General features: G+C 63.3%; 58 protein-coding genes and 1 pseudogene (2 of these 59 cut by a window edge). 37 read left to right on the top strand and 22 right to left on the bottom strand.

Annotated features, from left to right (window positions below):
* Window positions 1–331 carry the 5' portion of a DUF2513 domain-containing protein gene (locus PVA39_RS10530; protein WP_167363100.1) on the bottom strand. Its footprint begins 68 nt before the window's first position, so 331 of the gene's 399 nt are visible here — the first part of the coding sequence; its start codon is at window positions 329–331; the stop codon falls past the left edge of the window.
* A 206-nt stretch (window positions 332–537) separates the two neighbouring features.
* Between PVA39_RS10530 and PVA39_RS10525 the strand changes: the two genes are divergently transcribed.
* Window positions 538–915, top strand: coding sequence for a termination factor Rho (locus PVA39_RS10525; RefSeq protein WP_274124017.1), 378 nt, complete (start codon window positions 538–540; stop codon window positions 913–915).
* A gap of 12 nt (window positions 916–927) precedes the next feature.
* Complete coding sequence (locus tag PVA39_RS10520) at window positions 928–1,188, top strand: YgaP family membrane protein (protein WP_274124016.1); 261 nt, start codon at window positions 928–930, stop codon at window positions 1,186–1,188.
* A gap of 4 nt (window positions 1,189–1,192) precedes the next feature.
* Here PVA39_RS10520 and PVA39_RS10515 read toward each other — a convergent pair whose 3' ends face one another.
* Window positions 1,193–1,585: a hypothetical protein gene (locus tag PVA39_RS10515; protein ID WP_274124015.1), complete on the bottom strand. Its 393-nt coding sequence runs from the start codon at window positions 1,583–1,585 to the stop codon at window positions 1,193–1,195.
* 190 nt (window positions 1,586–1,775) lie between these two features.
* Here PVA39_RS10515 and PVA39_RS10510 point away from each other — a divergent pair, with 190 nt between their 5' ends.
* Complete coding sequence (locus PVA39_RS10510; RefSeq protein ID WP_274124014.1) at window positions 1,776–2,225, top strand: MarR family winged helix-turn-helix transcriptional regulator; 450 nt, start codon at window positions 1,776–1,778, stop codon at window positions 2,223–2,225.
* 189 nt (window positions 2,226–2,414) lie between these two features.
* Window positions 2,415–2,843, top strand: a complete 429-nt coding sequence (locus PVA39_RS10505; RefSeq protein WP_013791921.1) for an organic hydroperoxide resistance protein — start codon at window positions 2,415–2,417, stop codon at window positions 2,841–2,843.
* Between the two features lie 59 nt (window positions 2,844–2,902).
* Here PVA39_RS10505 and PVA39_RS10500 read toward each other — a convergent pair whose 3' ends face one another.
* Together PVA39_RS10500 and PVA39_RS10495 are read right to left on the bottom strand one after the other, a co-directional pair.
* Window positions 2,903–3,178 (bottom strand): putative quinol monooxygenase, encoded by a 276-nt coding sequence (locus tag PVA39_RS10500; RefSeq protein WP_093501643.1) that lies wholly within the window; start codon window positions 3,176–3,178, stop codon window positions 2,903–2,905.
* A 60-nt stretch (window positions 3,179–3,238) separates the two neighbouring features.
* Complete coding sequence (locus PVA39_RS10495; protein ID WP_274124013.1) at window positions 3,239–3,976, bottom strand: SDR family oxidoreductase; 738 nt, start codon at window positions 3,974–3,976, stop codon at window positions 3,239–3,241.
* A 276-nt stretch (window positions 3,977–4,252) separates the two neighbouring features.
* Here PVA39_RS10495 and PVA39_RS10490 point away from each other — a divergent pair, with 276 nt between their 5' ends.
* On the top strand, window positions 4,253–5,080 hold the full coding sequence (locus PVA39_RS10490) for an AraC family transcriptional regulator (protein ID WP_337993285.1): 828 nt from the start codon (window positions 4,253–4,255) through the stop codon (window positions 5,078–5,080).
* Between the two features lie 159 nt (window positions 5,081–5,239).
* Here PVA39_RS10490 and PVA39_RS10485 read toward each other — a convergent pair whose 3' ends face one another.
* The 6 genes from PVA39_RS10485 to dnaX all read right to left on the bottom strand — a co-directional run bounded on the left by PVA39_RS10485 (window position 5,240) and on the right by dnaX (window position 12,617).
* Window positions 5,240–7,702 carry a TonB-dependent siderophore receptor gene (locus PVA39_RS10485; protein ID WP_274124011.1) on the bottom strand — a complete coding sequence of 821 codons (2,463 nt, stop codon included), beginning with the start codon at window positions 7,700–7,702 and terminating at the stop codon, window positions 5,240–5,242.
* A 115-nt stretch (window positions 7,703–7,817) separates the two neighbouring features.
* Window positions 7,818–8,765 carry a FecR domain-containing protein gene (locus tag PVA39_RS10480; RefSeq protein ID WP_274124010.1) on the bottom strand — a complete coding sequence of 316 codons (948 nt, stop codon included), beginning with the start codon at window positions 8,763–8,765 and terminating at the stop codon, window positions 7,818–7,820.
* A gap of 3 nt (window positions 8,766–8,768) precedes the next feature.
* Complete coding sequence (locus PVA39_RS10475) at window positions 8,769–9,275, bottom strand: sigma-70 family RNA polymerase sigma factor (RefSeq protein ID WP_274124009.1); 507 nt, start codon at window positions 9,273–9,275, stop codon at window positions 8,769–8,771.
* Between the two features lie 102 nt (window positions 9,276–9,377).
* Window positions 9,378–9,977 (bottom strand): recombination mediator RecR, encoded by a 600-nt coding sequence (gene recR, locus PVA39_RS10470; protein WP_027906360.1) that lies wholly within the window; start codon window positions 9,975–9,977, stop codon window positions 9,378–9,380.
* Between the two features lie 166 nt (window positions 9,978–10,143).
* Window positions 10,144–10,470, bottom strand: coding sequence for a YbaB/EbfC family nucleoid-associated protein (locus PVA39_RS10465; protein WP_013791929.1), 327 nt, complete (start codon window positions 10,468–10,470; stop codon window positions 10,144–10,146).
* Window positions 10,471–10,487: 17 nt separating this feature from the next.
* Entirely contained in the window at window positions 10,488–12,617 is a 2,130-nt protein-coding gene (gene dnaX / locus PVA39_RS10460) for a DNA polymerase III subunit gamma/tau (protein ID WP_274124008.1), read from the bottom strand.
* A gap of 585 nt (window positions 12,618–13,202) precedes the next feature.
* Here dnaX and PVA39_RS10455 point away from each other — a divergent pair.
* Both PVA39_RS10455 and PVA39_RS10450 read left to right on the top strand, forming a co-directional pair.
* Window positions 13,203–13,424 carry a hypothetical protein gene (locus PVA39_RS10455; protein ID WP_093501655.1) on the top strand — a complete coding sequence of 74 codons (222 nt, stop codon included), beginning with the start codon at window positions 13,203–13,205 and terminating at the stop codon, window positions 13,422–13,424.
* A 115-nt stretch (window positions 13,425–13,539) separates the two neighbouring features.
* Window positions 13,540–13,827, top strand: coding sequence for a DUF3509 domain-containing protein (locus PVA39_RS10450; protein ID WP_274124007.1), 288 nt, complete (start codon window positions 13,540–13,542; stop codon window positions 13,825–13,827).
* 59 nt (window positions 13,828–13,886) lie between these two features.
* On the opposite strand, the gene PVA39_RS10445 is transcribed toward PVA39_RS10450, so the two are convergent.
* Complete coding sequence (locus PVA39_RS10445; protein ID WP_274124280.1) at window positions 13,887–14,459, bottom strand: DUF1287 domain-containing protein; 573 nt, start codon at window positions 14,457–14,459, stop codon at window positions 13,887–13,889.
* A gap of 181 nt (window positions 14,460–14,640) precedes the next feature.
* Here PVA39_RS10445 and PVA39_RS10440 point away from each other — a divergent pair, with 181 nt between their 5' ends.
* Window positions 14,641–14,817 carry a PA1571 family protein gene (locus PVA39_RS10440; protein ID WP_274124006.1) on the top strand — a complete coding sequence of 59 codons (177 nt, stop codon included), beginning with the start codon at window positions 14,641–14,643 and terminating at the stop codon, window positions 14,815–14,817.
* A gap of 18 nt (window positions 14,818–14,835) precedes the next feature.
* Here PVA39_RS10440 and pdxB read toward each other — a convergent pair whose 3' ends face one another.
* Window positions 14,836–15,987 (bottom strand): 4-phosphoerythronate dehydrogenase PdxB, encoded by a 1,152-nt coding sequence (gene pdxB / locus PVA39_RS10435; RefSeq protein WP_274124005.1) that lies wholly within the window; start codon window positions 15,985–15,987, stop codon window positions 14,836–14,838.
* 111 nt (window positions 15,988–16,098) lie between these two features.
* On the opposite strand from pdxB, the gene PVA39_RS10430 reads away from it, so the two are divergent.
* A complete protein-coding gene (locus PVA39_RS10430) occupies window positions 16,099–17,478 on the top strand; it encodes an MATE family efflux transporter (protein WP_274124004.1) in 1,380 nt (459 codons plus the stop codon).
* A gap of 248 nt (window positions 17,479–17,726) precedes the next feature.
* Here PVA39_RS10430 and tusA read toward each other — a convergent pair whose 3' ends face one another.
* Both tusA and rlmM read right to left on the bottom strand, forming a co-directional pair.
* Entirely contained in the window at window positions 17,727–17,969 is a 243-nt protein-coding gene (tusA, locus tag PVA39_RS10425) for a sulfurtransferase TusA (RefSeq protein WP_013791937.1), read from the bottom strand.
* A gap of 77 nt (window positions 17,970–18,046) precedes the next feature.
* On the bottom strand, window positions 18,047–19,102 hold the full coding sequence (gene rlmM, locus PVA39_RS10420; RefSeq protein WP_274124003.1) for a 23S rRNA (cytidine(2498)-2'-O)-methyltransferase RlmM: 1,056 nt from the start codon (window positions 19,100–19,102) through the stop codon (window positions 18,047–18,049).
* 243 nt (window positions 19,103–19,345) lie between these two features.
* Between rlmM and acnA the strand changes: the two genes are divergently transcribed.
* Window positions 19,346–22,084 carry an aconitate hydratase AcnA gene (acnA, locus tag PVA39_RS10415; RefSeq protein WP_274124002.1) on the top strand — a complete coding sequence of 913 codons (2,739 nt, stop codon included), beginning with the start codon at window positions 19,346–19,348 and terminating at the stop codon, window positions 22,082–22,084.
* A gap of 331 nt (window positions 22,085–22,415) precedes the next feature.
* A complete protein-coding gene (locus PVA39_RS10410) occupies window positions 22,416–23,981 on the top strand; it encodes a methyl-accepting chemotaxis protein (RefSeq protein ID WP_274124001.1) in 1,566 nt (521 codons plus the stop codon).
* Window positions 23,982–24,036: 55 nt separating this feature from the next.
* Here the strand turns inward: PVA39_RS10410 and PVA39_RS10405 are convergent.
* Window positions 24,037–24,192 (bottom strand): annotated as a pseudogene (locus tag PVA39_RS10405) (IS110 family transposase); the annotation flags it as partial.
* 139 nt (window positions 24,193–24,331) lie between these two features.
* On the opposite strand from PVA39_RS10405, the gene PVA39_RS10400 reads away from it, so the two are divergent.
* The 8 genes from PVA39_RS10400 (at window position 24,332) to PVA39_RS10365 (ending at window position 29,176) form a co-directional block, all read left to right on the top strand.
* Window positions 24,332–25,150 carry a hypothetical protein gene (locus PVA39_RS10400; protein WP_274124000.1) on the top strand — a complete coding sequence of 273 codons (819 nt, stop codon included), beginning with the start codon at window positions 24,332–24,334 and terminating at the stop codon, window positions 25,148–25,150.
* Between the two features lie 110 nt (window positions 25,151–25,260).
* Window positions 25,261–26,616, top strand: coding sequence for a hypothetical protein (locus PVA39_RS10395; RefSeq protein ID WP_274123999.1), 1,356 nt, complete (start codon window positions 25,261–25,263; stop codon window positions 26,614–26,616).
* A gap of 225 nt (window positions 26,617–26,841) precedes the next feature.
* Window positions 26,842–27,336 carry a DinB family protein gene (locus tag PVA39_RS10390; RefSeq protein WP_274123998.1) on the top strand — a complete coding sequence of 165 codons (495 nt, stop codon included), beginning with the start codon at window positions 26,842–26,844 and terminating at the stop codon, window positions 27,334–27,336.
* Between the two features lie 38 nt (window positions 27,337–27,374).
* Window positions 27,375–27,713: a DUF6966 domain-containing protein gene (locus PVA39_RS10385; RefSeq protein WP_274123997.1), complete on the top strand. Its 339-nt coding sequence runs from the start codon at window positions 27,375–27,377 to the stop codon at window positions 27,711–27,713.
* Between the two features lie 35 nt (window positions 27,714–27,748).
* A complete protein-coding gene (locus PVA39_RS10380) occupies window positions 27,749–28,078 on the top strand; it encodes a hypothetical protein (protein ID WP_274123996.1) in 330 nt (109 codons plus the stop codon).
* 86 nt (window positions 28,079–28,164) lie between these two features.
* Entirely contained in the window at window positions 28,165–28,587 is a 423-nt protein-coding gene (locus PVA39_RS10375; RefSeq protein WP_274123995.1) for a GNAT family N-acetyltransferase, read from the top strand.
* 29 nt (window positions 28,588–28,616) lie between these two features.
* Window positions 28,617–28,778 (top strand): DUF2986 domain-containing protein, encoded by a 162-nt coding sequence (locus PVA39_RS10370; RefSeq protein ID WP_013791948.1) that lies wholly within the window; start codon window positions 28,617–28,619, stop codon window positions 28,776–28,778.
* A gap of 92 nt (window positions 28,779–28,870) precedes the next feature.
* Window positions 28,871–29,176 carry a hypothetical protein gene (locus PVA39_RS10365; RefSeq protein ID WP_274123994.1) on the top strand — a complete coding sequence of 102 codons (306 nt, stop codon included), beginning with the start codon at window positions 28,871–28,873 and terminating at the stop codon, window positions 29,174–29,176.
* A gap of 437 nt (window positions 29,177–29,613) precedes the next feature.
* Here the strand turns inward: PVA39_RS10365 and PVA39_RS10360 are convergent, their stop codons facing one another.
* Window positions 29,614–30,288, bottom strand: a complete 675-nt coding sequence (locus PVA39_RS10360) for an alpha/beta family hydrolase (protein ID WP_274123993.1) — start codon at window positions 30,286–30,288, stop codon at window positions 29,614–29,616.
* Window positions 30,289–30,387: 99 nt separating this feature from the next.
* On the opposite strand from PVA39_RS10360, the gene ccoN (PVA39_RS10355) reads away from it, so the two are divergent.
* The 15 genes from ccoN (PVA39_RS10355) (at window position 30,388) to hemN (ending at window position 44,620) form a co-directional block, all read left to right on the top strand.
* The gene (gene ccoN / locus PVA39_RS10355) at window positions 30,388–31,827 is read left to right on the top strand and encodes a cytochrome-c oxidase, cbb3-type subunit I (RefSeq protein WP_274123992.1); all 1,440 of its coding nucleotides are present in this window, start codon (window positions 30,388–30,390) and stop codon (window positions 31,825–31,827) included.
* The gene (gene ccoO / locus PVA39_RS10350; RefSeq protein WP_013791954.1) at window positions 31,827–32,435 is read left to right on the top strand and encodes a cytochrome-c oxidase, cbb3-type subunit II; all 609 of its coding nucleotides are present in this window, start codon (window positions 31,827–31,829) and stop codon (window positions 32,433–32,435) included. The genes ccoN (PVA39_RS10355) and ccoO (PVA39_RS10350) overlap by 1 nt, the downstream gene beginning before the upstream one ends.
* Before the next feature lie 4 nt (window positions 32,436–32,439).
* Window positions 32,440–32,625, top strand: coding sequence for a CcoQ/FixQ family Cbb3-type cytochrome c oxidase assembly chaperone (locus tag PVA39_RS10345; protein WP_013791955.1), 186 nt, complete (start codon window positions 32,440–32,442; stop codon window positions 32,623–32,625).
* Complete coding sequence (gene ccoP, locus PVA39_RS10340; protein ID WP_274123991.1) at window positions 32,622–33,551, top strand: cytochrome-c oxidase, cbb3-type subunit III; 930 nt, start codon at window positions 32,622–32,624, stop codon at window positions 33,549–33,551. The genes PVA39_RS10345 and ccoP (PVA39_RS10340) overlap by 4 nt, the downstream gene beginning before the upstream one ends.
* Before the next feature lie 151 nt (window positions 33,552–33,702).
* Complete coding sequence (locus tag PVA39_RS10335; RefSeq protein ID WP_274123990.1) at window positions 33,703–34,152, top strand: REP-associated tyrosine transposase; 450 nt, start codon at window positions 33,703–33,705, stop codon at window positions 34,150–34,152.
* Window positions 34,153–34,411: 259 nt separating this feature from the next.
* Complete coding sequence (ccoN, locus tag PVA39_RS10330; protein WP_274123989.1) at window positions 34,412–35,866, top strand: cytochrome-c oxidase, cbb3-type subunit I; 1,455 nt, start codon at window positions 34,412–34,414, stop codon at window positions 35,864–35,866.
* Window positions 35,863–36,471 carry a cytochrome-c oxidase, cbb3-type subunit II gene (gene ccoO, locus PVA39_RS10325; RefSeq protein ID WP_274123988.1) on the top strand — a complete coding sequence of 203 codons (609 nt, stop codon included), beginning with the start codon at window positions 35,863–35,865 and terminating at the stop codon, window positions 36,469–36,471. The genes ccoN (PVA39_RS10330) and ccoO (PVA39_RS10325) overlap by 4 nt, the downstream gene beginning before the upstream one ends.
* 4 nt (window positions 36,472–36,475) lie before the next feature.
* On the top strand, window positions 36,476–36,679 hold the full coding sequence (locus tag PVA39_RS10320; protein ID WP_027910388.1) for a cbb3-type cytochrome oxidase subunit 3: 204 nt from the start codon (window positions 36,476–36,478) through the stop codon (window positions 36,677–36,679).
* The gene (ccoP, locus tag PVA39_RS10315; RefSeq protein ID WP_274123987.1) at window positions 36,676–37,623 is read left to right on the top strand and encodes a cytochrome-c oxidase, cbb3-type subunit III; all 948 of its coding nucleotides are present in this window, start codon (window positions 36,676–36,678) and stop codon (window positions 37,621–37,623) included. Before PVA39_RS10320 ends, ccoP (PVA39_RS10315) begins: the two co-directional genes overlap by 4 nt.
* A 180-nt stretch (window positions 37,624–37,803) precedes the next feature.
* Complete coding sequence (gene ccoG / locus PVA39_RS10310) at window positions 37,804–39,210, top strand: cytochrome c oxidase accessory protein CcoG (protein WP_274123986.1); 1,407 nt, start codon at window positions 37,804–37,806, stop codon at window positions 39,208–39,210.
* A 10-nt stretch (window positions 39,211–39,220) separates the two neighbouring features.
* Complete coding sequence (locus tag PVA39_RS10305) at window positions 39,221–39,727, top strand: FixH family protein (protein ID WP_274123985.1); 507 nt, start codon at window positions 39,221–39,223, stop codon at window positions 39,725–39,727.
* A complete protein-coding gene (locus PVA39_RS10300; RefSeq protein WP_274124279.1) occupies window positions 39,727–42,165 on the top strand; it encodes a heavy metal translocating P-type ATPase in 2,439 nt (812 codons plus the stop codon). The genes PVA39_RS10305 and PVA39_RS10300 overlap by 1 nt, the downstream gene beginning before the upstream one ends.
* On the top strand, window positions 42,162–42,365 hold the full coding sequence (ccoS, locus tag PVA39_RS10295; RefSeq protein WP_093501705.1) for a cbb3-type cytochrome oxidase assembly protein CcoS: 204 nt from the start codon (window positions 42,162–42,164) through the stop codon (window positions 42,363–42,365). The genes PVA39_RS10300 and ccoS overlap by 4 nt, the downstream gene beginning before the upstream one ends.
* A complete protein-coding gene (locus PVA39_RS10290; RefSeq protein WP_274123984.1) occupies window positions 42,358–43,038 on the top strand; it encodes a sulfite exporter TauE/SafE family protein in 681 nt (226 codons plus the stop codon). Before ccoS ends, PVA39_RS10290 begins: the two co-directional genes overlap by 8 nt.
* Window positions 43,039–43,237: 199 nt before the next feature.
* Window positions 43,238–44,620 (top strand): oxygen-independent coproporphyrinogen III oxidase, encoded by a 1,383-nt coding sequence (gene hemN, locus PVA39_RS10285; RefSeq protein ID WP_274123983.1) that lies wholly within the window; start codon window positions 43,238–43,240, stop codon window positions 44,618–44,620.
* Between the two features lie 35 nt (window positions 44,621–44,655).
* On the opposite strand, the gene PVA39_RS10280 is transcribed toward hemN, so the two are convergent.
* Entirely contained in the window at window positions 44,656–45,135 is a 480-nt protein-coding gene (locus tag PVA39_RS10280) for a hypothetical protein (protein ID WP_274123982.1), read from the bottom strand.
* Window positions 45,136–45,278: 143 nt separating this feature from the next.
* Here PVA39_RS10280 and fnr point away from each other — a divergent pair, with 143 nt between their 5' ends.
* Window positions 45,279–46,013 carry a fumarate/nitrate reduction transcriptional regulator Fnr gene (fnr, locus tag PVA39_RS10275; RefSeq protein ID WP_274123981.1) on the top strand — a complete coding sequence of 245 codons (735 nt, stop codon included), beginning with the start codon at window positions 45,279–45,281 and terminating at the stop codon, window positions 46,011–46,013.
* A gap of 26 nt (window positions 46,014–46,039) precedes the next feature.
* The gene (locus tag PVA39_RS10270) at window positions 46,040–46,588 is read left to right on the top strand and encodes an adenine phosphoribosyltransferase (RefSeq protein WP_013791969.1); all 549 of its coding nucleotides are present in this window, start codon (window positions 46,040–46,042) and stop codon (window positions 46,586–46,588) included.
* A 65-nt stretch (window positions 46,589–46,653) separates the two neighbouring features.
* Here PVA39_RS10270 and sppA read toward each other — a convergent pair whose 3' ends face one another.
* The 3 genes from sppA to rluC are packed head-to-tail and all read right to left on the bottom strand — an operon-like array spanning window position 46,654 to window position 49,262.
* Entirely contained in the window at window positions 46,654–47,631 is a 978-nt protein-coding gene (gene sppA / locus PVA39_RS10265) for a signal peptide peptidase SppA (protein WP_274123980.1), read from the bottom strand.
* The gene (locus tag PVA39_RS10260; protein WP_274123979.1) at window positions 47,621–48,316 is read right to left on the bottom strand and encodes an HAD-IA family hydrolase; all 696 of its coding nucleotides are present in this window, start codon (window positions 48,314–48,316) and stop codon (window positions 47,621–47,623) included. The genes sppA and PVA39_RS10260 overlap by 11 nt, the downstream gene beginning before the upstream one ends.
* On the bottom strand, window positions 48,309–49,262 hold the full coding sequence (rluC, locus tag PVA39_RS10255; protein WP_274123978.1) for a 23S rRNA pseudouridine(955/2504/2580) synthase RluC: 954 nt from the start codon (window positions 49,260–49,262) through the stop codon (window positions 48,309–48,311). Before rluC ends, PVA39_RS10260 begins: the two co-directional genes overlap by 8 nt.
* A gap of 748 nt (window positions 49,263–50,010) precedes the next feature.
* Between rluC and rne the strand changes: the two genes are divergently transcribed.
* Window positions 50,011–53,196, top strand: coding sequence for a ribonuclease E (gene rne / locus PVA39_RS10250; protein WP_274123977.1), 3,186 nt, complete (start codon window positions 50,011–50,013; stop codon window positions 53,194–53,196).
* Between the two features lie 255 nt (window positions 53,197–53,451).
* Here rne and murB read toward each other — a convergent pair whose 3' ends face one another.
* Window positions 53,452–54,471, bottom strand: coding sequence for a UDP-N-acetylmuramate dehydrogenase (gene murB / locus PVA39_RS10245; protein ID WP_274123976.1), 1,020 nt, complete (start codon window positions 54,469–54,471; stop codon window positions 53,452–53,454).
* Window positions 54,468–54,882, bottom strand: the 3' portion of a protein-coding gene (locus tag PVA39_RS10240) for a low molecular weight protein-tyrosine-phosphatase (protein ID WP_274123975.1). Its footprint extends 50 nt past the window's final position; the window shows 415 of its 465 coding nt (coding positions 51–465); the start codon falls outside the window, past its right edge; the stop codon is at window positions 54,468–54,470. The genes murB and PVA39_RS10240 overlap by 4 nt, the downstream gene beginning before the upstream one ends.

The raw sequence follows: 54,882 nt of genomic DNA, 5'->3' as shown, positions 1-54,882 counted from the left end.
CGGTCGGCGCGTTCTTCAGACCTTCATAGGTGATGCCGCCGGCGCGGGCCTGCAGAAAGGCCTTCTTGGCTTCCCAGAGCGAATCTTCGCGGATGCCGTCGAGCAGATCATGGCCGGTCAGGGTCAGGCCGTTGGCGATGGAGACCGGCGCGCCGTTCCACGGATGGTGCTGGGAGCACTCGATCAGGTTGGCCTGGCACATCAGATGAATATGGTAGCTGACCGATTCGGCAGTGTGCTCGCCGACTTGCTGCGGGTAAAAGTGGTGTCCGGTTTCCAGTGCTTCGATCTGCAGCAGCAGTTCACGGATCAGTTCCCAATCACGTTTCATCAAGGATCTCCTCAAATAAGGTTCAGCGGCTGGCGGGCGCATGCCAGAGCGCACCCGGCCCCAAAAGCACTTAGCAATGAGTCCGGTACCCAGAGAAGAGTTCCATTGCTCTGCCCAAATGCCGACGACCACTCATCCAGCGCCCTGAACCCGACGCTATGCCGGCCTGCCACACAGGTATCGACCCCGCTTTGGAGGAGACCGAGATGCCACGTGGAAGCAAAGACAAGTACACCGCGGCCCAGAAGCGCAAGGCAGCGGCCATCGAATCCAGTTACGAGGAGCGCGGCATTCCCGAAGATGAAGCCCGCGCGCGGGCCTGGGCGACCGTCAACAAGCAGTCCGGCGGCGGCGAGCGCGCAGGCGGCTCGGGGCGCCAGACCAGCGCAGGGAAGAAGGCCAACGCCCGCCAGGGTTCCGCCCGTCAAGCAGCCGCTAGCCGACGCGGCGAGGTGCATCCCAACCGCCCCCTGGACGAACAGAACAAGCAGGAACTGCTGCATGTGGCCCGCGCCCGACAGATCAGCGGTCGCTCGACCATGCGCAAAGCCGAATTGCTCAGCGCCCTGAAGAAGGCCTCTTGATAGGAGCCCCCCATGCCTGCACATGACAACAAACGCAGCGCGACCAACCTGGCGCCCATGGAGCGGGTGATTTCCATCGCTGGCGGCGCACTGCTGATTCGCAAGGGCCTGGCCATCGGCGGCCTGTTCGGGCTGACCGATATCGCCGCCGGCGCCTTGGGAATCTTCCGCGGCGTGACCGGTATCTGCCCGGCCAAACGGCGCATGGCGGCGCGTGGCAAGGCCACTACGCTCAAGCGCCTGCCGCCGCCGCAGCGCCTGTTGGGCCAGTAATCGACTAGCGGTAGGAGCAGATCATCGCCAGAAACTGGTTTTCGGTGCTGGTGCCGTGGGGTGCAGCTTCATCCCACAGCAGCAGTTCGCCGTTGTAATAGGCGAAGTACAGCGCACCGTCCTGATCGTCGCGGCTGGCGAAGCCGCACACCGCCAGGTCGTCCCCGGCTGGATTGGCCGCCGTTCCGAACAGCGAGTCGAATTCGACGCCGTCGGCATCGATAGCCGTGAACAGGCTGGCCTTGGCCGCTTCAATATCGGCATCACTCGGCGTCACCTGCACCCGGGTCGGGTTGATCTTGCCGCTCACTGGCGCCTGCAACGCCGGCGGTTTGCCCGGCGTACTGCAGCCGGCCAATAGCAACAGCACGGCGAAACTCGCCATCACGCTCTTCATGTATTGACTCCCTGATCAGACTGATCGATGCCGCACGAGCGGTGCGGCATTGTATGCCAGATAAGCTCCGACAAGATGACCAGAGCCCGTTGCAGACCGCTCACTGGCGCCATGCGCTGCGGCTTTGGCTGGCATCGACCGGACCGGCGCGCTAAATTGCGCCCTTGCCTGCCCTCATTCCGGAGCTTCCATGACCACCGACGACACCTGCGCCGATCTGCTGCTCGACAACCAGGTGTGCTTCGCCCTGCATTCGACCTCGCTGATGATGACCAAGGTCTACAAGCCGCTGCTCAAGAAGCTCGGCCTGACCTATCCGCAGTACCTGGCGATGTTGGTGTTGTGGGAAGGCGACGGCATCACCGTGAGCGATATCAGCGCACGCCTGCTCACCGACCCGGGCTCACTGACCCCTCTACTCAAGCGCCTGGAAGCCGAGGGTCTGATCGACCGCAAGCGCAGCAGCGCCGACGAGCGCGTGGTGCATCTGCACCTCACCGACAAGGGCCGCGCCCTGCACGCCGAGGCCCGGCAGATTCCCGGCTGCATCCTCGATGCCAGCGCCCAGACCGCAGAGCGCTTGGCCAGCCTCACCGCGGAACTGACCGCCCTGCGCAAGCAATTGCAGGACAGCCTCTGAGCACAGGGGTGCAATAGACAGGTAGTAGCGCGGGTCTACACTGAGCATCGTCGAGACGATTCAGGTTCGCCACTCTAGCGATTTCTCGAAAATACCTTGCGCGCAAAGTAAATCACGACTAGAGTTCGCCTCGAGCAGTTAAATTGCGCACCAACAAACACCGCACAAATTAAATACGAGGATTTCACCATGTCTATCGAAACCGTTGCCTACCGCGCCTACGCTGAAGCCACAGGTGGCCGTGAAGGCCGTGCCATTTCCTCCGACGGCGTGCTCGACGTCGCGCTGACCACACCGAAGGAGCTGGGCGGCGCTGGCGGCCAGGGCACCAACCCCGAGCAGCTGTTCGCTGCCGGCTACTCGGCCTGCTTCTTGGGCGCGATCAAGTTCGTCGCGGCTCGTGACAAGCACAAGGTTTCGCCGGACAGCTGGATCGAAGGCATCGTCGGCATCGGCGCGGTGCCCACCGGCTTCGCCATCGAAGTGGAATTGAAGATCACCCTGCCGGGCCTGGATCGTGAAGAGGCCAAGGCGCTGATCGACAAGGCGCACATCGTCTGCCCGTACTCCAACGCTACCCGCGGCAACATCGACGTGACCCTGACGCTGGTCGAATAAGCGCCCGCCGCACCGACGCGAACGCCCCGGCATGGACCGGGGCGTTCGCGTTTCTGGCCTCAGGCGGCGCGGCTTTTCAGGTGCTGGATCGCCCCGCTCTTCCATGCGCTGTTGATTACTTCCTGCAGCAGCGGCTGGGCGAAGTAGCGCTCGAGGTCGGTACTGCTGCGCCAGCGGCTGTGCAATTGCCAGCGCTGGCGATCACGTTGTAGTTCAAACGCCAGGCAACCGTCCAGACGGCGTGTCGGCTCCAGCAGATCACGCAGGTAGCCACCCAGTTCCTCACAACGACCAGGAGCGGCTTCGAGCACGGTGATGTGGGTTTGCAGGGTCATGTTTTTCTCCCTAGATCCAGTTGGCGATGCCACGGCGGATCCGCCGTGGCATCTGCCCTGTCAGTGGATGCTTGCCGTCGGGCGCACCACCAGTTCGCTGACGTCGACGTCCGCCGGTTGCTCGATGGCATAGGCCACGGCCCTGGCGATGGCCGACGGGCTGATGGCCACCTTGCGAAATTCGCGCATGGCGTCGCGGGCGCCTTCATCGGAGATGCTGTCGGCCAGTTCCGATTCCACCACGCCGGGCGACACCAGGGTGACGCGGATGTCGCCACCGACCTCCTGACGCAGGCCGTCGCTGATTGCCCGCACCGCGTACTTGGTGGCGCAGTACACCGCCGCGGTCGGCGAGACCCGGTAGGCGCCGATCGACGCCACGTTGATGATCTGCCCGCTACGCTGGGCCTGCATGACCGGCAAGGCTGCAGCGATGCCGTGCAGCACGCCGCGGATGTTGACGTCGATCATGCGGTTCCACTCGTCCAGCTTGAGCGCCTCGATCATCGACAGCGGCATCACCCCGGCATTGTTGAGCAGTACGTCGACGCGGCCGTACTCGGCCATGGCGGCATCGACGAAGGCCTGGACGTCGGCTGCATCGGTTACGTCCAGACGACGGGCGATGGCCTGACAGCCGGCAGCGCAAATCTCCTCCACCAATTGCTCGAGGCGCTCGACCCGGCGGGCGCCGAGCACGACCCGCGCGCCCCTCTCGGCCAGCAAGCGCGCACAACCTTCACCAATGCCACTGCTGGCGCCAGTGATGAGTACGACTTTTTCTTGGATATTGTTCATGGTGCGATCCTCTGGTCAGTGCGGCAAACCGTGCCGCGATGGATCCAGAGTAGGAGCCGAGGCCCCTTTCACGTTAGCCGGATACTGGAACATTCTTGCCTGATCGTGCGGACCTGCATGAAGAATCTGCCAGAGGCGGCCCATTGTGGGGCATGCAGAGCAGGTGATTGCCTAATACTGCGCGACGCTTGCCCAATACTCCGGAGATCGATGGCCGCGCAGGACGTCTGGGCAATTCCCGGATAGGCTTCGCACAAATTCGCGAGTGAGTTCATGATGCAAACAGACCAGCCTGATGACCTGGCCCTTCGCCAACGCGAACTGGCCCACCTGATTCAGCAGAACACCCCGACCGAGGGCATGCACGATACCCTCATCGACGGCCTGGGGCTGGCCTACACCACGGCGCCCAGTCTGCCCATGCCGACGCTGTACCGGCCGTGCCTGTGCATCATCGCCCAGGGCCGCAAGGAAATTCGCCTGGGTGCCGAGCAGTATTACTACGACCCACTCAATTACCTGGTGGCCTCGGTCACCCTGCCGGTCACCGGCCAGGTGATCGAAGCGACCCCCGAGCAGCCCTACCTGAGCGTGCGCCTGGACATCGACCCGGCGGTGATCAGCGAGCTGCTCTCCGCCGCCGGGCCGATCGGCCTGCCGGCGCCCGGCCCGAGCCGCGCGCTGTTCGTCGATCGGCTGGACGCGTCGATGCTCGATGCGGTGATTCGCCTCCTGCGTCTGCTCGACACGCCCCGCGACGCTGGCATGCTGGCGCCGCTGGCGCTGCGCGAGATTTTCTATCGACTGCTGCGCAGCCCCCAGGGCCAGCGCCTGCGCGAAATCGTCATGGCCGACAGCCAGAGCCATCGTATCGCTCGCGCCATCGAGTGGATCAACCGCCATTACGACAAGCCGCTGCGCATCGAAGAACTGGCCCGCGAGGTCAACCTCAGCGCCTCCACCCTGCACCACCGCTTCAAGGCCGTCACCGCCCTGAGCCCGTTGCAGTACCAGAAGCAGCTGCGCCTGCAGGAGGCACGCCGGCTGATGTTCAGCGAAGGCCTGGAAGCGGCCTCGGGAAGCAGCCGTTCGCGTAACCCGTAGGAGGGGCCGGGCGGCGATCCGCTTCAGCCCCGAGCTTTTTATCAAGGCAAACAAAGAGCTCGGGGCTGAAGCCACTCCTACAAGTACTCCGTTCACCGGCTGCTACCGCCGCTTTGCAGCCCCCGTCGATGAATCCGAACGCAGCGACGAAGCCGTCTCTCAGAAACGCTGAGTGACGGTCGCCGTCACTGTACGTTCCTCGCCCAGATAGCACGCTACAGCCGAGTAGCAGGACGCCACGTAGTACTCGTCGGTGAGGTTGTTGGCAGTGAGCTGCAGCGACGTTCCCTTCAAGCCAACCTGGCTCAGGTCATAACCCACCGACGCATCGAACAGCGTGTAGGACGGCACGTTGAAATCGTTCAGCTCGCTGCCCTCGCTGTGGCCGACATAGCGCGCACCGGCACCGACGGTCAGCCCGGCCAATGCGCCATCGCTGAAGCGGTAGTCGGCCCACAGGCTGGCCATGCGCTCGGGCGTCTGCGGCGGCGTATTGCCCTTGGCGTCCACCACGGCGGCACCATCGTTGACGAAGTAGGATTTGCTGTAGGAAACGTCCGCGTAGGTGTAGCTGGCGATCAGTTGCAGGTTGTCGACCGGCTTGAAGCGCGCCTCCAGCTCGACGCCACGTGACCGGATGCCGCCCACGCCCTTGTAGAAGCTGTCGGTGACCAGGCTGTTTTCCTTGGCGTACAGGTTCTCCATTTCCAGGTTGAAGAACGACAGGGTGTACAGATCGTCCGTCCCCGGCGGCTGAAACTTGAGGCCGGCTTCCCACTGCTCGCCGGTGGTCGGGTCGAGGATCTGCGCACCGCTGGAGTAATTGGAGGTCGGGTTGAACGAGGTCGAATAACTGACATAGGGCGAGAGGCCGTTATCGAATGCGTAGAGCACGCCGACGTGGCCGCTGAGCTTCTCCCCCTGGTTATCGTCCTTGCCGCTGATCTCGTCATCGATGGATACGTCATACCAATCCTGGCGCAAGCCGAAGGACAGGTTCCAGTTGTCGATCTCGACCAGGTCCTGCAGGTACAGGCCGGTCTGTTTCTGCCGCCGCAGGGCATCGTTGATCGAACGCAGGGCAGTCAGGTCACCGTAATCCTGTACCGGGTCGAACACGTCGATGGGTGCGCCTGCGGTATCGCTCTGGGCGGCGATCTTGTTCTTCGAGTACTGATAATCCAGGCCCAGCACCAGGGTGTGCTGGGCTGCGCCGGTGGCGAAATCGGCCTGCAGCATGTTGTCGACGATCCAGGCGTGCAGCTGCTCCTGGCCGCCACTGTAGCCGCGGCGCAGCTGGTTGCCACTGACGTAACCGGAACCCCAGACCTGACTGTTCGACACCCGGGCATCCAGATAGCGGAAGTTCTGCCGCGCGCTCCAGGTGTCGTTGAAGCGATGCTCGAGTTCATAACCGAGCATCTGCTGGGTGCGGGTGAACTCGTCGAGCGCCGGGTCGCCCTCGAAGAAGCTGCTCGAGATACGCCGCCCACCACGTTTGTGCACGGTACCGGAGGCCGGCAGACTGCCGTGATAGCCGCCGTTGGGGTCGTCCTGCAGGTAGGCGTAGAGCGTCATGAAGGTGTCGTCACTGAGGTTCAGCGCCAGGCTGGGCATCAGCGCATAGCGCGTCTCGGTGACGTGATCGGCCTGGGCATCGGCGTCCTTGGCCAGGCCGACCACCCGGTAGGCGACGCTCTCGTTCAAGGGCCCGGTGACGTCGAAGCCCAGGGACTTGCGGGCGTTGTTGCCATAGGACAGGTCCACCCGGCCGGACTGGGTGAACTCCGGTCGCTTGGTGCTGATGGCCGCCAGGCCGCCCGGGTTGCTGCGCCCGTAGAGCACCGAAGACGGCCCCTTGAGAATGTCGATGCGCTCGATGAAGTACGGGTCGATCTGCAGGCTGCTGTAGGAACCCGGATCCCCCATGGACTTGAGGCCATCGATGGTGATGTTGTCCACCGAGCCGTCGTTGATGCCGCGAATCGCCAGGTAATCGTAACGGTGGGTGTTGCCATAGGGATTGGTCAGCACGCCCGGGCTGTAGCGCATGGCATCGGCGGCAGTGAGCGCGCCCTGGCGCTCGATCTGCTCGCGGGTGACCACCGATACACTCTGCGCGGTTTGTGCCAGCGCCTTGCTGGTCTTGGTCGACACGCTGCTGTGGGTGGCGTTGTAGCCGTCCATGCTGCCCAGCGCATTACCCAGCGCGAAGGCGCGCACATCGGTGCTCTCCAGCTCCAGCGAAGCGCTGCCGGTTGGCGCCGCGGCTTCCAGGGAGTAGCCGCCGCTACCATCGGCGACGACCTGCAGGCCGCTGCCCTGCAGCAGCCGCGCGAAGCCCTCGTCGACACCTGCCTCGCCCTGCAGGCCCAGGCTCTGCTTGCCGGCAGTCAGCCGCGCATCGACCGACAGCAGCACGCCCGCCTCCGCCGCGAAACGGCTCAGCGCCGCCGACAGCGGCCCAGCCGGAATCTGGTAGCTGCGCGTCACCTGCTGATGGCTGCCGGCATCGATGGCCTGGGCCTGCACGAACAGCGGCGAACAGGCCGCCAGGGCCAAGGTAGCCAGGCGGATCGAACGGCGCAGAGCAAGGGGCGAAAAGCAGAGCGGTGACGACATGCAGCAGTCCTCGAGACATCGCCCGCGCAGGGTGCGCAAGGGCCGGATGTACTGAGGCCAGGCGAGATCGAAAAAGGGGAACCGCATTCGCAAAAATAATTTCACCGGCAGGCCATCAGCCGTTCAGCGGCTCTACCGTCACCCACCAGGGCAACCGCCGATTGACGCGGATCGGCAGGCTGCCGGCCAGGGCGTCGAGAATGCGCCCGGTGTCGCCCAGCGGATAGGCGCCGACCAGGCGCAGATCGGCCACCCGCGGGTCGCAGCCCAGGTAACCGGGCACGTAGTCGGCCAGTTCGGCAATGAAATCGTCCAGGCGCCGGTCATTGGCCAGCAACACGCCGCGGCTCCAGGCCTGGCGCGCCGGGTCCGCGGGCTCGCTGGCAGAAATGTCGCTGGCGCTGAAGCGCACCTGCTGGCCGGCCTGCAACACCTGGGCGGCGCGTGCGGGCGACGGGTCGATACGCACGGCCCCGGCGAACACGCTGAGCTGGGTGAAACCCTCGCCTTCGCGCACGCTGAACCGGGTGCCGAGAGCCTGCAGCCGCCCGTGCCGGGTATCGAGCAGCAGCGGGCGCGGGTCCTTAGCGGTGTCGAGCAGCACCTCGCCCTGCAGCAGTCGCAACAAGCGGGTCGAGGCGCTGTAATCGATGTCCACGGCGGTGCGACTACCCAGCCAGAGGTGGCTGCCATCGGCCAAGCGCAGATCCCGGATTTCCCCGGTGCCGGTACGCTCGCTGGCCAGCCAGGTGCGCCAGGGCCGGCCCTGCCCGGCAGCCGCCAACCACCCTGCGCCGCCCAGCACGGCGAACAGCCCGAGTACTTGCCGCCGGCTGCGTGCGGGGCTGCGCAAGGCTTGAGCCGCGGCGCGCCGGCGGGTGTCGGCAGGCAGCCTGGCGAACTGGCTGCTGATCGCTTCGACCCGCTGCCAAGCCGCCGCATGTTCGGGCCGAGCCGCCAGCCATTGCTGCCAGGCACGCTGCTGCTGGGCGCTGACTGGCGGATCGGCCAGCACCGCGAACCACTCGGCAGCCTGCTGCAAGGCAGCGTGATCAGGCGCCACGGCTCAACCCTCGGCCAACAGCAGGCACTGCAGCATGGCCTGGGCCATGTACTTCTTGACCATGCGCTCGGACACCTGCAGGCGCGTGGCGATGGCGGCGTAGGTCAGCCCGTCGAGCTGGGAAAGCAGGAACGCCTCGCGCACCTTGGCAGGCAGGCGCAGCAACATGGCATCGATGGCCAACAGGGTTTCGATGATCAGCTCGGTGGTTTCCGGCGACGGTGCGTGCGGTTCCGGCTGCATCGCCAGAGCTTCGAGGTAGGCGCGCTCGATCGCCTGGCGACGCCAGTGGTTGACCAGCAGCGAATGGGCGATGGTCGACAGATAAGCCCGCGGCTCACGCAGCGAGGGCACCTCGCGGTGCTTGGCGAGCAGGCGCACGAAGGTGTCCTGGGCCAGATCCGCGGCGTTTTCCGCGCAGCCCATGCGCTTGCGCAGCCAGCCGTTCAGCCAGCCGCTGTGCTCGAGATACAGCTGCTGCAAGGACTGCTGGGGGGAAGCGAACGACATCGAGCACACCATCACCGTGCGAAGATAACGCAAGAATGGTAATGCTTCTCAGAAACAAATTACAGATATTCTTAACTCAGCCAGAGGGCGCCCTGCTATCAATCAGAGGTTGATTGGCCGGCGCCCTGCCAGAGCGTGAGCCAGCGTGCCGCCATCGACCAGCTCCAGCTCGCCACCCAGCGGCATGCCGTGGGCGATGCGCGAGGCGACCATGCCTTTGCCGGCCAGCAGTTGAGCGATGTAATGCGCAGTCGCTTCGCCCTCCACCGTCGGGTTGGTGGCCAGGATCACTTCACTGAACTGACCTGCCTCGATGCGCGCCAGCAGCTCGGGAATGCCGATGGCCTCCGGGCCCAAGCCGTCGAGAGGTGACAGGTGGCCCTTGAGCACGAAGTAACGCCCGCGAAAGCCGGTGTGCTCGACGGCATACACGTCCATCGGGCCTTCCACTACGCACAGCAGGCTGTCGTCGCGGCGCGGGTCTTCACAGATCTGGCACAGCTCGCTCTCGCTGAGGCTGCGGCACGACTTGCAATAACCCACGCCCTCCATCGCCTGGCTCAACGCCTGGGCCAGCCGCTGAGCACCATTGCGGTCGCGCTCGAGCAGTTGCAGCGCCATGCGCTGGGCGGTCTTCTGGCCGACGCCGGGCAGGATGCGCAGCGATTCGATCAGTTGGCGGATCAGGGGGCTGAAGCTCATGGTGCAGTGCTCGAGGAGGGTAAGGCGTGAAGATTTAACAGGCCGTAGGATGGGTGAAACCCATCGACGATTGATGGGTTTCACCCATCCTACGCGGCCCGACGCATCCTACAGGGCGGGCCATACCCATATCACGGGCATGGCCCGCTCCCACATGGAAGCGGCCTTAGAACGGCATTTTGAAGCCGGGCGGCAACTGCATGCCCGCCGTCATGCCGGACATCTTGTCCTGGCTGTTGGCTTCGATCTTGCGCACGGCGTCATTGACGGCGGCGGCGATCAGGTCTTCGAGGATTTCCTTGTCTTCCTGCATCAGGCTGTCGTCGAGGCTGACGCGCTTGACGTCGTGGCGACCGGTCATCACCACGCTGACCAGGCCGGCGCCGGACTGGCCGGTGACCTCGGCGTTGGCCAACTCTTCCTGCATCTTCTGCATCTTTTCCTGCATCTGCTGCGCCTGCTTCATCAGGCCGGCCATGCCACCTTTCATCATGATGTTGTCCTCGGTAGTCAGGGATTAACGACGTTATCGACGGGTTCGATACTGCCCGCACGCACGGAGGCGGCGAACTGGGAAATCATTTGCTGCACCAGCGGATCGTTCTGGATCGACGCCTCGGCTTCACGCTGACGATTGGCGCGCTTGCGGGCGGCGGCCTGGGCCGGGGTTTCCTGCTCGGGCTTGATCAGTTCGATGCTCAGCTGCATCTCGCGGCCATGATAGGCGTTGAGGGCATCGTTCAGGCGGCGCTGCTGGGTCGCGTTGAACAGTGCACTGTGGCCGGGGTCCAGGTGCAAGAGCCACTTGTCGCCTTCGGCGGCGATCAGCGTGCAGTTGGCGGCGATGCTGCCGGTCATGCCGCTCAGGCCGAGCTTGGGGAAGATCTCCAGCCATTCGGCGGCCAGGCCCGTGGCGGGCATCGCGGCGGGTTCCGGCTCTGGCTCGGCCTGGGGCTGATCATCGCCGAGCGCATCGGCGAAATCGTAATCCAGGTTGTCGACGTCCATCGCCACGTAGTCGTAGTCGCCGGGTGGTGGCTCATCATCGCTGTCCGGCGGGTTGAGGTCGCTGGTGTCGATCACCGGCACTTCGGCCAGCTCCGGAACGGGCAGCTCAGCGGCAGGTTCGGGCTGCGGCTCGGCTACGGCGGCAGGCTGTCGCGTCGCGGGCGCTGCGACTATTGGCTCCGGGGACTGCGCAGGAGCTTGTACAGGTGCTGGCGCTTCGCTGACCGGCGCAACGGGTGACATAGGCTCGACTGCGGCCGGCATCTCTTCCCACGGCGGCGTGACAGCCGGTGTAGCAGCAACAGGTGCAGCGACCGCGTGCGCGGCGACAGCTGGCGCCGGTTGCGCAGCGGGCGGCTCAACAGCGGGCGGCGCCGGCTGGCTGGGCACTGCTGGCTCGCTCGGCGCGGCAGGTGCCTGCGGTGCAGCGCTGGCAACGGCTGGCGACGCAGCAGGCGCTGCGTCGGCCACCGGGGTTACCTGGGGATCAACCTTGGCCTGGCTGATCCCCAGTGGCTTTAGCGCCACCTTCGGGGCATCGCCCTCGCCCGCCGGTCTGAATGCCAGCATACGCAACAGCACCATCTCGAAACCGCTGCGCGGATCCGGCGCCAAGGGCAGGTCGCGACGGCCGATCAGGCCCATCTGGTAATAGAACTGTACGTCTTCGGCGGGCAGGGCCTGGGCCAGGCCCAGCACGCGCTCGCGGTCACCCTGGCCGTTGTCCACCGCATCGGGCAGCGCCTGGGCAATGGCCACACGGTGCAGCACGTTGAGCATCTCGGCCAGCACGCCGCTCCAGTCCGGGCCCTGCTCGGCGAGCTGGCGCACCGCTTCGATCAGGCCGCGGGCATCGCCTTCGATCAGCGCATGCAGCACGCCGTACACCTGACCGTGGTCGAGGGTGCCGAGCATGGAGCGCACATCGGCCGCCAGTACCTTGCCCTCGCCAAAGGCGATGGCCTGGTCGGTGAGGCTCATGGCATCGCGCATCGAACCGTCGGCGGCGCGGCCGAGCAGCCAAAGGGCATCGTCCTCGAAAGGAATGTTCTCGGCGCCGAGTACGTGGCTCAGGTGCTCGACCACGCGCTCGGGCGGCATGTTCTTCAAGGAGAACTGCAGGCAGCGCGACAGCACGGTGACCGGCAGCTTCTGCGGGTCGGTGGTGGCAAGCAGGAACTTGACGTGGGGTGGCGGCTCCTCGAGCGTCTTGAGCAACGCGTTGAAGGAGCTGGTGGACAGCATGTGCACTTCGTCGATCAGGTAGACCTTGAAGCGCCCACGGCTGGGCGAGTACTGCACGTTGTCGAGCAGCTCGCGGGTGTCTTCCACCTTGGTGCGGCTGGCGGCGTCCACTTCGATGAGGTCGACGAAACGCCCCTCGTCGATCTCCCGGCACACCGAACAGGTGCCGCAGGGCGTGGAGCTGATACCGGTTTCACAGTTCAGGCACTTGGCGATGATCCGCGCGATGGTGGTCTTGCCGACCCCGCGGGTGCCGGTGAACAGATAGGCATGGTGCAGACGCTGGCTGTCGAGTGCGTTGATCAGCGCTTTCAGCACATGGGTCTGCCCGACCATCTCGCGAAACGACCGCGGGCGCCATTTGCGTGCAAGAACCTGATAACTCATTGAAAACCGTCGCCAGAGGAAAGCAAAAGAGCGCTAATGCTAGCTCAAGTCGGCCTATCAGTGCGACGCCGATCAGCGCACAGAAAAAGATCAAATCAGGGCTGGCTATTTTTTATACAGCCGCGTATAGTCCGCCCCGTTCGTACCACGCTGCAAGTCATCCGGCCCCTGGGCCTTTCTGATGGTTTCCTGGCAATCGGCATCCAATCGATGCACGCATCTCTGCCATGACCCCCTCCGCTGACTGATCTGGCCGTCTCGCTCATGCGCTGACCTCGCCAGTCTTCCGAAGTACAGACCCGCTACAGCAAGCCGCTAGAGAACCCTCTGCATTGCCATTGTCGCGTTGAAACCAGGCTCGTCGAAATGCTCGTTTACAGCTCGTGAACGGCGCTTTCTCGCCTGTCTTCGCCTCGCAGTGACAGCCTCGCCCAGGTTCCCAAATGGCCCGCTGGTTCACCCTAGATAGGTTGAACTTAAAAGCGCGCAGCTCGCTCCGATAACCAATCCCGTTGGCATGAGCCAATGACCGGAGCCCTATTTTTATGGCGCGATCATGCGCCTGCAGTACAGGAACACCCGAATATGAATACAACTCAACAAATCCAGAACGCTATCCATACCCTTTCCAACGCATTCGCCCCGCTGGCCTGCCATATTCTGGCGCCACGCAAGGGCAGCTTCAGCTTCACCGTGGTCGACCACACCGGTGTGGCTCAGCATACCCAGCGCCTCTACCCCGGCCAGTACGGCGCCGACACGCTGCCAGGCGTGATCGAGCGTACGCGCCAGGCACTGCGTCGCTGATCACCGAGATAAAAGCGAAAATTTTCGAACATAAGTGAGCGAAAACGCACCCATCGTCGAACTAAATGATTTCCAGCCACTCATAGGGGTTCCTACGTAAAACTGGAGTTCGTCAATGGAAAATGGTCATCGACAGCTTGTCGAGAAGCTATTCGCCCCACTACGTGCCACCTTCAGTCGGCCTCGCCCGGACGGTAGCGTCGTTCTCTCCCTGATCGATGAAGCGGAAACCACCGCCTACAGCCGGGTCTTGAAGAAACTGCAGATCAATGACTCGAACGCTTTCAATCAAAGCCTCGAAGATATCCGCCTGGAGTTGGCCGTCAGAGCCGGCAACATCCCGGCCGAGATGCGCAAAGTGCTCAAGGAGCAGGACAGCATCATCAGCTATCACCACGCCTGATCGCCGTCCCAGCCGAAGCCCCGCTGCCCACAAGGCGCGGGGCTTCGTCGTTTCTGTGGTTAGCTTGGCGTGAAGCGGTAATGCCCTGTGATGGGAAAGCGAAACAGGATGGCCTCCTCCCGCGTTCCGGCGCCGATATTGTGCAGGATCAGTGGCTCGCCCGCCGAGGACAGCCGGTCGGACACGATGCCGATGTGGGGCTGGCCGCGGCCCAGATCCCAGGTGACGATATCGCCGGCTCGGTAATCACCGGCTTCGCGACCTGTCTGCAGCGCCATGCCCTGACGTTTGAACCAGATCATCAGATTAGGTACGCGGCGATGGTCGATGTTGCGATCCGGGCGCTTCAGCCCCCACTGCTTGGGGTACGCCGAAAAATTCGCCGCCATGTCCTCGTGTACCGCCTTCTGCAAATCCAAGCCCTGCAGGCGCAGGGCGCGGATCACCACATCGGTGCACACGCCGGTCTGTATCGGCACGTCGCCGCCGGGGTAGGCGATGCGCCGGTAGGCGGGATCGTAGGACAACGTCACACCCACCTGCTCGCGCGCACCGCTCACCAGCGCTGCCGGCTCGATGGCCGCTACCTGCAGGCTCAGCAGGCAGCCCAGCAGCAACAATCCGATTCTCAGCACTTCCTGCCTCCTTATAATCGCGAAACCGTTCGACACGCTCTCTTCTTTATCCGGTAATTTTTTGCGACAGTATGGCTGGGCACGGTTGAAGCCTTATTGGGATGCCCCCATCACTAGATAACGTCATCAAGCATGGATGCCTTGGACAATGCGCATAACACCTGATGAGGAGACCACCATGAGCAGCACCGACAAGCAGCAGTCACCGCAGTCCGACACGTCTTGTGAGCTCGCCCACGGCGCGCTGATCGACCCCAACGGTCGTGAGATTCCGATTACCGAAAGCATGATCCAGCAGGCCTGCAACGAGCTCGACAAAGGCACGGCCAGCGAACGCGAAGAAGCGCCCCGCTGAACGCCTACCGGCGCATCGTCACTTCACGCTGATCACGCGCGCACCCAGTGCGCTGATCAGCGCGCTCAGCGGCTCGTCCGAGCCCTCCAGCTGTACGTCCAACCCTTCTATCTCACGCCTCACCGGATAGCGCTTGCGCAGCAGGTCGAAGCCGGCCTTGCGCGCCTGCTCGTCCACCACCAGGCTGCGGCGCAGATCGGCGTCGTCACGACGTGGGTCGTAGATCGCCCGGCATACGGTGGCCAGCGCCCAGGCCGGATCACTGCCGGCGGCGATGCTCAGGCGCTGCAGCCAGCGTGGCGGCGTCAATGACTCCAGGGAAATCATCGCCTCGATGCCCTGGGCGCGGCAGAACGCCTGGTAGATCTGCGCGGTGCCGCGCAGCTTGCCCTCCAGGCTGTAGCCGGCGATGTGCGGCGTGGCGATATGACACAGCGCGGCCAGTTCGAGATCGACCAGCGGCTCGCCCTCCCAGACGTCCAGCACCACATGCAGATCGGCGCCGCGTTGCAGCAACGCACAGAGCGCCGCGGTATCGAGCACCTCACCACGGCTCGCGTTGAGCAACCAAGTGCCCGGGCGCAGTTGTTCCAGCAGCTCGGCGTCCAGCAGATGGCGGGTGGCGAATTCACCATCGCGCGTCAGCGGGGTGTGCAGGCTGATCACGTCGCACTGCTCGATGATCTGTTGAAGGCTCACATAGTCGCCGCCCTCCGCGCGCTGCCGTGGCGGATCACAGACCAGCACACGCCAGCCAAGGCCGCGCAGCACCTTGATCAGCCGCTCACCCACCTGCCCGGCGCCGACCACACCGTAGGTGCGCTGCGCCAGGTCGGCACCCAGGCGCTCGCCAAGCACCAAGAGGCTACAGAGCACGTAGTCGACCACCCCGCGGGCGTTGCAACCCGGTGCGCTGCTCCAGGCGATGCCGGCTTCGCTGAAATAATCGAGATCCAGATGATCGGTGCCGATGGTGCAGGTACCGACGAAGCGCACCGGGCTGCCCTGCAGCATCGCCCTGTCGACGGTCGTGACCGAGCGCACCAGCAGCACATCGGCATCGGCGACGGCGGCGCGGTCGATGGCGCGGCCAGGTAGCCGCTGAATCTCGCCGAAACCGGCAAAGAACTCGTCGAGCAGGGGAATGTTTTCGTCGGCAACGATGCGCATGGTAGTTCTCCACAAACCGGCAGGCATTCTACCGCAAGCGCGACGCTTCGCCTTTCCTGACCGATCCGTCAGCGCGTAAACTAGTCGGCTTTCTTTGCCCTGCGAAATCCCATGCCTGCCCAACCTCGCCTGCAGCGCGTGCGCACCGAACTGCGTACGCTGATGGCCCTCGCTACCCCGATCATCATCGCGCAACTGGCCTATACCGCAGTAGGCTTCGTCGACACTGTCATGTCAGGGCGCTACAGCGCCCGCGACCTGGCCGCCGTGGCCCTGGGCAACTCGGTCTGGGTGCCGGTGTTCCTGCTGATGACCGGGATTCTGCTGGCCACCACACCCAAGGTCGCTCAGCGCTTCGGCGCGGGGCAGCTTGCCGAGATCGGCCCGCTGGTGCGCCAGGCCCTGTGGCTGGCTCTGGCGGTAGGTGCCCTGGCCGGCACGCTGCTGTGGAACGCCGAGTTCGTGCTGCACCTGATGAAGGTCGATGCGGATTTGATCGCGCCGACCATGGGTTACTTGCACGGAGTGGCGTTCGGTATGCCCTGCGTGGCGCTGTTTCATGTGCTGCGCTGCTACAGCGATGGCCTGGGCCGCACGCGCCCGGCCATGGTGGTGGGCCTGCTCGGTCTGCTAGTGAACATTCCGCTTAACTACGTGCTGATCTACGGCAAGCTCGGCCTGCCGCCTCTGGGCAGCACCGGCTGCGGCTGGGCCACGGCACTGGCGATGCTGTTCATGCTGCTGTGCCTGCTGTGGTGGATTCGCCGTGCGCCAGCCTACCGGGCGACCACGCCGCTGCAGCGTTTCGACCGACCGAACTGGTCGCTGATCAAGCGCCTGCTGGGCATCGGCCTGCCCATTGGCATCGCGGTGTTCGCCGAGTCGAGCATCTTCGCGGTCATCGCCCTGCTGATCGGCGGCCTGGGTGAAACGGTGGTCGCCGGCCACCAGATCGCCCTGAACTTCGCCTCGCTGGTATTCATGATCCCCTACTCCATCGGCATGGCGGCCACCGTGCGGGTCGGCCAGGAGCTGGGCCGTGACGCACCGCGTGAGGCACGCTTCGCCGCGGGCGTAAGCATCGCCACGGCGCTGGCCTACGCCTGCGTCTCAGCCTCATGCATGCTGATGTTGCTCGAACCGATTGCGCGTATCTACTCCTCGGCACCGGAGGTCATCGAAGTGGCCGTGGCGCTGATCGTCTACGCGGCGCTGTTTCAGTTCTCCGACGCTATCCAGGTCACCGCGGCCGGCGCCCTGCGCGGCTATCAGGACACCCGGGCGACGATGATCCTGACCCTGTTCGCCTATTGGGGCATCGGCTTGCCAGTCGGCTACGTACTGGGCCTGACCGACCTGGTCGGCGTACCCAGCGGCCCGGCCGGGCTGTGGCAGGGGCTGATCGTGGGGCTGACCAGCGCGGCACTGATGCTGATGCTGCGCTTGAAAAGAAGCGCCGGGCGACGGATTCGGCTGCAACCGGCAGCTTAGCGGGTTGATCGTCCTGGGTATCGCTTCGCTCACAATAGTAAGCAATAGACAGCGATCCCTTGTGGGAGCGGGCCATGCCCGCGAATGGCAGGTGTGGACTACGCACCAGCTCTGGTTTGCCTAAAAGCAGGTCGTCCTAAACCTCAGGTCACCCGATCAAGCCGGACTCCGTCGCGATCCATCCAATCGAATCGCGGGCATGGCCCGCTCCCACAAGACCGCGTATGACCACTACTGCATAGGCCCGCTCAATCCGCCTTCTTGCGAATCCAGTACAGATAAGTCTCGGCATCCTGCGTTTGCTCCACCAGCTCGTGGCCGAGAAACACGCAGAACTTGGGGATGTCGCGCTGAGTCGAGGGGTCGGTGGCGATGACCTTGAGCAGGCCGCCGGCCGGCAGGTCGCGCACCTTGTTGTGCAGCATCATCACCGGCTCGGGGCAGAACAGGCCGGTAGCGTCGAGGGTGTCGTCAGGGGTCGAATCGAGCATCACGGGCTCCGCTTGATCATTCTTGCTGCATTCGGGAAGTGGCTGCCGTCGCGGGCAGCTCACCGTTCAAATTCGCTCTATTTGCTCAGCCGGCGCAGGTGGCAGGTCACTTCCTCGCGGTCGTGATACAGCTGCTTGCAGGCGATGCTCGCCTTGACCTTGCGCGCGGCCAGGCCTTCAGCGATGCGCTCGAGCAGGCGCTGCACCTCGGCGTAGCGCTGCTTCATCGGCAACTTGAGGTTGACCACCGCCTCGCGGCAATGGCCCTCGCCAATCCAGGTTTCCAGCAACGCGGCGCTGCGTGCGGGCTTCTCGACGATGTCGCAGACCATCCAGTCCACCGGCTGTTTGGGCTTCCAGGTGAAGCCGTCGACCATCAGGTGCTTGACCAGGCCGGTGTCCATCAGGCTCTCGGCCATCGGGCCGTTGTCGATGGCGGTCACCAGCATGCCGCGGCGTACCAGTTGGTAGGTCCAACCGCCCGGCGCAGCGCCCAGGTCGACGCCGGTCATCTCGTCCGAGAGGCGCTCGTCCCACTGCTCGCGCGGGATGAAGGTGTGCCAGGCTTCTTCGAGTTTCAGGGTCGAGCGGCTGGGCGCCTCGCGGGGGAACTTGAGGCGCGGAATGCCCATCGGCCAGATAGCCGAATTGTTCGGTTCGGCCATGCCGACGAATACTTCGCGGCCACTCTTGAAGGTCAGCAGCAGGCGCGGCGCGCGGGCGTTCTCCGCGAGCTTGCCGGCGCCGGTCAGGGCCTTGCGCAGCGGGCCTTCGAACTTCTTGCAAAAGCCGGACAGCTCCTTGCCGTCGTTGGTGTCGAACACCTCCAGCCACAGGCTACCGAAGGTCGGCAGCGGCGCCAGGTGCTCGAGCAGCACGCTGATGCGGTCCTTTTCGGGGAGTTCGATGAAGGCGCCGCGCGCCCACTGGCGGATGAAGATCAACTGGCTGAAACGCAGCCCGGCCATCAGCCGCTCGGCGCCCGCCTCGTCACTGCAGATGAATTCGGCGCAGGCAGTATCCGGCTTGGCCTTGGCGTAACCGGGCACATCGAGACGCGCCGCATGCTCGGATATCTCCGAACACACCTCGCTCTCGAAACCGGGGCGGCAGTGCAGCAACAAAGTCTTCATTAGGCTATCTCCGTAGGCCGCGCATGATAGCGAAAACCGGAACCCAGGGCCTTAGTTCCCTGTCCAGAGAACAGCATCCCGGCATCGCCGGCTGCGCCTGCGGGCTATGCTCGACAGGCGCACGATCAGGCGACGGCTCACCGCAAGCCGCACGAGCCTGGCCAAGGGACTCATCGCGCAGGGCCACAGAGCCCCTGCCAAACCAGAACGGCTTGTACCGTGCAAGCCACAAGGAGATGCACGATGTCCTCCATCGATAGCCTGAACTGCCGCCGCACCCTCGATGTGAACGGTAAATCCTACGATTACTTCAGCCTGCCGGACGCCGCCAAACAGCTGGGCGACATCGACAAGCTGCCGGTTTCGCTCAAGGTGCTGCTGGAAAACCTGCTGCGCTGGCAGGACGACAAGACCGTCACCCAGGATGACCTGCAAGCCATCAGCGACTGGCTGGAAAAACGCAGCTCCGAGCGCGAGATCCAGTACCGCCCTGCCCGCGTATTGATGCAGGACTTCACCGGTGTGCCGGCGGTGGTCGACCTGGCCGCCATGCGCGACGCCATGGCCAAGGCAGGCGGCGACCCGCAGAAGATCAACCCGCTGTCGCCGGTCGACCTGGTAATCGACCACTCGGTGATGGTCGACAAGTTCGCCAGCCCCGAGGCCTTTGGTGAGAACGTCGAGATCGAGATGCAGCGCAACGGCGAGCGCTACGCGTTCCTGCGCTGGGGCCAGAGCGCCTTCGACAACTTCAGCGTGGTGCCGCCGGGCACCGGCATCTGCCACCAGGTGAACCTGGAATACCTGGGCCGCACCGTGTGGACCAAGGAAGAAGACGGCGTGACCTACGCCTACCCCGACACCCTGGTCGGCACCGACTCGCACACCACCATGATCAACGGCCTCGGCGTGCTGGGCTGGGGCGTGGGCGGTATCGAGGCGGAAGCGGCGATGCTCGGCCAGCCGGTGTCGATGCTGATTCCCGAAGTGATCGGCTTCAAGCTCACCGGCAAGCTCAAGGAAGGCATCACCGCCACCGACCTGGTGCTGACCGTCACCCAGATGCTGCGCAAGAAAGGCGTGGTCGGCAAATTCGTCGAGTTCTACGGCGACGGCCTGGCTGAACTGCCCCTGGCCGACCGCGCCACCATCGCCAACATGGCGCCGGAATACGGTGCGACCTGCGGCTTCTTCCCGGTCGATGAAATCACCCTGGATTACCTGCGTCTGTCCGGTCGCCCGGATGAGACCGTCAAGCTGGTTGAGGCCTATTCCAAGGCCCAGGGCATGTGGCGCCAGGCCGGCAGCGAGCCGGTGTTCACCGATACTCTGGAGCTGGACATGGGCCAGGTCGAAGCCAGCCTGGCCGGCCCCAAACGCCCGCAGGACCGCGTCGCCCTGCCCCAGGTCGGCCAGGCCTTCGAAGACTTCCTCGGCCTGCAGCTCAAGCCGCCGCGTAAAGAGGAAGGTCGACTGGAAAGCGAAGGCGGCGGTGGCGTGGCCGTCGGCAACGCCGCGCAGAACGAGATCCACTACGAGATGGACGGCCACCGCCACCCGCTGAGCGACGGCGCCGTGGTGATCGCGGCGATCACCTCCTGCACCAACACGTCGAACCCGAGCGTGATGATGGCCGCCGGCCTACTGGCCAAGAAGGCCGTGGAGAAAGGCCTCAAGCGCAAGCCATGGGTCAAGAGCTCGCTGGCCCCCGGCTCCAAGGTGGTGACCGAATACTTCGCCGCTGCTGGGCTGACCGAGTATCTCGACAAACTCGGCTTCGACCTGGTCGGCTACGGCTGCACCACCTGCATCGGCAACTCCGGCCCACTGCCGGACCCGATCGAGAAGGCCATTCAGGAACATGACCTGACCGTCGCCTCGGTGCTGTCCGGCAACCGCAACTTCGAAGGCCGCGTGCATCCGCTGGTGAAAACCAACTGGCTGGCCTCTCCGCCCCTGGTGGTCGCCTATGCCCTGGCCGGCAGTGTGCGCGTGAATATCGCCGAGGAGCCGCTGGGTGAAGACCGCGACGGCAAGCCGGTGTACCTGCGCGACATCTGGCCGAGCCAGAAGGAAATCGCCGAGGCCGTACAGAAGGTCGACACTGCCATGTTCCGCAAGGAATACGCCGAGGTGTTCGAAGGCGACGAGCAGTGGCAGGCCATCCAGGTGCCAGAAGCCGACACCTACACCTGGCAGAACGACTCCACCTACATCCAGCACCCGCCGTTCTTCGAGGCCATCGACCAGGCGCCACCGGCGATCACCGACATTGCCAATGCACGCATCCTGGCGCTGCTGGGCGACTCCGTGACCACCGACCACATCTCCCCGGCCGGCAACATCAAGGCCGACAGCCCGGCCGGTCGCTACCTGCGCGAGCAAGGCGTCGAGCCGCGTGACTTCAACTCCTACGGCTCGCGCCGCGGCAACCATGAAGTGATGATGCGGGGCACCTTCGCCAACATCCGCATTCGCAACGAGATGCTCGACGGTGAGGAAGGCGGCATCACCCTGCACGTGCCGAGCGGCGAGAAGCTGGCGATCTACGATGCCTCCATGCGTTACCAGCAGGAAGGCACTCCGCTGGTGGTGATCGCCGGCAAGGAATACGGCACCGGCTCCAGCCGCGACTGGGCGGCCAAGGGCACCAACCTGCTGGGCGTCAAGGCGGTGATCGCCGAGAGCTTCGAGCGCATCCACCGTTCCAACCTGGTGGGTATGGGCGTGCTGCCGCTGCAGTTCACCGGCGGCGCGGATCGCAAGAGCCTCGGCCTGACCGGCAAGGAAACCCTGGCGATCAAGGGCCTGGACGGCGTCGAGGTGCGCCCGCGCATGCCGCTGACGCTGGAAATCACCCGTGAGGACGGCAAGCTGGAAAGCGTCGAGCTGCTCTGCCGCATCGACACCCTCAACGAGGTCGAGTACTTCAAGGCCGGCGGCATCCTGCACTACGTACTGCGTCAGCTGATCGCCGGTTGACGATCACCCGCGCAGCGTTGCTGCGCGGGACTTTCCATAACCCGGGTCGAGCGCAGCGACACCCGGGTTTCTTTTGCGCGCTCGAACGTGCCCGCCCCCCCTCGACCAATGGACCGTCGTTTTACCGGCGTCAAAACGCTCCACGCCTTGAAAGTTGGTTACACTGCAGGCCTGCCACGCGTAAGCGATAACCATAAAAGCGTTGCCTGTAGGATCGGCCTTGTTAGGCCACATGTGGGTTAGACCCATAGTTGTAGTCTGTAGGCATTTGGATTCCTAACTCGCCTGCCCTACTTTCCCCAGGCCTCGCACTGACATCAGGGTCGATGCCATGCGTAACAACCAGCCCATCACCGGTAACGAGCGGACTTTCCCGGCGCAGCAACGCCTGATCTCGACTACCGATCTCAAGGGCCAGATCACCTACTGCAACGAAGCCTTCATCGAGATCAGCGGTTTCTCCCGCGACGAGCTGATCCGTGCGCCGCACAACCTGGTACGCCACCCCGACGTGCCGCCCGCCGTGTTCGCCCATATGTGGGAAACCCTGAAAGCCGGCCGGCCGTGGATGGGCATCGTCAAGAACCGCTGCAAGAATGGCGACCATTACTGGGTCAACGCCTACGTGGTGCCGGTGCTGGATGACGGCAAGGTCACCGGCTACGAGTCGGTGCGCAGCAAGCCCACTGCCGAGCAGGTGCAACGTGCCCAGGCGCTCTACGCCCGCATCAACGCCGGCAAGGCAGCGATCCCCAGCCGCGACCGCTGGCTGCCGGTGGTGCAGAACTGGCTGCCGTTCATTCTGGTCAGCCAGGTCGGCTTTCTGGTCGGCGCCTGGCTGGACAGCACCTGGGGCTTCGTCGCTGCCGCTGCGCTATCGATTCCTCTCGGCCTGCTCGGCCTGGCATGGCAAAGCCGTGGCATCAAACGCCTGCTACAACTGGCCGAACAAAGCACCTCCGACCCGCTGATCGCCCAAATGTACACCGACAACCGCGGCGTCGAAGGCCGCCTGGAACTGTCCATCCTCAGCCAGGAAGCACGCCTGAAAACCTGCCTCACTCGCCTGCAGGACAGCGCCGAGAACCTCGCCAAGCAGGCGGCCCAGGCCGACGTGCTGGCCCACAACAGCTCCACCGGCCTGCAGCGCCAACGCGAAGAAACCGACCAGGTCGCCACTGCCGTCAACGAGATGGCCGCCACCACCCTGGAAGTGGCCAACAACGTGGCGCGCACCGCCATCGCCACCCAGGAAGCCAACCGCCTGACTCAGGAAGGCCGCGCCATCGCCAGCGAAACTCGCGAAGCTATCCAGCGCCTGTCCCTGTCGGTGGGCGAAACCGGCGAAACCGTCACCCGACTCGCCCAGGACAGCAACGAAATTGGTGGCGTGGTCGACGTGATCAAGGGCATCGCCGACCAGACCAACCTGCTGGCCCTCAACGCCGCCATCGAAGCCGCCCGCGCCGGCGAAATGGGCCGCGGCTTCGCCGTGGTCGCCGACGAAGTCCGTTCCCTGGCGCAACGCACCGCCGAGTCCACCGGCCAGATCCACGCCCTGATCGCCAAACTGCAACGCACCGCCGACGAAGCCGTGCTGACCATGGACATCGGCCGCAAACAGGCCGACGAAGGCGTCGAACGCGTGCAACAGGCCGACCAGGCCCTAGCCGGCATCAGTGACGCGGTTGCCAATATCAACGAAATGGCCGACCAGATCGCCGCCGCCGCCGAAGAACAAAGCGCCGTCGCCGACGAAATCAGCCGCAATATCACCACCATCGCTCAACTGTCCGACCAGACGGCCGGTGAGGCACAGAGTACGGCGTTGTTGAGTGAGGAGCTGACCAGTACGGCGCAGGGGCAGTATTCGTTGGTGGCGCGGTTTAATCGGTAGGCAATTGAGGCGCAGCGTAATGTTGCGCCTTTTTACTAGCCTTACTCCTGGTGTTCGACCTCATCACGCACTCGACCGGTTCGCTCTGCTCCTGTATATATCGCTGGAACGCCTCTCGGTTCAGCCGCCTGCGCTGCACCACCTGGCCGGAACGGACACTCTCGGCAACTTGGTAAACGGACTTGGCCAGATCAACTGCTATGCGCTTCATAACGGCTCTCCCAATTTCAGTCACCACGCTACTTGGCATAGAACTGTGGTGTGGGGAGAATCCTTTACAGCATTAAAATCGCTCGCTTCGCTCATTGGACTGGACTAAATTCCACACTTAGCCAAACAGCAGGTTACTCATGGATGTTAGTAACGTCATTGAAATAGATTTCAGCCATAGGCTTGAAATCAAGATTAGCAACCAAAAACCAGTTATTCTAACAGACCTCACGATGTCCCTGCTCGGCATCAACCAGCAGTATCAGAGATTTATCGAATCTGAAACCAATCAAGATTATGATGCGAGCACAGAGCTTTATATAAAAGAAGTCCGTACAGGCTCTATAATTGTCGAGCTTGTGGCGCTAACAATGCCAATTGTTCCGTTGGTCTGGAGTGGCGGCTCGCTTTCAGAGTGGACTACCCAAGCCAAAGCAATAATAGACTGGCTTCTTGGAAAAATTGATACTCCGCCCAAGGAGGTCTTCAAGCAAGACTTAAAGCAATGGAAAAACATTCTAGAGCCCGTAGCAAAAGACAATGGCTCCCAGCTAAATTTCACCGTATCAGATGGCGGCACAGTAATTAATCAGTTCTTTATAAACTCTCAAGAAGCCAATGCAGCTCAGAACACCATTCAACGACATCTTGAGCGCCTTCAAGAACCTGACGATCACATTCAAAAAAATAAAGTAATGTATTGGTATCAAACTAAATTTGATACCGAGTCACACACTGGTGACAAAGCGACAATCGAAGACATATCCAAGAAGCCGCTGAAAGTAATATTCGAAAATAACGCAGTGAAAGAAGCCATGCTCGCGGGTGACGACCGTTTTTCGAAACCATGGCACAAGCTTGCATATGTAGTCGACGTTGAGGTTCAAAAAATCAATGGCGCACCCAAAATGTACACCATCCTTCGCTACCATGAAGAACATACATTTGACCCGGCCTAACGCAACCTCTAATCATTGGTTCAAACCGTTTGCTGCGCTCACTGGGGCGGGCTAAAGCCGCCTCTTAACCAAACGTTATACCTCTCTATTAGCCAATGGAGTCTCTCTGAATGCAGATTCTTTCCGCGTACCTTCTAGAATCAACGGGTTTGTCCAAAGAGGAAGTTTTTAACTCAGCAGCCAGCATTGAAAAAGCATTGGATGAATGGCTGATTGAAAAAGGCGCCCCCAATCCTGCAGCTTCTTCAGGAAACTTTATCTCAAAAACAAGAGGATCGCCGGCCGGTCAATTTCAACGAAGAGACGCCACGTCCGAAGCTGGTACATTTAGAGAGCTTACTCTTTTAGAGCCAACAACATCAGGACAGCAGTTTATCACCACCATCGCCTTCCTTAATCTTACGGATAAAGTTGTCGTCTATGCAACCTTGGCTGTTCAGAATATAGCCACCATCGTTGCACCGGTATTCACTGATCCTCGCTGCCCATTCATTGTTAAAAAGCTTCTTGGGTTGCGCCCTGATTGGCATATTGGAAACTTCCCTATACCCAATTCTACTCCACAGATACTTTATGGAGCAGAAGGCGGCCACCAACTCAAGTCAATGATCCAAGATTCGTCCAGAACATTACCTATTGCTGTCGTTTCTGAAGTTGAGCAAGAGCCGATCTGGGAAGATCTTGAGAATCTACTGGCAACTGATCTAGCAGGATTAGCGGGCGTAGTTCGCATTGACGAAGAGGCATCTTGGGTATTAACCGACGAGCTTGGAAAGTCAAATTCTTGCTATCTTGGAGCCATACGCTTGTACTGGCCACGCGAAAAAGATCTTGATGAATCTCTTTCCCCAAAGAGCTCAGTATGGACTGCTAGTCAAGTGCTATCTCAGGACACAGATGGCAAGGGTATGCAGCGATTCCGCGCTCTCTTAAGGCGTAGTGTAATGGGAGTCGCTTCTCTTACTGTAGAGCCACCTTCTATTATTCGTGAAATTCAGAACCAAGCTGCAAGAACTAGGCTCTTAGAACTGGAGCAGCGCGCCAACGCCAACTCGGAAGAAATCGAATTAGCACGCTTATTCATTCAAGAGAATGAAGAGCTAAAAGCCTCATTAGATGAGGCTAATCGCGAAATTGCACGACAGGCTAGCAAGGCAGAGGCCGCCGAGTATGCATTGAACCGCCTCAAAGAAAACAGCGGGGCGGACGGATCAGAAACTGAAGATTTATCCGAGAGAACCACGCCAACTGAAGGCGAAACTCGCTACTACAAAAAGACAAGAAATACCCCATCCCATGATGTGCTCGTGAGGATCAAGGACTGCGGGCATAACTCATGGCAGGGGGCTAATAACGCTGACAAAGCTAAAAAGGGAGTTGAAAGACTTGAAGGTGCTTCGGCATGGAATAATTTCTACCACTGTTCTAAATGTACTGGCGGCGGAGTTTGGAAAGTAATCTGGTAAAGGGGATATAATAACCATATAAAGCCGGCCTCTTAACCAAATTTTATGCAAGATCTGAAACAGTAAGTAGGGTGGGTGACGCCTTTTTCATCCACCCTTACCATTTCAAAGCGATTGACGAATAAAGCTTCCGCTACGCGCTCCGCCACCCGACAAATCTTAATTAATGTATGCCTGACGATGCTTATGGTCTCTCCCCTTCAAACAGCGCCCAAGGCCAACTAAATGCTCATCCACAACACCCTCCAATACAAAGGCTGGGCAGACCGTCGAACGCTAGACGCGGTCGCTCAACTCGATCCACTGACGCAGCACGAGGCGCTGGCTTTCGCTCGGCAGCAGCTCAACCATCTGGTTCGCGTGGAAGAGTTGTTCCGCGCGAGGCTACTTGGGGAGCCGGCGCCCCATGACAGCACCAACACCGATACCCTGCCCCAGCTCGATGAGCTGGATCGCCGGCTGACGGAGGCCAATCAGTGGTTGGCTGCGTACCTAAATGGCCTCACGCCTGGACAACTTCAGGAGCCTATTCGCTTTGTTTTCGTGGATGGCCAGCAGGGCATGCTGAGCCGTGAAGAAGCGATCTTCCACTTGGTCAACCACGGCACCTATCATCGCGGCGCCATCGGCCATGCCCTTGACCGGGCTGACGGCAACCGGCCCGCCGATACCTACACGGTGTTTATTCATGGCGCGGAGCCTGAGCGTCGAAACGCCTGAGGCATATTCCCGTTCGATACAAACTCACACGGCGCACCATGACCAATCCGCAAACCCAACTGAATGAACTAATCGCTCATCTCGCGGCGCTCAGCGATATTCTCGCCCTCGACCCAGATAGCCACTGGGGCACGCATTTCCGCAATTGCCTGTCGACAGCCAGAGCGCTGGCGGGCAGCCATTACGATGGGGAAGAACTGACGGGCCTGGCGTGCTCGGTGATGTCCGTTTACGGCGGCATGGGCAGCTTCAACGACTACGCACCATGGCTGAATGGCCGCTTCATTGCCGGAATGGAGTCGCTGGATGAAGCGTCTAATCGCGTCTATATGGCGGCCCGGGCGATAAGGCTGCGCAATGCCACAGATGTAGACTGACTTCCGCGTACAGCCCAGCAAAGGCCACCTGAATCATGCCGACTACGACCCTATCCGAACTCTTCCAACCTGAGCCCATCCAGTGGGGTCTGCGGGGTGATCCCTATCTGTGGCAGGAAATGAGCGAGGCACTGGCTGCGCTGCCGCTTCCGCCAAGCGAGGCGCAACTGGCCGAAACTCTCGAGGCGACCTTCGAGCGCCTGGTTGGCTTGCCCACAAGCGCAGAAGAGTCGGTGTTCGTTGAGCGGCACGCCCATGGCGGCATGTCGTCGGGGCATATCAGCCTGAAGTTCTGGCGCGAGACGGCGTTGCCATTGTTGTTGGCGCGCTACCATGCAGCTCTTATCGACAGCGACGCCGGCTGATTCGCCTCAACAACTCTTTTCACCGGTAATCACCTGGCAGCCGCTCTCCGCACACGAAGCATCATGCCCAGCAAAGGCCCCATCGAATGACCGATACCGCCTATTCCCTCGTGCATGCCATCCCGTCGGTGGAAACCTATCGCCATCTGCGCACTGCAGCCGGGCTGAGCGGCAAGACCGTCGAGGCGGCGAGCCGTGGCCTGCCCAATAGTCTGTTCGCCGTGCAGGTGCTCTACGCCGGCGAGCCGGTGGGCATGGGCCGGGTGATCGGTGATGGCGGCGCTTTCTATCAGGTGGTGGACATCGCCGTGCTGCCGGAGCATCAAGGCCGTGGCCTGGGCAAGATGATCATGGCGGCGATCAGCGATTACATCGCCCGCGAGGTGCCGGAATCGGGCTACGTCAGCCTGATCGCAGACGGCGAAGCGTACCGCCTGTACCAGCAGTTCGGCTTTGCACTTACAGCACCGGCAAGCCAAGGCATGGCCCTGAAGAAAACCGCGGGCTGAAGCGCTCGACACTTACCACAGGTACCCAGATGAATCGTCGCAAGAAGATCAAGCAGTTGCTGGAGGCACACGCCAAGAAGGCCAATGCCAAGCTCGCGCCCAAGAGCAACAAGCCCAAATACATCAGCAAGGCTGACCGGGCGAAGCTGGAGGCCGAGGCGACTGAAAGCCCGAGCAGCGCCGTCGAGTAACGCAAACTGCTTCATTTGTTTTCCATCAGGCATATGGCGTCGTAACTGAAGCCACACTGGCAATGGCTACCCACTAACAAGGACGCCCTGCCATGAGCCAGAACGCTTACAACCGCCTGCGCAGCCAGGTGGATTTTCTGGAATCACTGCTCGCCGTGCTGGTGATCGCCCTGTTCGCGCTGGCGATCGTTGGCGCTCCGGATTTCGCGGTAATAACCCTGGCCCTGATCATCGGCGGCGGCCTGCTCAATCTGTATCGCCAGCATCAGTTGCTGGAGCGTTACAGCTGCCCCAATTGTGGCGAGTCGCCCCATCACAGGGTCGACGAGCGGGCCGGCTATTACCATGACCCGGCGACTGCGAACTGCCTGCATTGTGGGGAGCGGCTGACGGATTAAGCGTCAATCAGCACCACGCAGCTTGCGCGTAGGAGCGTCGACCTCGGCGCGATTGGATCGTTGGTAGCCCAGCGATATTAGGGTTGCCTGCGCCGCCATTCGCCCCGGGTCGGGGCTCCTACAATTCGGCGGCAGCACGCCACGGATAAGGGGGCGTTACTTGATCATTCCCACTCTCCGCGTGGGAACGCACTGGCAGGACGTTCTGCGTCCATGCACCGCTTCCTGAGCCCTGCAATCATGGCGCGGAGCGCCACAGGCTGGGCGCCCACGCAGAGCATGGGCACTATCCGCAACTACGCGCCCAGATCCACCCTTGGGCTTGTGATTATCTGTGGGAACGGGCCATGCCCGTGATTTTTCGCGGGCATGGACTGGGCGTCCCCGCCCGCTCCCACAGTGGATCGGCTTCATGCACATAGAAATCGTGATCAGGTTTAAAGAAACGCCGCCACAGCATCCGCCGCCGACTCCAGATGCTGTTCGTGGCTATAACCGGACACCTTCAGCGGTTTGAGGTCGTGGTCGCCCGCCGTCAGCCAGCACAGTTCGATGGCCGCCGAGAGCTGGTAACTGGCCACGGTGTGGCGGTCGCCCATGGCGTCGCGTTCGCCCTGCACGATCAGGGTCGGCATTTTCAGGTCGGCCAGGTGTGCGGTGCGCGGTTTGTCGGCCTTGCCGATGGCGTGGAAGGGGTAGCCCAGGCAGACCAGGCCGTCAGCATCCAGTTCGTCGGCCAGCAGACTGGCCATGCGCCCGCCCATGGATTTACCGCCGATGGCCAACGGCCCCGTGACCTGGTGTCGCACGGCGGCATACACGCCGCGCCAGCAGTCGAGCAGTTTGGCCTGGGGGTTGGGCGGGAGTTTCTTGCCGTCCTGGCGGCGCGCGGCCATGTAGTCGAACTCGAAGCGCACCACCGTCAGCCCGCGGGCGGCGAGCTTCTCGGCCATCAGGTTCATGAAGTCGCTGTCCATCGGCGCACCGGCGCCGTGGGCGAGGATCAGCGTGGCCTGGCTGGCGCCCGTTGGCCGATCCCAGAGCAGCGCTGGTGCTGGGCTTTCCTGTGCCTGTTGACCGGCGTCAATACCGCTCTGCTGCCCTTCTCGCATGCTTGCCTCGCTCATAAAAAAGCCTTTTTTCGTGTACGGATTTGTCCGTGCGCGGGGGCTGCAGATGATCTGCCCATAACCGTGGATGGAAACCCAGACATGAACACAACAACCAGTTCCGCCTATAACTACAAGGTGGTTCGCCAATTCGCCATCATGACGGTGGTGTGGGGCATAGTCGGGATGGGGCTCGGCGTGCTTATCGCAGCGCAGCTCGCCTGGCCGTGGCTCAACTTCGACCTGCCGTGGACCAGCTTCGGTCGCCTGCGGCCCCTGCACACCAACGCGGTGATCTTCGCCTTCGGCGGCTGCGCCCTGTTCGCCACCAGCTACTATGCCGTACAGCGCACCTCCCAGGCCACGCTGTTCGCACCGAAGCTGGCGGCCTTCACGTTCTGGGGCTGGCAACTGGTGATTCTGCTGGCGGCCATCACCCTGCCGCTGGGTTACACCAGCTCCAAGGAATACGCCGAGCTGGAATGGCCGATCGACATTCTGATCACCATCGTCTGGGTCAGCTACGCGATCGTGTTCTTCGGCACCATCATCAAGCGCAACGTCAGCCACATCTATGTCGGCAACTGGTTCTTCGGCGGGTTCATCCTCACCGTGGCGTTGCTGCACGTGGTCAACAACCTGGAAGTGCCGGTGAGCATGACCAAGTCCTACTCGCTGTACGCCGGCGCCACCGACGCGATGATCCAGTGGTGGTACGGCCACAACGCGGTGGGCTTCTTCCTGACTGCGGGCTTCCTGGGGATGATGTACTACTTCGTGCCCAAGCAGGCCGGGCGCCCGGTGTATTCCTATCGCCTGTCGATCGTGCACTTCTGGGCGCTGATCACCCTGTACATCTGGGCCGGCCCGCACCACCTGCACTACACCGCGCTGCCGGACTGGGCGCAGTCGCTCGGCATGGTGATGTCCCTGGTGCTGCTGGCACCGAGCTGGGGCGGCATGATCAACGGCATGATGACCCTCTCGGGCGCCTGGCATAAGTTGCGCACCGACCCGATCCTGCGCTTTCTGGTGGTTTCCCTGGCGTTCTACGGCATGTCGACCTTCGAAGGCCCGATGATGGCCATCAAGACCGTCAACGCCCTCTCCCACTACACCGACTGGACCATCGGCCACGTGCACGCCGGCGCCCTGGGCTGGGTTGCCATGGTCTCGATCGGCTCGCTGTATCACCTGATTCCCAAGGTGTTCGGCCGCGAGCAGATGCACAGCATCGGCCTGATCAACGCGCACTTCTGGCTCGCCACCATCGGCACCGTGCTGTACATCGCCTCGATGTGGGTCAACGGCATCGCCCAGGGCCTGATGTGGCGCGCGGTGAACAGCGACGGCACGCTCACCTACTCCTTTGTCGAGGCGCTGGAAGCCAGCCACCCCGGCTTCGTGGTGCGGGTGATCGGCGGCGCGATCTTCTTCACCGGCATGCTGCTGATGGCCTGGAACACCTGGCAGACCGTGCGCGCCAGCAAGCCGGAAGAACTGGAAGCTGCCGCCCTGTATTCGGTTGAGGGAGCCCACTGATGAAACACGAAATCGTCGAAAAGAACGTCGGCCTGATGGCCCTGCTGATGGTGTTCGCCGTCAGCATCGGCGGGCTGACACAGATCGTCCCGCTGTTCTTCCAGGACGTGGTCAACGAGCCGGTCGCCGGCATGAAGCCCTACACCGCGCTGCAGCTCGAAGGCCGCGACGTGTACATCAAGGAAGGCTGCGTGGGTTGCCACTCGCAGATGATCCGCCCGTTCCGCGCCGAGACCGAGCGCTACGGCCACTACTCGGTAGCCGGCGAAAGCGTCTGGGATCACCCCTTCCTGTGGGGCTCCAAGCGTACCGGGCCGGATCTGGCCCGGGTCGGCGGCCGTTACTCGGACGAGTGGCACCGCGCGCATCTCTACAACCCGCGCAACGTGGTGCCGGAGTCGAAGATGCCGTCCTACCCCTGGCTGGTCGAGAACGTGCTCGACGGCAAGGACACGCCCAAAAAGCTCAAGGCCATGCAGTTTCTCGGCGTGCCCTACACCGATGACGACATCGCCGGCGCCAGCGCTGCGGTGAAGGGCAAGACCGAGATGGACGCCCTGGTTGCCTACCTGCAAGTGCTCGGCACTGCCTTGAAGAACAAGAGGTGATCCCATGCTTACCGACCTGATCGACATCGGCATGGTGCGCGGCATCGGCACCGCCCTGGTACTGATCGCCTTCACCTGCGTGACGCTGTGGGCTTACAGCGGCAAACGCGCCAAGGCCTTCGAGGATGCGGCGAACCTGCCCTTCGCCGATGAACCCAACAAAGCAGCAGTAAGGAAAGACACCCCATGAGCACTTTCTGGAGCTGGTACATCACGCTGCTGACCCTCGGCAGCCTGGTCGCGTTGTTCTGGCTGCTGTTCGCCACACGCAAGGGGGAACGCAAGAACACCACCGACCAGACCATGGGCCATTCCTTCGACGGCATCGAGGAGTACGACAACCCGCTGCCGCGCTGGTGGTTCATGCTGTTTCTCGGCACGCTGATCTTCGCCGCGGGCTACCTGGCGCTGTATCCGGGGCTCGGCAACTTCAAAGGGCTGCTACCCGGCTATGAAGACGGCTGGACCCAGGTCGCCCAGTGGGAGCGCGAAGTGGCCAAGGCCGACGCCCAGTACGGGCCGATCTTCGCCAAGTACTCGGCCATGCCCCTGGAACAGGTGGCCCAGGACGAGCAGGCGCTGAAGATGGGCGGCCGGCTGTTCGCCACCTACTGCTCGATCTGCCATGGCTCGGACGCCAAGGGCGCGGTGGGTTTTCCCAACCTGACCGACGAGAACTGGCGCTGGGGCGGCGACGCCGAAACCATCAAGACCACCATCCTCAATGGGCGCATCGGCGTGATGCCGGCCTGGGGCCAGGTGCTCGGTGATGACGGCGTGCGCAACGTCGCCGGCTACGTGCGCCACGAATTGGCGGGCCTGCCGCTGGCCGAGGGCAGCAATATCGACCTGGAACAGGGCAAGCAGCTGTTCTCCACCACCTGCGTGGCCTGCCACGGCCCGGCAGGCACCGGCACGGCGACCATGGGCGCACCGGACCTGACTCACCCGGGTGGCTGGATCTACGGCTCGAGCCTGGCGCAACTGCAGCAGACCATCCGCTACGGCCGCAACGGCCAGATGCCGGCGCAGGAGCACTACCTGGGCAACGACAAGGTGCACCTGCTGGCGGCTTATGTGCTGAGTTTGAGTCGCAAACCACAACCAGGCAAATAATACACACGTGTAGGAGAGGCCGGGCGGCGATCCGCTTTAGCCGCAAGTTCTTTGTTGCCTGGTCGGGCGCTAAAGCTCGCGGCTGAAGCCGCTCCTACGCAGGTCGCCATCTTTCAGCTACCGTTGCTTTACCTACTCAGGAGGCAACGGAATGCCCCACTCAGTCAGTTTGCGCAAAGGCCGGATCTCTCTAACCAACCATATCTACCTGCTCACGGCCACTGTCGAGAATCGCCAAGCGATCTTTGCCGACCTGGCGCCCGCTCGCCTCCTAATTCGCGAGCTGTATAACGCTCAAGCATCAGGGCTGGCAGAGTCGCTTGCCTGGGTGGTCATGCCTGATCACCTGCACTGGCTGGTATCCCTGCAACAAGGTTCGCTCAGCGCACTGATGCAACGCGTCAAGGGGCGCAGCGCCTTGCAGGTGAACAGCCGGCTCGGTCGCCAAGGCAGACTTTGTCAAGAGGGTTTCCATGACCGAGCACTTCGCAGAGAGGAGGACATACTGTCAGTTGCACGATACATCGTTGCCAACCCATTACGTGCAGGCCTGGTAACGCGTGTCGGCGATTACCCTTTTTGGGATGCGGTGTGGCTTTGAAGTAATTTGCGAGAACGACCGTGGGAGGGGCTTTAGCCCCGAGTTGTTTGCACCGATAAAGCTCGGGGCTGAAGCCCCTCCCACAAGGTAGGCTCCCAGCAAACTCGGCTGGTCTCATCTCGAAACACCGCAGAGCTCACAACCGAGCGCTTTCTGCATATTTCCAACGCATTGCACCGCCTATGCCGGTCGGGGATACTCGCGCCGCCTGAAATGCCTGTCGCCTCACGGCAGCGCCCAGCCCAGCGTGGAACCCAGCATGAGCCCAGCAAGCAGTCCGGCTGCCTACAACTACAAGGTGGTGCGCCAGTTCGCGGTGATGACCGTGGTCTGGGGCGTGGTCGGCATGGGGCTGGGGGTGTTCATCGCCGCGCAACTGGTGTGGCCGCAACTGAATTTCGACCTGCCCTGGACCAGCTTCGGCCGCCTGCGCCCACTGCACACCAATGCGGTGATCTTCGCTTTCGGCGGCTGCGCGCTGTTCGCCACCAGCTATTACGTGGTGCAGCGCACCTGCCAGGTGCGGCTGGCGTCCGACCGCCTGGCGGCCTTCACCTTCTGGGGCTGGCAGGCGGTGATCGTCGCGGCGGTGGTCAGCCTGCCAATGGGCTATACCAGCAGCAAGGAATACGCCGAGCTGGAATGGCCGATCGATATCCTCCTGGGCATCGTCTGGTTCGCCTATATCGGCGTGTTCTTCGGCACCCTGTTCAAGCGCCGCACCCGGCATATCTACGTGGCCAACTGGTTCTTCGGCGCCTTCATCCTGGTCACCGGCATGCTGCATCTGGTCAACAGCGCCGCCGTGCCGGTCAGCCTGTTCAAGTCCTACTCGGTGTACGCCGGCGCCACGGACGCGATGATCCAGTGGTGGTACGGCCACAACGCGGTGGGCTTCTTCCTGACCACCGGCTTCCTGGGGATGATGTACTACTTCGTGCCCAAGCAGGCCAACCGGCCGATCTACTCGTACCGGCTGTCCATCGTGCACTTCTGGGCGCTGATCACCCTGTATATCTGGGCCGGCCCGCACCACCTGCACTACACCGCCCTACCGGACTGGGCCCAGAGCCTGGGCATGGTGATGTCGATCATCCTCCTGGCACCGAGTTGGGGCGGCATGATCAACGGCATGATGACCCTGTCGGGTGCCTGGCATAAGTTGCGCACCGACCCGATCCTGCGCTTTCTGGTCGTCTCCCTGGCGTTCTACGGTATGTCCACCTTCGAGGGGCCGATGATGGCCATCAAGACCGTCAACGCCCTCTCCCACTACACCGACTGGACCATCGGCCACGTACACGCCGGCGCCCTGGGCTGGGTGGCGATGATCACCTTCGGCTCGCTGTATCACCTGATTCCCCGGGTATTCGGCCGCGAACAGATGCACAGCCTGGCGGCGATCCACCTGCATTTCTGGCTGGCGACCATCGGTACCGTGCTGTACATCGTCGCCATGTGGGTCAACGGCATCACCCAGGGCCTGATGTGGCGGGCGGTGCAGGAAGACGGCACGCTCACCTACTCGTTCATCGAGTCGGTGGAGGCCAGCCACTGGGGCTACGTGGTGCGCATGATCGGCGGCGCGATCTTCTTCAGCGGCATGCTGCTGATGGCCTGGAACACCTGGCGCACCATTCGCGGCGCGGGACCGGCCGACTACGATGCCAGCGCGCGGATTCCCCTGGCGCAAAACGGGGAGACCGGCCGATGAAGCACGACCTGATCGAAAAGAACCTCGGCCTGATGACCCTGCTGATGGCCATCGCCGTGAGCATCGGCGGCCTCACCCAGATCGTGCCGCTGTTCTTCCAGGACGTGGTCAACGAGCCGGTGGCCGGCATGCGGCCCTACACCGCGCTGCAGCTCGAGGGCCGCGACATCTATATCCGCGAAGGCTGCGTGGGTTGCCATTCGCAGATGATCCGCCCGTTCCGCGCCGAAACCGAGCGCTACGGCCATTATTCGGTGGCCGGTGAAAGCGTCTGGGATCACCCCTTTCTGTGGGGCTCCAAGCGCACCGGGCCGGACCTGGCGCGGATCGGCGGGCGCTACTCGGACGAGTGGCACCGCGCCCACCTGGTCAACCCGCGCGACCTGGTGCCGGAATCCAAGATGCCCGCCTATCCCTGGCTGGCCGAGCGCACGCTCGACGGCGCCCTGAGCGCCGAAAAGCTCAAGGTCATGCAGGGCTTCGGCATTCCCTACAGCGACGACGACATCGCCAAGGCCCGCGAGGCGGTGGCCGGCAAGAGCGAGCTGGACGCACTGATCGCCTACCTGCAGGTGCTCGGCACCTCAATCCAGAACAAGCGGTGACGCCATGCCAGCCTTCCTCACCGACATCGGCACCATCCGCGGCATTGGCACCGCCGTGGTGTTCATCGCCTTCGTCGCCGTGGTGCTCTGGGCCTACAGCAGCAAGCGCAAGTCCAGCTTCGACGAAGCGGCCAACCTGCCCTTCGCCGACGAGCAGCCACCGAGCGCCAGCCAGCAGAACCACAAGCTCGAGGACGACAAACCTTGAGCACCTTCTGGAGCCTGTTCATCGCGCTGACCACCCTCGGCACGCTGCTGGGCCTGGCCTGGCTGCTCATCGCTACCCGCAAGGGCCAGCGGTCGGGCGACAGCGAGCAGACCACGGGGCACAGCTTCGACGGCATCGAGGAATACGACAACCCGCTGCCGCGCTGGTGGCTCCTGCTGTTTCTCGGCACCCTGGCATTCGCCTTCGGCTACCTGCTGCTCTACCCCGGGCTGGGCAACTTCAAGGGCCTGCTGCCCGGCTATGACGAGGGCTGGACCCAGGTCGGCCAGTGGCAGCGCGAGATGGCCGCCGCCGACGCACGCTACGGCCCGCTGTTCGCCGGCTACGCGGCCACCCCCATCAGCGAACTGGCCAGGGACGAGAAGGCGCTGAAAATCGGTGGCCGGTTGTTCGCCAACAACTGCGCCGTATGCCACGGCGCCGATGCCAAAGGTGCCTTTGGTTTTCCCAACCTGACCGATGACGACTGGCTGTACGGCGGCGACCCGGAAACCATCAAGACCTCCATCATGCAGGGCCGCCAGGGCGTGATGCCGGCCTGGCAGGCCATTCTCGGCGACGCGGGCGTGCGCGACGTGACCGGCTACGTGCGCAGCCTCTCGAACCTGGAAAACCCGGCGCACGTCGCCGTCAACCTGGACGCGGGCAAACAGCTCTACGCCACCAATTGCGCCATGTGCCACGGCCCCGACGGCAAGGGCCTGCAGGTGCTCGGCGCACCGAACCTCACGGACAAGGTGTGGCTGTACGGTTCCAGCTTCGCCCAGGTGCAGCAGACCATTCGCTATGGGCGCAGCGGCAAGATGCCGGCGCAGGCGGAATTTCTCGGCAACGACAAGGTGCACCTGTTGGCCGCCTACGTGTACAGCCTATCGCAGCGCGAAAAGGCGCCGGCAGAAGCGCAAAACCGGGAGAAAGATTGAGTGCACTGATCTGGGTCAGGACGGCTCCGGCATGCTGCGCCTAGCATGGCCTTGCACCTACCCTGCGACGGGTAGCCGCAAGCCCGATCTGGCGTTGCGGCGTACCATCGGCGCAGCGAACGATCGCGACCGGCACGTATCGGTAGCGACAGGCCCGACCAACCGTTGTGGTAGCCCTCGATGAGCCAACAGATCCCCGTCAAGAACGTCACGCCGCCCGCCGGCGAGACCATCGACCTCTATGCCAGTCGCGAGAAGATCCACACCCGCGCGTTCAGCGGCTTCTACCGCAACCTGCGGCGTGCTGGCGGGGCTCTGCTGTTCGTCCTCTACTTCGGCACCGTGTGGCTGAACTGGGACGGCCACCAGGCAGTGTGGTGGAACCTGCCGGAGCGCAAGTTCCACATCTTCGGCGCCACCTACTGGCCCCAGGATTTCGTGCTGCTCTCTGCACTGCTGATCATCGCCGCCTTCGGGCTGTTCTTCATCACCGTGTTCGCCGGCCGGGTGTGGTGCGGCTACACCTGCCCGCAGAGCGTATTCACCTGGATATTCATGTGGGCGGAAAAGGTCACCGAGGGCGACCGCAACCAGCGCATGAAGCTGGAAAAGGCGCCGATGAGTGCCGACAAGTTCGCTCGTCGCTTCGCCAAGCACAGCATCTGGCTGGGCGTTTCCCTGGTCACCGCACTGACCTTCGTCGGCTATTTCGCGCCAATCCGCGAACTGCTCGCCGAACTGGTCACCTTCGAGGCCAGCGGCTGGGCGCTGTTCTGGATCGCCTTCTTCACCCTCGCCACCTACGGCAATGCCGGCTGGCTACGCGAGCAGGTGTGCATCCACATGTGCCCCTATGCGCGCTTCCAGAGCGTGATGTTCGACCAGGACACGCTGATCGTCTCCTACGACCCGCGCCGTGGCGAAACCCGCGGCCCGCGCAAGAAGACCGCCGACCACAAGGCTCAGGGCCTGGGCGACTGCATCGACTGCACCCTGTGCGTGCAGGTGTGCCCGACCGGCATCGACATTCGTGACGGCCTGCAGATCGAGTGCATCGGTTGCGCCGCGTGCATCGACGCCTGCGACGCCGTCATGGACAAGATGAACTACCCGCGCGGGCTGATCAGCTACACCACCGAACACAACCTCTCGGGGCAGAAGACGCGCCTGCTGCGCCCTCGGCTGATCGGCTACGCCATCGCCCTCCTGGCCATGCTGGCGGTATTCGCCTGGGCAGTGAGCAACCGCTCGCTGGTCGAGCTGGACGTGCTCAAGGATCGGGTACTCTACCGCGAGAACGAGCTGGGGCGAATCGAGAACGTCTACACCCTGAAGATCATGAACAAGGCTCAGCAGGACGTCGTCTACCGCATCGACGCCGACGGCCTGGACGGTCTGGTGTACGAAGGCCGCCGCGAAGTCCGCGCCCTGGCCGGCGAAGTGCTGGCGATCCCGGTGGAGCTGTCCATCGACGCCGAGAAGCTGCCGTCGAACACCAACGAGATCACCTTCCACATCCGTGCCACCGATGACGACGGCATCCACAACGACGCCAGCAGCCGCTTTATCGGCCCGAGCGTGAGATAGCAGGCCAACCATGAACGAAGACCTCCAACCCGCCCCCTGGTACAAGCAGTTCTGGCCCTGGTTCCTGATCGCCCTGCTCGGCTACTCGGTGATCCAGGGGCTGACCCTGCTGACCGTCGCCACCCGCAATCCGCCGGGATTGATCTCCGACGACTACTACGACGTCGGCAAGGGCATCAACCAGTCCCTGGAGCGCGAAAACCTGGCTGTCCGCCTGAAGCTGCAGGCGACGCTGGAGCTGGACGACGAGCGCGGCATCGCCGAGCTGCAACTGCACGGCGCCAGCGCGCCCGCGCAACTGGTGCTCAACCTGGTATCGCCGACCCAGCCGGAGCGCGATCGCCGTGTAGTGCTGCAACATCAGGGTGAAGGCCTGTACCGCGGCAACCTGCAGGATAGCGTGCAGGGCCGGCGCTTCGTCGAGCTGATCGGCCAGGAAGGCGGCCAGGACTGGCGCCTGTTCGAGGAAGAAACCCTCGAAGCTGGCAAGCGCATCCAGCTCGGGGATCAACGCTGATCGACACCTCCCTTGCCACCGGCGCGCCGCTCGAGCGCAGCAGCCCGGCGCCCTGCTACCACTGCGGCCTGCCGGTGCCGGCGGGCAGCCGCTTTTCAGCTGTGGTGCTGGGCCAGTCGCGCGAGATGTGCTGCCCAGGCTGCCAGGCGGTGGCCGAAACCATCGTGCAGAACGGCCTGGAGCATTACTACAGCCACCGCAGCGAAGCAGCCAACAACCCCCAGCAACTGCCCCAGGCACTGCCCGACGAGCTGGCCCTGTATGACCGCCGCGACATGCAGCAGCCCTTCGTCGAACAAAGCGGCGAATGGCGCGAAACCAGCCTGCTGATCGAGGGCATCAGTTGCGCGGCCTGTGGCTGGCTGATCGAAAAGCACCTCGCTGCCCTGCCCGGCGTGGCTGAGGCGCACCTGAACCTGTCCAACCATCGCCTGCGGGTACGCTGGAGCGCCAACGCCCTGCCCCTGAGCGAACTGCTCGGCGAAGTGCGGCGCATAGGCTACGCCGCCCATCCCTGGCAGGCCGATGCCGCCGCCGAGCAGTTGACCCGCGAGAACCGCCGCGCGATGCGGCAGCTGGGTGTGGCCGGGCTTCTCTGGATGCAGGTGATGATGGCCAGCATGGCCACCTGGCCGGAGTTCAACATCGACCTCAGCCACGAGCTGGACAGCATCCTGCGCTGGGTCAGTCTGTTTCTCACCACGCCCATAGTCTTCTACTGCTGCGGCCAATTCTTCCGCGGCGCGCTGCGCGACCTGCGCACCCGTCATCTGAGCATGGACGTCTCGGTGTCGCTGGCCATCGGCGGCGCCTACGCGGCGGGCATCTGGTCCACGGTCATGGGCCATGGCGAGCTGTATTTCGATGCTGTGGGCATGTTCGCCCTGTTCCTGCTCAGCGGTCGCTATCTGGAACGCCGTGCCCGGGAGCGCACCGCGGCGGCTACCGCGCAACTGGTCAAGCTGCTGCCGGCCTCCTGCCTGCGCCTGGATGAACAGGGCCACAGCCAGCGCATCCTGCTCAGCGAGTTGCAACCCGGCGACCGCGTGCTGGTGCCGCCGGGCGCGCTGCTGCCGGCCGACGGCCAGGTGCTGACCGGGCAGTCCAGCGTCGATGAATCCCTGCTCACCGGTGAGTACCTGCCGCAGCCGCGCAGCGTCGGCGATGACGTTACAGCTGGGACGCTCAATGTCGAGGGACCGCTGACCGTCGAAGTGCAGGCGCTGGGCGACGCCACCCGGCTGTCGGCCATCGTCCGCCTGCTGGAACGGGCACAAGGCGAAAAGCCGCGTCTGGCCGAGATCGCCGACCGGGTGGCGCAGTGGTTCCTGTTGATCGTGCTGGTGGTGGCGGCCATCGTCGGGGTTGTCTGGTGGCAGCTCGATGCGTCGCGGGCGTTCTGGGTGGTGCTCGCCCTGCTCGTGGCCACCTGCCCCTGCGCTCTCGCCCTGGCTACGCCGACGGCGCTGACCACCGCCACCGGCACCCTGCACAAGCTCGGCATGCTCTTGACCCGCGGCCATGTGCTCGAAGGTCTGGAGCAGATCGACACGCTGATCGTCGACAAGACCGGCACCCTCACCGAAGGCCGCCTGACCCTACGCACCGTGCAGCCGCTCGGTGACCTGGATGGCGACACCTGCCTGGCCCTGGCCGCGGCGCTGGAAAGCCAGTCCGAGCACCCCATAGCCCGCGCCTTCGGCCACGCCACCGCGCCGGTCGAAGCGCTGCAGAACGTGCCAGGGCTGGGCCTCGAAGGTGTCGTCGAGGGGCGCCGGCTGCGTATCGGCCGGGCCGATTTCGTCAGCGCGCTCAGCGCCAGCCGCGCACCGGCCATCAACGGCGAACAGGGCCAATGGTTGCTGCTGGGTGACGAACAGGGGCCGCTGGCCTGGTTCGTACTCGACGACCGCCTGCGCGACGATGCGCCGGCCCTGGTCGAGGCGGCGCGCGGGCGTGGTTGGCAGATCCTGCTGCTCAGCGGCGACAGCTCGCCCATGGTCGGTGAAGTGGCCCGCCAGTTGGGTATCGACCAGGCCCGCGGCGGGCTGACCCCGGACGCCAAGCTGGCCATCCTGCGTGATCTGCAGAGGCAAGGCCGCCGCGTGCTGATGCTCGGCGATGGCGTCAACGACGTGCCGGTGCTCGCCGGCGCCGACATCAGCGTGGCCATGGGCTCGGCCTCGGATCTGGCCAAGACCAGCGCCGACGCCGTGCTGCTCTCCAATCGGCTGACCAGCCTGGTCGATGCCCTGCGCCTGGCGCGCCGCACCCGCACCATCATCATCGAGAACCTGGCCTGGGCCGGGCTGTACAATGGCCTGGTGCTGCCCTTCGCCGCCCTCGGCTGGATCACGCCGATATGGGCCGCGCTGGGCATGTCGGCCAGCTCGTTGCTGGTGGTACTCAACGCACTGCGCCTGGGGAAAGCACCATGACCGCGCTGTACATCCTGATTCCCGTCGCCCTGCTGCTGGTCGCCTTCGCCGTGTGGCTGTTCTTCTGGGCGGTGGACAGCGGCCAGTACGACGACCTCGACAGCCCGGCGCACCGCATCCTCTTCGATGACGATGACCCGCGCCACCAGGCGGCGGTGAAACAGGCCAAGCACGAGCCCGCCGCCAAAAACCATGACTGACCTGCTGCCGCAACTGCTCTCCGCGCTGATGCTCGGCCTGCTCGGTGGCGGCCATTGCCTGGGCATGTGTGGCGGGCTGATGGGCGCGCTGACCCTGGCCATCCCCGCCGAGCGGCGGCACCAGCGCCTGCGCTTGCTGGTCGCCTACAACGCCGGGCGCATCCTCAGCTACACGACTGCCGGGCTGCTGCTCGGCTTGGCCGGGTGGGCGCTGGCCAGCGGCCCGCTCGCCACGGTAATGCGCAGCATCGCCGGGCTGCTGCTGATCGCCATGGGCCTGTATCTGGCCGGCTGGTGGAGCGGCCTGACGCGTATCGAAGCGCTGGGCCGCGGCCTTTGGCGGCACCTGCAACCGATCACCCGACGCTGCATGCCGGTCACCAGCGCGCCGCGTGCCCTGGTGCTCGGCAGCCTGTGGGGCTGGCTGCCCTGCGGCCTGGTGTACAGCACCCTGTTGTGGGCGGCGAGCCAGGGTGCCCTGCACAGCGCCGCGCTGATGTTCGCCTTCGGCCTCGGCACCCTGCCGGTGCTGCTGGCCACCGGGCTCGCGGCCGAGCGCCTGGTCAGCCTGCTACGCCGGCGTAGCGTGCGCATCGCCGGCGGCCTGCTGGTGATCCTGTTTGGCCTGTGGACCCTGCCCGGCCCTCATCAGCATTGGCTGATGGGGCATTGAAAACCGCCTCTGGTAGCCCAGGTTAAGCGCAGCGAACCCCGGGAATCGATTGCCCTGGGTGTCGCTACGCTCGACCCAGGCTACGGAGCTGACAGGCCCAACGGTCCCACCACTGCTGCGACCCCATGACTCAGATCAAAAAGCCCCGCCCATACGCCCCCTAGACTGCTGAGCATTCAACGCTGAAGCGGAATTCGCCATGCTCGACGCCATCCAGTGGGATTCCGACCTGATCCGCCGCTACGATCAAGCCGGCCCGCGCTACACCTCCTACCCGACCGCCGTACAGTTCCACGACGGCGTCGGCTCCTTCGACCTGCTGCACGCCCTGCGCGAGAGTCGCCGCGCCCTGCGTCCGCTGTCGCTGTACCTGCACCTGCCGTTCTGCGCCAACATCTGCTACTACTGCGCCTGCAACAAGGTCATCACCAAGGATCGCGGCCGCACCCAGCCCTACCTGCAAGCCCTGGAACGGGAGATGGCGCTGATCGGCCATCATGTCGACAAGCGCCAGCGCATCGAGCAGCTGCACCTGGGCGGCGGCACCCCGACCTTTCTCAGCCATGACGAACTGCGCCAGCTGATGGCCAAGCTGCGCGAGCATTTCACCCTGCTCGACGACGATTGCGGCGACTACAGCATCGAGATCGACCCTCGCGAGGCGGACTGGTCGACCATGGGCCTGCTGCGCGAGTTGGGCTTCAACCGCGTCAGCCTCGGCGTACAGGACCTGGACCCCAACGTGCAGCGCGCCATCAACCGCCTGCAGAGCCTGGAAGAAACCCGCGCGATCATCGAGGCGGCGCGCACCCTGCAATTTCGCTCAGTGAACATCGACCTGATCTATGGCCTGCCGCTGCAGACACCGGAGAATTTCGCCCGTACCGTGCAGCAGGTCATCGCCCTGCAGCCCGATCGTCTGTCGCTGTTCAACTACGCCCATCTACCGGAGCGTTTCCTGCCGCAACGACGCATCGACAGCGGGCAGTTACCGAGCGCGGCAGCCAAGCTGGCCATGTTGCAGGGCAGCATCGAGCAACTGGCGCGCGCCGGTTATCGCTATATCGGCATGGACCATTTCGCCCTGCCCGATGACGAGCTGGCCAGCGCCCAGGAGGACGGCAGCCTGCAGCGCAACTTCCAGGGCTATACCACCCACGGCCACTGCGACCTGATCGGCCTGGGCGTGTCGTCGATCAGCCAGATCGGTGATCTGTATTGCCAGAACACCACGGATATCACCGCCTACCAGAGCAGCCTGAACAATCGCCAGCTGGCGACCCAGCGCGGCCTGGGCTGCAACGACGACGATCGTATTCGCCGCGCTGTGATCCAGCAGCTGATCTGTCATTTCCAGTTGGAGTTCGCGGACATCGAACAGCGTTTCGGCGTCACCATGCCCAGCTACTTCGCGGACGCCTGGCCGGCGCTACAGCAGATGCACCGCGACGGTCTGATCGAATTACGGGAGAGCGGTATCGAGGTGCTGCCCGCAGGAAGACTGTTGGTGCGCTCGCTGTGCATGCTCTTCGACCGCTATCTGGGCGAGACTAATCTGCAGCGTTTTTCGCGGGTGATCTGAGCAGGGCAGCCAAGGTGGCTGCCCTACCCGCTGCATCACTTGGCCAGCAGCGCGCCCACGCTGGCGCTCTGTTCGCTGGTCAGTTTCTGGTCGCGCATCACTTTCACCAACTGGGCGTTGGCGGTGCTCAGGGCGCCGTTAAGGGAGCCGATTTCGGTCTGCAGAGCACGTACCTTGGCCTGTTGCGCGTCGTCCTCCATGTCGCCTTGAGCCATCTGTGCCTGCAACTCGGCCATCTTCTCGGCTAGCTGGGCCTTGAGCTCGCGGATCATCTTGAGTAACTGCTTGATCTCGTCCGGCAGATTGCTTTCGTCGATATCGGCGTCCTTGTTTTCAGCTTCCTTCGAGCGCGCCAGGCCGACAGCGGACAGGCTCACCTTCACACCCGGCTCGGCGCTCTTTTCCTCGGCAGACGCGGTAGCGCTTGGCTCTACCGTCTCGACAGGCGCTGCTACAGGCACAGCACCCGGCGCAACGTAACCGCGCTCACTTGCACCACTGGTGGCCACTTGCATCACACCGCTCCCTACCTTCATTTGATCGATACAAGCCTATCGGCAGGTGCCTGCGACACTTGAACACCCTGCGGCAGGTGGCCGCGCATGCCCCTGGTGCGTTAACCTTACAACTTCTGAGTGATTACCTAGGGATAAGGGCGATGTCCGAAAGCATCAAGCTGCGCACTACTCATCAGGCACACTGCAAGGATTGCAGCCTCGCCAGCCTATGCCTGCCTCTGTCCCTGGATCTGAAGGATATGGACGCCCTCGACGACATCGTCAAACGCGGCCGTCCTTTGAAAAAAGGCGAGTTCCTGTTCCGCCAGGGCGACACGTTCAACTCGGTGTTCGCCGTGCGTTCGGGCGCCCTGAAGACCTTCAGCCTGAGCGACGCCGGCGAAGAGCAGATCACCGGCTTCCACCTGCCCAGCGAACTGGTCGGCCTCTCCGGCATGGACACCGAGCTGTACCCGGTGTCGGCCCAGGCCCTGGAAACCACCTCGGTCTGCGAAATCCCCTTCGAGCGCCTCGACGAACTGTCGGTAAGCCTGCCCCAGCTGCGTCGCCAGTTGATGCGCGTGATGAGCCGCGAGATTCGTGACGACCAGCAGATGATGCTGCTGCTGTCCAAGAAGACTGCCGACGAGCGCATCGCTACCTTCCTGGTCAACCTGTCCGCCCGCTTCAGCGCCCGTGGCTTCTCGGCCAACCAGTTCCGCCTGTCGATGTCGCGCAACGAGATCGGCAATCACCTGGGCCTGGCCGTGGAAACCGTGTCGCGGGTGTTCACGCGCTTCCAGCAGAGCAACCTGATCGAAGCCGAGGGCAAGGAAGTGCATATTCTCGACCCGATCGAGCTGTGCGCTCTGGCAGGTGGTAACCTTAACGGCTGATACTCCCGTTAAGGATTCACCCTGCCATGATCTTTGATGAATTCACCATCAAGACCCTTATCCGCCCGGTCAACGACTTCCCCAAACCGGGCGTGGTATTTCGCGACATCACGCCGCTGTTCCAGTCCCCTCGCGCCCTGCGTATGGTCATCGACAGCCTGATCCAGCGCTACGTCGAAGCGGACTTCACCCACGTCGGGGCGATGGATGCACGGGGTTTTCTGATCGGATCGATTCTCTCCTACGAGCTGAACAAGCCGCTGGTGCTGTTTCGCAAGCAGGGCAAGCTGCCGGCCGACGTGCTCAGCCAGGGCTACCAGACCGAATACGGCGAAGCCTTCCTGGAGGCCCACGCCGACAGCCTGTGCGAAGGTGACAAGGTGCTGATCGTCGACGACCTGATCGCCACCGGTGGCACCCTGCTGGCCGCCGTGCAACTGGTCAAGCGCATGGGCGCCGAGCTGTACGAAGCGGCAGCGATCATCGACCTGCCGGAGCTCGGCGGCTCACGCAAACTTCAGGACATGGGCATTCCCACCTTCACCCTGACCGCCTTCGCCCTCGACGAGCGTTGATAGCGGCTAAATAATCAGCCAATAAAAAGCCCGGCCAAGTGCCGGGCTTTTTATTGGTACAGCCGTTAACGCAACGATGGCCCTTGAAAGCCCATCCACAGCGCGATGTGCTCGGCAACACTGGCGCCCAGTTTCTTAGTGAAGCGATCCAGCGGGCTTTCCTGCACGGTGAAGTCGACCATTTCTTCCTGGCCGATCACCTCGCGAGCCACGTAGCTGGTGCTACCCAGCCCGTCGATCAGGCCGAGGCTCAGGGCCTGTTCGCCAGACCAGATCAGGCCGGAGAACAGCTCGGGATGCTCGGCATCCTTGAGGCGATCGCCCCGACCCTTCTTCACGCTGTCGATGAACTGCTTGTGGGTGGTGTCCAGCACCGTCTTCCAGAAACGGGTTTCCTCGTCCTTCTGCGGCTGGAACGGGTCGAGGAATGCCTTGTGCTCACCCGAGGTGTATACACGGCGCTCGACGCCAAGTTTCTCCATGGTGTCGACGAAGCCGAAACTGGCTGCCGTGACGCCGATGGAACCCACCAGGCTGGCCTTGTCGGCGTAGATCTGGTCGGCAGCGCTGGCGATGTAGTAGGCGCCGGACGCACCGAGGTCGGAGATCACCGCGTAGACCTTGATGTTCGGGTTCTCGCCACGCAGACGGCGAATCTCGTCGTACACGTAACCCGACTGCACCGGGCTGCCGCCCGGGCTGTTGATGCGCAGGATAACGCCCTTGGTGTTCGGGTCCTTGAAGGCGGCGCGCAGGCTGCCGACGATGTTGTCGGCGCTGGCCGCTTCCTTGTCGGCGATCATCCCGCGCACTTCGATAACCGCGGTATGGGGCGAACTGCTGCCGCTGCCCTGGTTGCTGATCAGTGGCGAAAACAGTGCCAGGGCGCCGAACAGGTAGATGAAGGTCAGCAGCTTGAAGAAGATGCCCCAGCGGCGCGAGCGGCGCTGCTCATGGACGCTGGCCAGCAAGGTCTTTTCGAGGAGCTTCCAGCTCTTCGGGTCGCTCTCGGAGACCGACGACGTCTTTCTCTCACCCCACATGCTCAATCTCCTCGGTTCGGGTCTCGGCTACCGTGCAGCTCAGCCAGGTACTCAATTGCGTGAAATGGTTGATCGACAATTTCGGCTCATAACGGCTCAGCGCTTCCAGCGTCTGTGCGCCGTAGCCCACCGCCACCGAATCCATGCCCGCGCGCTGGGCCATTTCCAGATCGAACGACGAATCGCCGACCATCAGTGCCTGCTCGGCGCTCACCCTGCAATGCTGCAGAATCTCGTGCAACATCCGCGGGTCCGGTTTGCTGGCCGTCTCATCGGCGCAGCGGGTGATATCGAAATAATCCTGCCAGCCCAGGGTGTCGAGAATCCGCTGCAGGCCACGGCGACTCTTGCCGGTGGCGACCGCCAGCCGATAGCCCTGCTCGCGGAACCTCGCCAGGCTCTGCTCGACATCGTCGAAGAACGCCGAAGGCGTTTGGTCCAGCGCCACGTAGCACTCGCTATAGGCGGCATGGAAGCGTTCGACGTGCGCCGCTTCGTCGAGTTCCGGATAAAGGGTGGCGATCGCTTGCGGCAGCGCCAGGCCGATGATGCCCTTGACCGCCTCGTCGCTGCGCCGTGGCAGGCCGCACAGATCGGCGGCCTGATGCATGGCGGTGACGATACGGGCGATGGAATCGACCAGGGTGCCATCCCAGTCGAAGATCAGCAGGCTGTAGTCACGCACTGAGGCGCTCCACGGTGCGGGCCCACATCTCATCGACCGGCGCCTCGAGCTTCAGCACGCCACCCTCGGGCAGCGGGATGTTCAGCTCGTAGGCATGCAGGAACAGGCGCTTGCCGCCCAGCTCGCGAATCTCTCGAGTGAAGTCGTCGTCGCCGTATTTGCTGTCGCCAGCGATGCAGTGCCCGCCGTATTGGGCATGCACGCGAATCTGGTGGGTGCGGCCGGTCACCGGCTTGGCTTCGACCAGGGTGGCGAACTCGCCGAAACGGCGCAGCACGCGAAACACGGTCAACGCCTCCTTGCCCTCGGGATTGACCTCGACCATGCGCTCGCCAGAACGCAGGTTGCTCTTGAGCAACGGCGCGTTGATCTGCTTCTTGGCGGTCGCCCAGTGGCCACGCACCAGCGCCATGTAGCGCTTGTCGACGCCATCACCGCGCAGTTGCTCGTGCAGGTGGCGCAGCATGCTGCGCTTCTTGGCGATCATCAGCAGGCCCGAGGTATCGCGGTCCAGGCGGTGCACCAACTCCAGATCCTTGGCATCCGGGCGCAACTGGCGAAATGCTTCGATCACCCCGTAATTGAGGCCACTGCCGCCATGCACGGCGATGCCGGCCGGCTTGTTGATCACGATCAGCGCCTTGTCTTCATAGACGATGGCCGCTTCCAGGCGCTGCAACAGGCCCTGGGCCAGCGGCTCGGGCTCATCACGCTCGGCCAGGCGCAGCGGCGGCACACGCACGATGTCACCAGCCTGCAGCTTGTATTCAGGCTTGATGCGTCCCTTGTTGACCCGCACCTCACCCTTGCGCAGGATGCGGTAGATCAGGGTCTTGGGAACGCCCTTGAGTTGATTGCGAAGGAAGTTGTCGATGCGCTGGCCGGCGAGCTCTGGCGCGACCTCCAGCAGCTGTACGCCGGAGGTTGGGGGAATAGGTGTCGTCATGGCCGCGATCATACAATTTTTATGGATTTGAAGCACTTAATCATTGCTGCTATAGTCGCGAATGCCGTCAAAAGCGGCCTGATTCGCGGATGTTGCCAAACCGCCATCGCGAATCGAGCAACCCACTTCAGGACATAAGGCCGTCCGACGGGCACCTCAGAGAGCGAAAGGCCAGCATGGCTGCTCGAGAAACTCGGAAACAAGGCCTGAGACATAGATGCGTGACCTGCCCAACTGGACGGTCGCGGTAATGCCAACCCGCTGCGGATTTTCGTGAGCGGCACCCGATTTTCAGCGATACGTGTAAAGGTGGAGATGCACAACGGTCGGCCTGCGTAGCAAAGAGCTTCATCTAAAGACGCGTCATATCGTCCGCTACCGACCCTTGATTCCTCCTCCTGACTGAGAACCTGTTTAGGGTCTCGCGAGCTAGCGCCACGCAAGACGCTACGTTAGTAACAGCCCCCGTTCGGGGCGGCCGAGGAAGCGACCCTTACCCACGTGGTAAACGGATTTTCCAGACCGGTTTCAACGCAGCAAGGCCGATGCTTAGCCGATCACAAGCGAGTTCTGAGGGCTTTCTGTCACATACAGCAAGCAGGAGACGTCCGTCGCGGCCCAGCAAAACTGGCTGCTGCCGCTAGACACTGAAGCGATTTACGCCCGCTTCTGACGCACCTGACACCGACCCTGAGCGTCGTGTGTGCCTAACGCGGCTTCCGGCAGCACCGGAAACCACTGGTACCACATGAAAAGAATGCTGATTAACGCAACTCAACCCGAAGAGTTGCGTGTTGCGCTGGTAGATGGCCAGCGCCTGTACGATCTGGACATCGAGTCCGGCGCCCGCGTACAGAAGAAATCCAACATCTACAAAGGTCGCATCACCCGCGTAGAACCCAGCCTCGAAGCGGCATTCGTCGACTTCGGCTCCGAGCGTCACGGCTTCCTCCCTCTCAAAGAAATCTCCCGCGAATACTTCTCCAAAGCCCCCGAAGGCCGCGTCAACATCAAGGACGTGCTCAAGGAAGGCCAGGAAGTCATCGTTCAGGTCGAGAAAGAAGAACGTGGCAACAAGGGCGCAGCCCTGACCACCTTCATCAGCCTCGCCGGTCGTTACCTGGTGCTGATGCCCAACAACCCGCGTGCCGGTGGCATCAGCCGCCGCATCGAGGGTGAAGAGCGCAACGAACTGCGTGAAGCGCTGAACGGCCTCGACATCCCGGGCGACATGGGCCTGATCGTGCGCACTGCCGGCCTGGGCCGCAGCAGCGAAGAAATGCAGTGGGACCTCGATTACCTGCTGCAACTGTGGAGCGCCATCAAGGAAGCGTCCCAGGACCGCCCTGCCCCGTTCCTGATCTACCAGGAAAGCAACGTCATCATCCGCGCCATCCGCGACTACCTGCGCCAGGACATCGGCGAAGTACTGGTCGATAGCGTCGAAGCCCAGGAAGAAGCCCTGACCTTCATCCGCCAGGTGATGCCGCAGTACGCCAGCAAGATCAAGCTGTACGAAGACAGCGTGCCGCTGTTCAACCGTTTCCAGATCGAAAGCCAGATCGAAACCGCCTTCCAGCGTGAAGTGAAGCTGCCGTCCGGCGGCTCGATCTACATCGACCCGACCGAAGCCCTGGTGTCCATCGACATCAACTCGGCGCGCGCCACCAAAGGCAGCGACATCGAAGAAACCGCCCTGCAGACCAACCTGGAAGCGGCCGAAGAGATCGCCCGCCAGCTGCGCCTGCGTGACATCGGCGGCCTGATCGTTATCGACTTCATCGACATGACCCCGGCCAAGAACCAGCGCGCTGTCGAAGAAAAGGTTCGCGAAGCCCTGGAAGCCGATCGCGCCCGCGTACAGGTCGGCCGCATCTCGCGCTTCGGCCTGCTGGAAATGTCCCGTCAGCGCCTGCGCCCATCCCTGGGTGAAAGCAGCGGCATCGTCTGCCCACGCTGCAACGGTCAGGGCATCATCCGCGACGTCGAGTCGCTGTCGCTGGCCATTCTGCGCCTGATCGAAGAAGAAGCCCTGAAGGACCGTACCGCCGAGGTTCGTGCCCAGGTGCCGATCCCGGTCGCCGCCTTCCTGCTCAACGAGAAGCGCAACTCGATCACCAAGATCGAACTGCGTACCCGTGCGCGCATCGTCATCCTGCCGAACGACCACCTGGAAACCCCGCACTTCGAAGTGCAGCGTATCCGTGACGACAGCCCGGAAGCCCAGAGCGCCCAGACCAGCTACGAAATGGCCACGGTCGAAGCCGAAGAAGAAAAACCGGCAGCCGCCACCCGCACCCTGGTTCGCCAGGAAGCCGCCATCAAGGCCGCGCCGCCACGCAGCGCACCGGCTCCGGTCAGCGAAGCCGCACCAGCTGCCGCTCCGGTTGCTGCAGCAGCTCCAACTGGCGGCCTGTTCAAAGGCCTGGTGAAGTCCCTGGTGGGCCTGTTCGCCGGTGCCGAAGAGCAGAAGCCGACCGTGATCGAGAAGAAGCCGGGCGAGCGTCAGCCGCGTGGTGACGAGCGTCGCAACGGTCGTCAGCAGAACCGCAACCGTGGCAACCGCCGCGACGACGACCGCAAGCCGCGCGAAGAGCGCCAGCCGCGCGAAGATCGTGCCGCCCGCGAAGAGCGTGCACCGCGTGAAGAACGCGCGCCTCGTGAAGAGCGTCAACCGCGCGCCCCGCGTGAAGAGCGTGCACCGCGTGAAGATCGCCAACCGCGTGAGAACGTGGAAGTTCGCGAGCCGCAGGAAGTGCGTCAGTCCCGCCCGCCGCGTGAAGGCCAGGAAAACCGTCGTGAGCGTCGCCCGCGCGAAGAGCGTCAGCCGCGTGAACTGCGCGCTCCGCTGGACGCCGAGCCGCAAAACGAAAATGCCGCAGTCGCAGGCGAAGAAGCTCGCGCCGAGCGCCCGCAACGCGAACCGCGTCAGCCACGCCAGCCGCGTGAAGAGCGTCAGCCACGCGCCGAACAGGCCAAGGCCGACAGCGCTGAAGAAGAAGTGCTGAACAGCGAAGAGCAGCAGGACGACGATCAGGACGGCAACGAAGGTGGTGATCGCCCACGTCGCCGCTCCCGTGGCCAGCGTCGCCGCAGCAACCGCCGCGAGCGTCAGCGTGATGCCGATGGCAACCCAATAGAAGGCAGCGAAGAAAACGCCGAGCAGCCAGTCGCCGGTGCCAGCATCGCAGCAGCCGCTACCGTGGCCGCCGTGATCGCCGAAACCGAGCAACCTGCCGAGCAGAACGCCGCCAGCGAAAGCCAACCGGCCGCCCCTGTCGAAGCCGCTCAGGCACCTGCCGCAGTTGAAGCCGAGCAACCGGCTCCAGCCGAGCAAGCCGCCCCGGCTCCCGTAGTCGCCGAGCGCGCCGACGTGGTGGTCGAGGCTCTGCCAGAAGTCGAGCAGCCGCGTGAGCAGGCACCGGTTTTCGAAGCCGTTGCCGAGCAGCCAGCTGTTGCCGCCGAGCCAGTGAGCGAGCCGGTCGTGGCCGAAGCACCTGCCAGCGAGCAGCCAGTGGTCGAAGCGCCTGTCGCTGAACCAGCTCCTGCCAGCGAAGCCACGCCAGTCGCCGAAGTCGAAGCCGCACCCGCGGTCGAGCAAGCGCCAGCCGTAGAAGCTGAGCAGCCAGCGCCTGCGGCACCTGCCAGCAGCAATGGCCGCGCGCCGAACGATCCGCGTGAAGTGCGTCGTCGCAAGCGCGAGCAGGAGCGTCTGGCTCGCGAAGCAGAGGAAGCTGCCAAGGCCGCTGCTGCAGCGCCTGCCGTGGCCGAGGCCGCACCGGTCGCTGAAGCGGCTCCAGCCGTGGAAAGCGAAACCGTGGTTGCTCAGCCAGCCAGCGAGCCGGTCGAGCAAGCCGAACAGACCGAGGTGATCATCACCCCGGTCGACGAAGGCGCCCAGCGTGATCAGGATGCGCCCAAGCCGCAAGCCTGATAGCTGATACGTAAATGAAAGGGATGCTTCGGCATCCCTTTTTTATTGCCTGCCATTCGAGGCACGGTCGTTTTCTGTGTCAGCTGCATCGACCTTGGTATCGCTGCGCTCGACCCAGGCTACGCGAAGCCGTGCTCAGCAAGCGGAGAAACGCGCGCTGTAGCCCCGCGGTTGAGCGCAGCGATACCCGGGAACAATGGAAATGAGGCAGGAGAGCCTCGAACCCCGCCAGCACGGCGGGGTTACGCGATGGAATCAGAGCACGTTCGGCTCGATCTCCAGTCTGACGCCGAAACGCTCGGCGATATCCGTCTGAATGCGCTGCGCCAGGCCGAGCAATTGCTGCCCGGTGGCGTTGCCATGGTTGACCAGCACCAGCGCCTGCAGGCGATGCACGCCGGCGTCGCCGTCGCGGTAGCCCTTCCAGCCGGCCTTGTCGATCAGCCAGCCGGCAGCCAGCTTCACCTGGCCATCGGCCTGGGGGTAAGCCACCAGATCGGCATGTTCGGCTTGCAGGCGCTGCGCCAGTTCGGCCGGCACCAGCGGGTTCTTGAAGAAGCTGCCGGCGTTGCCGAGTACGGCCGGGTCCGGCAGCTTCTCGCTGCGAATCGTACAGATGGCGCGGCTGACATCCAGGGCGCTTGGCGACTCGATACCCTGCTCTGCCAGGCGTTGACGCACCGGGCCGTAATCCAGATGCAGCGGCGCGTTGCGGCTCAGCGCGAAGCGTACGCGTAGGATGATCCAGCGCCCGCTTTCGCGCTTGAACAGGCTGTCGCGGTAAGCGAAGGCGCAATCCTGCAGGTCGAACTCGCGAACCTCACCGCAGTGCCGATCCAGCACCGTCAAACCAAGGAAACAGTCCTTGAGCTCGACGCCGTAGGCACCGATGTTCTGCACCGGCGAGGCGCCGACGGTGCCGGGAATCAGGCTGAGGTTTTCCAGGCCGCCAAAACCCTGGCCTAGCGTCCACAGCACGAAGTCATGCCAGGGCTCGCCGGCTTCGGCCTCGATCTGTACGTGCTCGCCGTCGTCGGCCAGCACGCGAATGCCGCGGCCGACCATGCGCAGCACCAGGGCCTCGACATCGGCGGTCAAGAGCAGGTTGCTGCCGCCACCGAGTACCAAGAGCGGCACCTGCCGCTCACGCGCCGCGTCAAGCGCCTGGCGAACCTCGTGCTCGTCGGCAGCCTCGGCCCAATAGCGCGCCGCCACGTCCACACCAAAAGTGTTGTAGGCCCTGAGCGATATACCCGACTGCACCTGCAGGCTCATAGACGCCCCTTGAGTTCGATCAGCAAGGCGTCGCTGGCCTGCTCGAGCAGATCCAGCACGTGCTCGAAACCTTCGCTGCCGCCGTAATAGGGATCCGGCACTTCGTCCTCGGCCAGCTCGAAGCGGCGCAGATACAGGTCCAGCTCGGCCCGCGCATTGGCCGGGCGCATACGTTGCAGGTCGCGCAGGTTGGCGCCGTCCATGGCCAGGATCAGGTCGAAACGGGCGAAGTCGTCAGCCGACACCTGGCGACCGCGCAGGCTGGACAGCTCGTAGCCACGACGGCTGGCCGCCTGCTGGGTGCGCGAGTCCGGCGCCTTGCCGACGTGCCAGTCGCCGGTACCGGCGGAGTCGAGCTCGATACGCCCGGCCAGACCGGCCTGCAACAGGCGCTGACGCATGACCGCCTCG

The sequence above is a fragment of the Pseudomonas sp. CNPSo 3701 genome, from assembly GCF_028674975.1.
In the GTDB taxonomy this organism is placed as follows: Bacteria; Pseudomonadota; Gammaproteobacteria; order Pseudomonadales; family Pseudomonadaceae; genus Aquipseudomonas; species Aquipseudomonas straminea.
The sequence above is the reverse complement of the archived record's forward strand: the minus strand, read 5'-3'. Positions and strand labels throughout refer to the sequence as shown.

Bases quoted from the DNA above. Each gene is read 5' to 3' on its own strand.
- PVA39_RS10525 (WP_274124017.1), top strand. From the start codon at position 538: ATGCCACGTGGAAGCAAAGACAAGTACACCGCGGCCCAGAAGCGCAAG.
- PVA39_RS10520 (WP_274124016.1), top strand. From the start codon at position 928: ATGCCTGCACATGACAACAAACGCAGCGCGACCAACCTGGCGCCCATG.
- PVA39_RS10515 (WP_274124015.1), bottom strand. From the start codon at position 1,585: ATGAAGAGCGTGATGGCGAGTTTCGCCGTGCTGTTGCTATTGGCCGGC.
- PVA39_RS10510 (WP_274124014.1), top strand. From the start codon at position 1,776: ATGACCACCGACGACACCTGCGCCGATCTGCTGCTCGACAACCAGGTG.
- PVA39_RS10505 (WP_013791921.1), top strand. From the start codon at position 2,415: ATGTCTATCGAAACCGTTGCCTACCGCGCCTACGCTGAAGCCACAGGT.
- PVA39_RS10500 (WP_093501643.1), bottom strand. From the start codon at position 3,178: ATGACCCTGCAAACCCACATCACCGTGCTCGAAGCCGCTCCTGGTCGT.
- PVA39_RS10495 (WP_274124013.1), bottom strand. From the start codon at position 3,976: ATGAACAATATCCAAGAAAAAGTCGTACTCATCACTGGCGCCAGCAGT.
- PVA39_RS10490 (WP_337993285.1), top strand. From the start codon at position 4,253: ATGCAAACAGACCAGCCTGATGACCTGGCCCTTCGCCAACGCGAACTG.
- PVA39_RS10485 (WP_274124011.1), bottom strand. From the start codon at position 7,702: ATGTCGTCACCGCTCTGCTTTTCGCCCCTTGCTCTGCGCCGTTCGATC.
- PVA39_RS10475 (WP_274124009.1), bottom strand. From the start codon at position 9,275: ATGTCGTTCGCTTCCCCCCAGCAGTCCTTGCAGCAGCTGTATCTCGAG.
- recR (WP_027906360.1), bottom strand. From the start codon at position 9,977: ATGAGCTTCAGCCCCCTGATCCGCCAACTGATCGAATCGCTGCGCATC.
- PVA39_RS10465 (WP_013791929.1), bottom strand. From the start codon at position 10,470: ATGATGAAAGGTGGCATGGCCGGCCTGATGAAGCAGGCGCAGCAGATG.
- dnaX (WP_274124008.1), bottom strand. From the start codon at position 12,617: ATGAGTTATCAGGTTCTTGCACGCAAATGGCGCCCGCGGTCGTTTCGC.
- PVA39_RS10455 (WP_093501655.1), top strand. From the start codon at position 13,203: ATGAATACAACTCAACAAATCCAGAACGCTATCCATACCCTTTCCAAC.
- PVA39_RS10450 (WP_274124007.1), top strand. From the start codon at position 13,540: ATGGAAAATGGTCATCGACAGCTTGTCGAGAAGCTATTCGCCCCACTA.
- PVA39_RS10440 (WP_274124006.1), top strand. From the start codon at position 14,641: ATGAGCAGCACCGACAAGCAGCAGTCACCGCAGTCCGACACGTCTTGT.
- pdxB (WP_274124005.1), bottom strand. From the start codon at position 15,987: ATGCGCATCGTTGCCGACGAAAACATTCCCCTGCTCGACGAGTTCTTT.
- PVA39_RS10430 (WP_274124004.1), top strand. From the start codon at position 16,099: ATGCCTGCCCAACCTCGCCTGCAGCGCGTGCGCACCGAACTGCGTACG.
- tusA (WP_013791937.1), bottom strand. From the start codon at position 17,969: ATGCTCGATTCGACCCCTGACGACACCCTCGACGCTACCGGCCTGTTC.
- rlmM (WP_274124003.1), bottom strand. From the start codon at position 19,102: ATGAAGACTTTGTTGCTGCACTGCCGCCCCGGTTTCGAGAGCGAGGTG.
- acnA (WP_274124002.1), top strand. From the start codon at position 19,346: ATGTCCTCCATCGATAGCCTGAACTGCCGCCGCACCCTCGATGTGAAC.
- PVA39_RS10410 (WP_274124001.1), top strand. From the start codon at position 22,416: ATGCGTAACAACCAGCCCATCACCGGTAACGAGCGGACTTTCCCGGCG.
- PVA39_RS10400 (WP_274124000.1), top strand. From the start codon at position 24,332: ATGGATGTTAGTAACGTCATTGAAATAGATTTCAGCCATAGGCTTGAA.
- PVA39_RS10395 (WP_274123999.1), top strand. From the start codon at position 25,261: ATGCAGATTCTTTCCGCGTACCTTCTAGAATCAACGGGTTTGTCCAAA.
- PVA39_RS10390 (WP_274123998.1), top strand. From the start codon at position 26,842: ATGCTCATCCACAACACCCTCCAATACAAAGGCTGGGCAGACCGTCGA.
- PVA39_RS10385 (WP_274123997.1), top strand. From the start codon at position 27,375: ATGACCAATCCGCAAACCCAACTGAATGAACTAATCGCTCATCTCGCG.
- PVA39_RS10380 (WP_274123996.1), top strand. From the start codon at position 27,749: ATGCCGACTACGACCCTATCCGAACTCTTCCAACCTGAGCCCATCCAG.
- PVA39_RS10375 (WP_274123995.1), top strand. From the start codon at position 28,165: ATGACCGATACCGCCTATTCCCTCGTGCATGCCATCCCGTCGGTGGAA.
- PVA39_RS10370 (WP_013791948.1), top strand. From the start codon at position 28,617: ATGAATCGTCGCAAGAAGATCAAGCAGTTGCTGGAGGCACACGCCAAG.
- PVA39_RS10365 (WP_274123994.1), top strand. From the start codon at position 28,871: ATGAGCCAGAACGCTTACAACCGCCTGCGCAGCCAGGTGGATTTTCTG.
- PVA39_RS10360 (WP_274123993.1), bottom strand. From the start codon at position 30,288: ATGCGAGAAGGGCAGCAGAGCGGTATTGACGCCGGTCAACAGGCACAG.
- ccoN (WP_274123992.1), top strand. From the start codon at position 30,388: ATGAACACAACAACCAGTTCCGCCTATAACTACAAGGTGGTTCGCCAA.
- ccoO (WP_013791954.1), top strand. From the start codon at position 31,827: ATGAAACACGAAATCGTCGAAAAGAACGTCGGCCTGATGGCCCTGCTG.
- PVA39_RS10345 (WP_013791955.1), top strand. From the start codon at position 32,440: ATGCTTACCGACCTGATCGACATCGGCATGGTGCGCGGCATCGGCACC.
- ccoP (WP_274123991.1), top strand. From the start codon at position 32,622: ATGAGCACTTTCTGGAGCTGGTACATCACGCTGCTGACCCTCGGCAGC.
- PVA39_RS10335 (WP_274123990.1), top strand. From the start codon at position 33,703: ATGCCCCACTCAGTCAGTTTGCGCAAAGGCCGGATCTCTCTAACCAAC.
- ccoN (WP_274123989.1), top strand. From the start codon at position 34,412: ATGAGCCCAGCAAGCAGTCCGGCTGCCTACAACTACAAGGTGGTGCGC.
- ccoO (WP_274123988.1), top strand. From the start codon at position 35,863: ATGAAGCACGACCTGATCGAAAAGAACCTCGGCCTGATGACCCTGCTG.
- PVA39_RS10320 (WP_027910388.1), top strand. From the start codon at position 36,476: ATGCCAGCCTTCCTCACCGACATCGGCACCATCCGCGGCATTGGCACC.
- ccoG (WP_274123986.1), top strand. From the start codon at position 37,804: ATGAGCCAACAGATCCCCGTCAAGAACGTCACGCCGCCCGCCGGCGAG.
- PVA39_RS10305 (WP_274123985.1), top strand. From the start codon at position 39,221: ATGAACGAAGACCTCCAACCCGCCCCCTGGTACAAGCAGTTCTGGCCC.
- ccoS (WP_093501705.1), top strand. From the start codon at position 42,162: ATGACCGCGCTGTACATCCTGATTCCCGTCGCCCTGCTGCTGGTCGCC.
- PVA39_RS10290 (WP_274123984.1), top strand. From the start codon at position 42,358: ATGACTGACCTGCTGCCGCAACTGCTCTCCGCGCTGATGCTCGGCCTG.
- hemN (WP_274123983.1), top strand. From the start codon at position 43,238: ATGCTCGACGCCATCCAGTGGGATTCCGACCTGATCCGCCGCTACGAT.
- PVA39_RS10280 (WP_274123982.1), bottom strand. From the start codon at position 45,135: ATGCAAGTGGCCACCAGTGGTGCAAGTGAGCGCGGTTACGTTGCGCCG.
- fnr (WP_274123981.1), top strand. From the start codon at position 45,279: ATGTCCGAAAGCATCAAGCTGCGCACTACTCATCAGGCACACTGCAAG.
- PVA39_RS10270 (WP_013791969.1), top strand. From the start codon at position 46,040: ATGATCTTTGATGAATTCACCATCAAGACCCTTATCCGCCCGGTCAAC.
- sppA (WP_274123980.1), bottom strand. From the start codon at position 47,631: ATGTGGGGTGAGAGAAAGACGTCGTCGGTCTCCGAGAGCGACCCGAAG.
- rluC (WP_274123978.1), bottom strand. From the start codon at position 49,262: ATGACGACACCTATTCCCCCAACCTCCGGCGTACAGCTGCTGGAGGTC.
- rne (WP_274123977.1), top strand. From the start codon at position 50,011: ATGAAAAGAATGCTGATTAACGCAACTCAACCCGAAGAGTTGCGTGTT.
- murB (WP_274123976.1), bottom strand. From the start codon at position 54,471: ATGAGCCTGCAGGTGCAGTCGGGTATATCGCTCAGGGCCTACAACACT.